The 56,252-nt window shown below is 58.2% G+C and carries 57 protein-coding genes (2 of these 57 running past the window's edge); 31 read left to right on the forward strand and 26 right to left on the reverse strand.

The window, feature by feature from the left end; all coding sequences use genetic code 11:
• The 6 genes from HU759_RS07965 to HU759_RS07990 all read left to right on the forward strand — a co-directional run.
• Positions 1-392, forward strand: the 3' portion of a protein-coding gene (locus HU759_RS07965; RefSeq protein WP_170040887.1) for a M20 aminoacylase family protein. It extends 784 nt beyond the left edge of the window; 392 of the gene's 1,176 nt are visible here — the last part of the coding sequence; its start codon lies beyond the left edge, outside the window; it ends in the stop codon at positions 390-392.
• Positions 393-451: 59 nt separating this feature from the next.
• Positions 452-1,762, forward strand: coding sequence for a citrate-proton symporter (locus HU759_RS07970; protein WP_186618398.1), 1,311 nt, complete (start codon positions 452-454; stop codon positions 1,760-1,762).
• Positions 1,759-3,201 (forward strand): amidase, encoded by a 1,443-nt coding sequence (locus HU759_RS07975; RefSeq protein ID WP_186618399.1) that lies wholly within the window; start codon positions 1,759-1,761, stop codon positions 3,199-3,201. Before HU759_RS07970 ends, HU759_RS07975 begins: the two co-directional genes overlap by 4 nt.
• Before the next feature lie 64 nt (positions 3,202-3,265).
• The gene (locus tag HU759_RS07980) at positions 3,266-4,024 is read left to right on the forward strand and encodes a helix-turn-helix domain-containing protein (protein ID WP_186618401.1); all 759 of its coding nucleotides are present in this window, start codon (positions 3,266-3,268) and stop codon (positions 4,022-4,024) included.
• 317 nt (positions 4,025-4,341) lie between these two features.
• On the forward strand, positions 4,342-4,923 hold the full coding sequence (locus HU759_RS07985) for a YceI family protein (protein ID WP_186618403.1): 582 nt from the start codon (positions 4,342-4,344) through the stop codon (positions 4,921-4,923).
• Position 4,924: 1 nt separating this feature from the next.
• Positions 4,925-6,082: a phosphatidylserine/phosphatidylglycerophosphate/cardiolipin synthase family protein gene (locus tag HU759_RS07990; protein ID WP_099548607.1), complete on the forward strand. Its 1,158-nt coding sequence runs from the start codon at positions 4,925-4,927 to the stop codon at positions 6,080-6,082.
• Positions 6,083-6,227: 145 nt separating this feature from the next.
• On the opposite strand, the gene bglX is transcribed toward HU759_RS07990, so the two are convergent.
• Positions 6,228-8,519, reverse strand: coding sequence for a beta-glucosidase BglX (bglX, locus tag HU759_RS07995; RefSeq protein ID WP_017137265.1), 2,292 nt, complete (start codon positions 8,517-8,519; stop codon positions 6,228-6,230).
• 241 nt (positions 8,520-8,760) lie between these two features.
• Here bglX and HU759_RS08000 point away from each other — a divergent pair, with 241 nt between their 5' ends.
• From HU759_RS08000 to HU759_RS08015, 4 genes are all read left to right on the forward strand, one after another.
• Positions 8,761-9,372: a LemA family protein gene (locus tag HU759_RS08000; protein WP_017137266.1), complete on the forward strand. Its 612-nt coding sequence runs from the start codon at positions 8,761-8,763 to the stop codon at positions 9,370-9,372.
• Positions 9,373-9,390: 18 nt separating this feature from the next.
• Complete coding sequence (locus tag HU759_RS29965; RefSeq protein ID WP_186618406.1) at positions 9,391-10,119, forward strand: TPM domain-containing protein; 729 nt, start codon at positions 9,391-9,393, stop codon at positions 10,117-10,119.
• 31 nt (positions 10,120-10,150) lie between these two features.
• Complete coding sequence (locus HU759_RS08010) at positions 10,151-10,768, forward strand: TPM domain-containing protein (RefSeq protein WP_186618408.1); 618 nt, start codon at positions 10,151-10,153, stop codon at positions 10,766-10,768.
• A gap of 220 nt (positions 10,769-10,988) precedes the next feature.
• A complete protein-coding gene (locus HU759_RS08015) occupies positions 10,989-12,206 on the forward strand; it encodes an SAM-dependent methyltransferase (protein WP_169985456.1) in 1,218 nt (405 codons plus the stop codon).
• A 39-nt stretch (positions 12,207-12,245) separates the two neighbouring features.
• Here HU759_RS08015 and HU759_RS08020 read toward each other — a convergent pair whose 3' ends face one another.
• From HU759_RS08020 to HU759_RS08045, 6 genes are all read right to left on the reverse strand, one after another.
• A complete protein-coding gene (locus HU759_RS08020; RefSeq protein ID WP_017137270.1) occupies positions 12,246-13,199 on the reverse strand; it encodes a DMT family transporter in 954 nt (317 codons plus the stop codon).
• Between the two features lie 285 nt (positions 13,200-13,484).
• Complete coding sequence (locus HU759_RS08025; RefSeq protein WP_186618410.1) at positions 13,485-16,043, reverse strand: TonB-dependent receptor; 2,559 nt, start codon at positions 16,041-16,043, stop codon at positions 13,485-13,487.
• 128 nt (positions 16,044-16,171) lie between these two features.
• Complete coding sequence (locus tag HU759_RS08030; RefSeq protein WP_169985460.1) at positions 16,172-17,140, reverse strand: FecR domain-containing protein; 969 nt, start codon at positions 17,138-17,140, stop codon at positions 16,172-16,174.
• Positions 17,137-17,676 carry a sigma-70 family RNA polymerase sigma factor gene (locus HU759_RS08035; protein ID WP_017137273.1) on the reverse strand — a complete coding sequence of 180 codons (540 nt, stop codon included), beginning with the start codon at positions 17,674-17,676 and terminating at the stop codon, positions 17,137-17,139. Before HU759_RS08035 ends, HU759_RS08030 begins: the two co-directional genes overlap by 4 nt.
• 158 nt (positions 17,677-17,834) lie before the next feature.
• On the reverse strand, positions 17,835-18,707 hold the full coding sequence (locus HU759_RS08040; RefSeq protein WP_017137274.1) for a dihydrodipicolinate synthase family protein: 873 nt from the start codon (positions 18,705-18,707) through the stop codon (positions 17,835-17,837).
• Between the two features lie 27 nt (positions 18,708-18,734).
• Positions 18,735-19,517 (reverse strand): aldolase, encoded by a 783-nt coding sequence (locus HU759_RS08045; RefSeq protein WP_017137275.1) that lies wholly within the window; start codon positions 19,515-19,517, stop codon positions 18,735-18,737.
• A gap of 106 nt (positions 19,518-19,623) precedes the next feature.
• Here HU759_RS08045 and HU759_RS08050 point away from each other — a divergent pair, with 106 nt between their 5' ends.
• Entirely contained in the window at positions 19,624-20,151 is a 528-nt protein-coding gene (locus tag HU759_RS08050) for an XRE family transcriptional regulator (protein WP_017137276.1), read from the forward strand.
• A 140-nt stretch (positions 20,152-20,291) separates the two neighbouring features.
• Here HU759_RS08050 and HU759_RS08055 read toward each other — a convergent pair whose 3' ends face one another.
• Positions 20,292-21,308, reverse strand: a complete 1,017-nt coding sequence (locus tag HU759_RS08055; protein ID WP_186618413.1) for a DUF4917 family protein — start codon at positions 21,306-21,308, stop codon at positions 20,292-20,294.
• A 123-nt stretch (positions 21,309-21,431) separates the two neighbouring features.
• On the opposite strand from HU759_RS08055, the gene yiaY reads away from it, so the two are divergent.
• From yiaY to HU759_RS08085, 6 genes are all read left to right on the forward strand, one after another.
• Positions 21,432-22,580: an L-threonine dehydrogenase gene (yiaY, locus tag HU759_RS08060; RefSeq protein ID WP_017137278.1), complete on the forward strand. Its 1,149-nt coding sequence runs from the start codon at positions 21,432-21,434 to the stop codon at positions 22,578-22,580.
• Between the two features lie 92 nt (positions 22,581-22,672).
• Complete coding sequence (locus tag HU759_RS08065; protein WP_138453635.1) at positions 22,673-23,347, forward strand: NAD(P)H-binding protein; 675 nt, start codon at positions 22,673-22,675, stop codon at positions 23,345-23,347.
• A complete protein-coding gene (locus tag HU759_RS08070; RefSeq protein ID WP_186618415.1) occupies positions 23,347-24,258 on the forward strand; it encodes a LysR family transcriptional regulator in 912 nt (303 codons plus the stop codon). Before HU759_RS08065 ends, HU759_RS08070 begins: the two co-directional genes overlap by 1 nt.
• A 453-nt stretch (positions 24,259-24,711) precedes the next feature.
• A complete protein-coding gene (locus HU759_RS08075) occupies positions 24,712-25,905 on the forward strand; it encodes a CaiB/BaiF CoA-transferase family protein (RefSeq protein ID WP_176991250.1) in 1,194 nt (397 codons plus the stop codon).
• Positions 25,902-26,843: a hydroxymethylglutaryl-CoA lyase gene (locus HU759_RS08080; protein WP_186617448.1), complete on the forward strand. Its 942-nt coding sequence runs from the start codon at positions 25,902-25,904 to the stop codon at positions 26,841-26,843. The genes HU759_RS08075 and HU759_RS08080 overlap by 4 nt, the downstream gene beginning before the upstream one ends.
• 59 nt (positions 26,844-26,902) lie before the next feature.
• A complete protein-coding gene (locus HU759_RS08085) occupies positions 26,903-28,234 on the forward strand; it encodes an MFS transporter (RefSeq protein ID WP_186617449.1) in 1,332 nt (443 codons plus the stop codon).
• Here the strand turns inward: HU759_RS08085 and HU759_RS08090 are convergent, their stop codons facing one another.
• Positions 28,235-28,723, reverse strand: a complete 489-nt coding sequence (locus HU759_RS08090; RefSeq protein WP_017137284.1) for a DMT family transporter — start codon at positions 28,721-28,723, stop codon at positions 28,235-28,237. It abuts the gene before it with no gap.
• A 68-nt stretch (positions 28,724-28,791) separates the two neighbouring features.
• Between HU759_RS08090 and HU759_RS08095 the strand changes: the two genes are divergently transcribed.
• The gene (locus tag HU759_RS08095) at positions 28,792-29,709 is read left to right on the forward strand and encodes a LysR family transcriptional regulator (RefSeq protein WP_186617451.1); all 918 of its coding nucleotides are present in this window, start codon (positions 28,792-28,794) and stop codon (positions 29,707-29,709) included.
• A gap of 7 nt (positions 29,710-29,716) precedes the next feature.
• Here HU759_RS08095 and HU759_RS08100 read toward each other — a convergent pair whose 3' ends face one another.
• Entirely contained in the window at positions 29,717-30,001 is a 285-nt protein-coding gene (locus HU759_RS08100; protein WP_017137286.1) for a type II toxin-antitoxin system RelE/ParE family toxin, read from the reverse strand.
• Positions 29,991-30,230 (reverse strand): ribbon-helix-helix protein, CopG family, encoded by a 240-nt coding sequence (locus tag HU759_RS08105; RefSeq protein ID WP_017137287.1) that lies wholly within the window; start codon positions 30,228-30,230, stop codon positions 29,991-29,993. Before HU759_RS08105 ends, HU759_RS08100 begins: the two co-directional genes overlap by 11 nt.
• A gap of 101 nt (positions 30,231-30,331) precedes the next feature.
• Here HU759_RS08105 and fos point away from each other — a divergent pair, with 101 nt between their 5' ends.
• From fos to HU759_RS08120, 3 genes are all read left to right on the forward strand, one after another.
• Positions 30,332-30,742 (forward strand): fosfomycin resistance glutathione transferase, encoded by a 411-nt coding sequence (fos, locus tag HU759_RS08110; protein ID WP_017137288.1) that lies wholly within the window; start codon positions 30,332-30,334, stop codon positions 30,740-30,742.
• A 54-nt stretch (positions 30,743-30,796) separates the two neighbouring features.
• Positions 30,797-31,438, forward strand: coding sequence for a LysE family translocator (locus tag HU759_RS08115; protein WP_169985477.1), 642 nt, complete (start codon positions 30,797-30,799; stop codon positions 31,436-31,438).
• Positions 31,439-31,557: 119 nt separating this feature from the next.
• Positions 31,558-32,085: a DUF4142 domain-containing protein gene (locus HU759_RS08120; protein WP_017137290.1), complete on the forward strand. Its 528-nt coding sequence runs from the start codon at positions 31,558-31,560 to the stop codon at positions 32,083-32,085.
• Positions 32,086-32,139: 54 nt separating this feature from the next.
• On the opposite strand, the gene HU759_RS08125 is transcribed toward HU759_RS08120, so the two are convergent.
• A complete protein-coding gene (locus HU759_RS08125) occupies positions 32,140-32,565 on the reverse strand; it encodes a low affinity iron permease family protein (protein WP_017137291.1) in 426 nt (141 codons plus the stop codon).
• Between the two features lie 181 nt (positions 32,566-32,746).
• Between HU759_RS08125 and HU759_RS08130 the strand changes: the two genes are divergently transcribed.
• Positions 32,747-33,529, forward strand: coding sequence for a GNAT family N-acetyltransferase (locus HU759_RS08130; RefSeq protein ID WP_017137292.1), 783 nt, complete (start codon positions 32,747-32,749; stop codon positions 33,527-33,529).
• Here the strand turns inward: HU759_RS08130 and HU759_RS08135 are convergent, their stop codons facing one another.
• From HU759_RS08135 to HU759_RS08155, 5 genes are all read right to left on the reverse strand, one after another.
• Positions 33,530-34,030, reverse strand: coding sequence for a methylated-DNA--[protein]-cysteine S-methyltransferase (locus HU759_RS08135; RefSeq protein WP_017137293.1), 501 nt, complete (start codon positions 34,028-34,030; stop codon positions 33,530-33,532).
• Between the two features lie 88 nt (positions 34,031-34,118).
• Complete coding sequence (locus HU759_RS08140) at positions 34,119-34,442, reverse strand: hypothetical protein (protein WP_017137294.1); 324 nt, start codon at positions 34,440-34,442, stop codon at positions 34,119-34,121.
• A 75-nt stretch (positions 34,443-34,517) separates the two neighbouring features.
• Positions 34,518-34,928 carry a type II toxin-antitoxin system HicB family antitoxin gene (locus HU759_RS08145; protein ID WP_186617453.1) on the reverse strand — a complete coding sequence of 137 codons (411 nt, stop codon included), beginning with the start codon at positions 34,926-34,928 and terminating at the stop codon, positions 34,518-34,520.
• 22 nt (positions 34,929-34,950) lie between these two features.
• Positions 34,951-35,133, reverse strand: coding sequence for a type II toxin-antitoxin system HicA family toxin (locus HU759_RS08150; protein WP_017736377.1), 183 nt, complete (start codon positions 35,131-35,133; stop codon positions 34,951-34,953).
• A 167-nt stretch (positions 35,134-35,300) separates the two neighbouring features.
• The gene (locus HU759_RS08155; RefSeq protein WP_099548620.1) at positions 35,301-36,194 is read right to left on the reverse strand and encodes a LysR family transcriptional regulator; all 894 of its coding nucleotides are present in this window, start codon (positions 36,192-36,194) and stop codon (positions 35,301-35,303) included.
• A 95-nt stretch (positions 36,195-36,289) separates the two neighbouring features.
• Here HU759_RS08155 and HU759_RS08160 point away from each other — a divergent pair, with 95 nt between their 5' ends.
• Both HU759_RS08160 and HU759_RS08165 read left to right on the forward strand, forming a co-directional pair.
• Positions 36,290-37,453 carry an MFS transporter gene (locus tag HU759_RS08160; RefSeq protein ID WP_017137298.1) on the forward strand — a complete coding sequence of 388 codons (1,164 nt, stop codon included), beginning with the start codon at positions 36,290-36,292 and terminating at the stop codon, positions 37,451-37,453.
• Positions 37,450-38,649 (forward strand): MFS transporter, encoded by a 1,200-nt coding sequence (locus tag HU759_RS08165; protein ID WP_186617455.1) that lies wholly within the window; start codon positions 37,450-37,452, stop codon positions 38,647-38,649. Before HU759_RS08160 ends, HU759_RS08165 begins: the two co-directional genes overlap by 4 nt.
• Here HU759_RS08165 and HU759_RS08170 read toward each other — a convergent pair.
• Both HU759_RS08170 and HU759_RS08175 read right to left on the reverse strand, forming a co-directional pair.
• The gene (locus HU759_RS08170; RefSeq protein ID WP_017137300.1) at positions 38,634-38,942 is read right to left on the reverse strand and encodes an addiction module antidote protein; all 309 of its coding nucleotides are present in this window, start codon (positions 38,940-38,942) and stop codon (positions 38,634-38,636) included. The two genes, HU759_RS08165 and HU759_RS08170, sit on opposite strands and share 16 nt — an antisense overlap.
• 2 nt (positions 38,943-38,944) lie before the next feature.
• Positions 38,945-39,238 carry a type II toxin-antitoxin system RelE/ParE family toxin gene (locus tag HU759_RS08175; RefSeq protein ID WP_026013719.1) on the reverse strand — a complete coding sequence of 98 codons (294 nt, stop codon included), beginning with the start codon at positions 39,236-39,238 and terminating at the stop codon, positions 38,945-38,947.
• A gap of 464 nt (positions 39,239-39,702) precedes the next feature.
• Between HU759_RS08175 and HU759_RS08180 the strand changes: the two genes are divergently transcribed.
• The 4 genes from HU759_RS08180 (at position 39,703) to HU759_RS08195 (ending at position 43,115) form a co-directional block, all read left to right on the forward strand.
• Complete coding sequence (locus HU759_RS08180; RefSeq protein ID WP_017137302.1) at positions 39,703-39,942, forward strand: DUF6124 family protein; 240 nt, start codon at positions 39,703-39,705, stop codon at positions 39,940-39,942.
• Positions 39,943-40,187: 245 nt separating this feature from the next.
• Entirely contained in the window at positions 40,188-40,490 is a 303-nt protein-coding gene (locus tag HU759_RS08185; protein ID WP_138451921.1) for a type II toxin-antitoxin system HigB family toxin, read from the forward strand.
• Positions 40,491-40,493: 3 nt separating this feature from the next.
• Entirely contained in the window at positions 40,494-40,865 is a 372-nt protein-coding gene (locus tag HU759_RS08190; protein ID WP_170040591.1) for a transcriptional regulator, read from the forward strand.
• Between the two features lie 765 nt (positions 40,866-41,630).
• Positions 41,631-43,115: an SIR2 family protein gene (locus HU759_RS08195; protein ID WP_169867457.1), complete on the forward strand. Its 1,485-nt coding sequence runs from the start codon at positions 41,631-41,633 to the stop codon at positions 43,113-43,115.
• Between the two features lie 580 nt (positions 43,116-43,695).
• On the opposite strand, the gene HU759_RS08200 is transcribed toward HU759_RS08195, so the two are convergent.
• Complete coding sequence (locus tag HU759_RS08200; protein ID WP_170040590.1) at positions 43,696-44,760, reverse strand: toll/interleukin-1 receptor domain-containing protein; 1,065 nt, start codon at positions 44,758-44,760, stop codon at positions 43,696-43,698.
• Positions 44,761-45,846: 1,086 nt separating this feature from the next.
• On the opposite strand from HU759_RS08200, the gene HU759_RS08205 reads away from it, so the two are divergent.
• Positions 45,847-46,764 carry an RES family NAD+ phosphorylase gene (locus HU759_RS08205; RefSeq protein ID WP_169867460.1) on the forward strand — a complete coding sequence of 306 codons (918 nt, stop codon included), beginning with the start codon at positions 45,847-45,849 and terminating at the stop codon, positions 46,762-46,764.
• 670 nt (positions 46,765-47,434) lie between these two features.
• On the opposite strand, the gene HU759_RS08210 is transcribed toward HU759_RS08205, so the two are convergent.
• The 4 genes from HU759_RS08210 to HU759_RS08225 all read right to left on the reverse strand — a co-directional run bounded on the left by HU759_RS08210 (position 47,435) and on the right by HU759_RS08225 (position 51,224).
• A complete protein-coding gene (locus HU759_RS08210; RefSeq protein ID WP_346274607.1) occupies positions 47,435-48,655 on the reverse strand; it encodes a UvrD-helicase domain-containing protein in 1,221 nt (406 codons plus the stop codon).
• Between the two features lie 154 nt (positions 48,656-48,809).
• Positions 48,810-49,460 carry a TOPRIM nucleotidyl transferase/hydrolase domain-containing protein gene (locus HU759_RS08215; RefSeq protein WP_346274590.1) on the reverse strand — a complete coding sequence of 217 codons (651 nt, stop codon included), beginning with the start codon at positions 49,458-49,460 and terminating at the stop codon, positions 48,810-48,812.
• Between the two features lie 51 nt (positions 49,461-49,511).
• Positions 49,512-50,674 (reverse strand): IS3 family transposase gene (locus HU759_RS08220; RefSeq protein ID WP_170040589.1). Its coding sequence is split into 2 segments (ribosomal slippage): positions 49,512-50,419 and positions 50,419-50,674, totalling 1,164 coding nucleotides; the frame shifts between segments, so codons are not numbered across the junction.
• Positions 50,643-51,224, reverse strand: a complete 582-nt coding sequence (locus tag HU759_RS08225; RefSeq protein WP_186617459.1) for a hypothetical protein — start codon at positions 51,222-51,224, stop codon at positions 50,643-50,645. Before HU759_RS08225 ends, HU759_RS08220 begins: the two co-directional genes overlap by 32 nt.
• 317 nt (positions 51,225-51,541) lie before the next feature.
• Between HU759_RS08225 and HU759_RS08230 the strand changes: the two genes are divergently transcribed.
• Both HU759_RS08230 and HU759_RS08235 read left to right on the forward strand, forming a co-directional pair.
• Positions 51,542-53,689, forward strand: a complete 2,148-nt coding sequence (locus HU759_RS08230; RefSeq protein WP_170040587.1) for an AAA family ATPase — start codon at positions 51,542-51,544, stop codon at positions 53,687-53,689.
• A 46-nt stretch (positions 53,690-53,735) separates the two neighbouring features.
• Entirely contained in the window at positions 53,736-55,109 is a 1,374-nt protein-coding gene (locus tag HU759_RS08235; RefSeq protein ID WP_225933038.1) for an FRG domain-containing protein, read from the forward strand.
• 81 nt (positions 55,110-55,190) lie between these two features.
• Here the strand turns inward: HU759_RS08235 and HU759_RS08240 are convergent, their stop codons facing one another.
• Complete coding sequence (locus HU759_RS08240; RefSeq protein WP_170040586.1) at positions 55,191-56,084, reverse strand: viroplasmin family protein; 894 nt, start codon at positions 56,082-56,084, stop codon at positions 55,191-55,193.
• Between the two features lie 144 nt (positions 56,085-56,228).
• Positions 56,229-56,252 carry the end of a hypothetical protein gene (locus HU759_RS08245; protein WP_169867462.1) on the reverse strand. The gene runs 723 nt beyond the window's last position, so 24 of the gene's 747 nt are visible here — the last part of the coding sequence; its start codon lies off the right edge, out of view — the gene reads right to left on this strand; the stop codon is at positions 56,229-56,231.

A 56,252-nucleotide genomic window follows, 5' to 3' on the forward strand; every position in this document is an offset into this window, starting at 1 on the left:
GCGCACTGAACCCCAAGGTGCGCGAGCAGATGCTCGAACGGGTCAACGCGATCATCCAGACCCAGGCCGCGAGCTTCGGCTGCACGGTGCAGGTCGAACACCGCCCGGCCTACCCGGTGCTGGTCAACCACGCCGAAGAAACCGAGTTCGCTCGCCAGGTCGGCATTGCCTTGCTCGGCGCCGACGCGGTGGACGGCAACACCCGCACGCTGATGGGCAGTGAAGACTTCGCCTGGATGCTGCAACGCTGCGCCGGCAGTTACCTGTTTATCGGCAACGGCGTGTCGCGGCCGATGGTGCATAACCCCGCCTATGACTTCAACGACGACATCCTGCTGACCGGCGCCGCCTACTGGGGCGCGCTGGCCGAGAGCTGGCTCAAGCCTGCCTGACGACCTCTTTTTTTCTGCCGCTGGACCCTTGCCCTTATCGGTTGAATGGAGTGTTCCTCATGCAGACTTCAAACACAGGCGTATCGCGCACCCGCCAGGTGGTGGCGGCTGTGATCGGCAATGCGCTGGAATGGTATGACTTTATCGTTTACGGCTTTCTGGCCAGCATCATCGCCCGGCAATTCTTTCCGTCGCAGGATGAATACGCCTCGCTGCTGATGGCCCTGGCCACCTTCGGCGTGGGCTTTTTCATGCGCCCGGTGGGCGGCATCCTGCTCGGCATTTATGCCGACCGCAAAGGCCGCAAAGCCGCGATGCAGTTGATTATCCGGCTGATGACCGTGTCTATCGCATTGATCGCCTTCGCGCCCAATTACGCCGCCATCGGCATGGGCGCGCCGCTGCTGATTGTGGTGGCGCGCATGCTCCAGGGCTTTGCCACCGGCGGTGAGTACGCGAGTGCCACGGCGTTTCTGGTGGAAAGTGCGCCGGCCCATCGCAAGGGCTTGTATGGCTCCTGGCAGTTGGTGGGGCAATGCCTGGCGGTATTTGGTGGGGCGGCGATGGCGGCGTTGGTCACGCACTTCTTTTCGCCGCAAACCCTCGACCTGTGGGGCTGGCGCGTGCCGTTTGTGCTGGGCTTGCTGATCGGTCCGGTGGGCTTGTGGATTCGCCGTCACCTGGAAGACCCCGAAGAGTTTATCCAGGCGCGCAAGCAAGCGACCGGCCCGGCGCCGAGCTTGATGGGCGTGCTGCGCGAGCATCGGCGCAGCATCCTTGTCTCCATGGGCTTGGCCTGTGGGGCGACGGTGTCGTTCTACGTGGTGCTGGTGAATATGCCGACCTTCGCGCACAAGAGCCTCGGTTTGCCGCTGGACCAGGTGCTGATGGTGCAGATGTTCGCAGTGGCGCTGATGACCGTGGTGATTCCGCTGTCCGGCATGCTCTCGGACCGGCTGGGGCGGCGGCCGGTGTTGATGGCTTTCACCCTGGCATTCTTTGTGATGGTTTACCCGTTGTATGTGTGGGTGGCCGCGGCACCGTCCATCGAGCGCTTGCTGGTGATGCAAGTGCTGCTGTGCACGGTCATCGGCGGCTTTTTCGGCCCGGCACCGACGGCCCTGGCCGAACAGTTTCCGATTGAGGTGAGGTCAACGGGTGTGTCGGTGGCTTATAACGTCGCGGTCATGGTGTTCGGCGGTTTCGCACCGTTGATCGTGACCTGGCTGACCAAAGTACTGGGTACGCCAGTGGCGCCGTCGTTTTATGTACTGTTCGCTTGCGTGCTGACGTTGATGGGCACTTACTGCATGCACGAAGCCCCACGGGCGAAAAAACCGCTGCCCTTTTCCAATGAGGTGAAGCCTTGAGCCGTGTTGATTGGGATGCCACGCAGCTGTCGCAAGCGATCCATGCGCGGCAGGTGTCGTGTGAAGACGTGATGGGCGATTACCTGGCGCAGATCCAGCGTTTTAACCCGAGTGTGAATGCGCTGGTGTCGTTACGTGATGCCGATGAAGTGCTGGCCGAAGCGCGTGCCTGTGATCGTGAGTTGGACCAGGGCCAATCGCGAGGCTGGATGCACGGCATGCCCCAGGCGATCAAGGATTTGGCGGCCACCAAGGGCTTGCGCACCACCTTGGGCTCGCCGCTGTTCGCCGAGCATGTGCCCGCCGAAGATGCGATCAGCGTGTCGCGCGTACGGGCCAGCGGCGCGATCATCATCGGCAAGACCAACGTGCCGGAATTCGGCCTCGGCTCGCAGACCTACAACACGCTGTTCGGCACCACCGGCAATGCCTATGACCCACGTTTGGTGGCCGGAGGCAGCAGCGGCGGGGCGGCGGTGGCGCTGGCGTTGCGCATGTTGCCGGTGGCCGATGGCAGCGACATGATGGGTTCGCTGCGCAACCCGGCGGCGTTCAATAATGTGTTTGGTTTGCGCCCTTCACAGGGGCGCGTGCCCCACGGGCCGGTGCCGGAATTGTTTGTGCAGCAACTGGGCACCGAAGGCCCAATGGGCCGCAGCGTCACGGATGTGGCGAAGTTATTGAGCATCCAGGCCGGTTACGACCCTCGGGTGCCGCTCTCATCCAAGGACGATCCGTCGGTGTTCGGCCAGCCGTTGCAGCGCGATTTCAAAGGCGCGCGCCTGGGCTGGTTGGGGGATTACAACGGCTACCTGCCGATGGACGACGGCGTGATGAACCTGTGCGAGTCGGCCCTCGGCGATTTCGCCGCATTGGGCTGCGAGGTGGAAAGCTGCCAGCCGGCGTTTTCCCTGGCGCGGCTATGGCGCTGTTGGTTGGTGCATCGCCACTGGCTGGTGCACGGCAACCTCGGTGCGGCCTACGCCAACCCGCAAAAACGCGCGTTGCTCAAGCCTGAGGCGCAATGGGAAGTGGAGGGCGGGCTGGGCTTGAGCGCGCAGCAGGTGTACCAGGCGTCGGTGGACCGCAGCGAGTGGTATCGCGCCTTGGCCAAGCTGTTTGAACGTTACGATTTCCTGCTGTTGCCCAGCGCCCAAGTGTTCCCTTTTGATGCACAACAGGCGTGGCCGCGCAGGGTGGGTGGGCGTGAAATGGACACCTATCACCGGTGGATGGAAGTGGTGATCGGCCCTACATTGGCGGGCTTGCCGAGCATGAGCATTCCGGTGGGCTTCAATCCTCAAGGCTTGCCCATGGGCTTGCAGATCATCGGCCCGGCCCAGGCGGACCGCGCTGTCTTGCAGCTGGCTTATGCTCATGAACAGCTGACGCAATGGGTACAACGCCGCCCGCCTGCGTGCCTTGAATCGATGAGTTGACCTGCGATCGGGCCTGTATCTTGCTGTGAAAAATGATCATCCACCGGCAACAGGGAGATCGAACATGGAGACAGGCACGGTACGGTCGGTTGAGCGCGCACTCGCCATCGTCGAACTGCTCGGTGAGCACCAGGCCTTGGGGTTGGAGGAGTTGCACTACCTCACACGCTTGCCCAAGGCGACGGTGTCGCGCATGTTGCTGACCTTGCAGGAACAGGGCTGGGTCTATCGCGGCCTCAGCGACCGCCGTTACCGCCTGCGCGCCCAACGGTTGTTCGGCGACACCCAGCAACGTTTCAAGCGCCAAGTGGTGGAAAGCGCCGCGCCCTGGCTGCTGGAACTCAGCGAGCGCACCGGGCTGGTGGTGGATCTGTCCTGCTTTGATGGCGAGCGCCTGGAAGTCATGGAAAGCGCGATCCCCAGTGTGTTACGCAAGCTGTACCCCAACAACTGCCAGATCGTCGGCCAGCACGCCAGCCTGTTTCACTCGGCGATGGGCAAGGCGTGCCTGACGCAATTGCCGGTTGAGGAGGTGCAGCGTCTGGCGGGCCGCGATCATGTGGCCGTGGACGAGCAGGTGCATACCTGCGAGCAAACCCAGCACCAGGGGTTTGGCCAGCGCACTGAAGGCTATTGGGAATACCCGGTGCGCCTGCCGTTTCTGATTCGCGCGGTGGCCTTGCCGGTGCAGGCCAATGGGCGGCTGGTGGGCAGTATGGCGTTGCACTGGCCGATGCATCAGGCGCCGGTGGAGCGCGTATTGAACCTGCACATGGCCAGCCTCGAAGCGACGGTGCGCGATGTGCAGCGGGCGCTGATCTGAAGGCAACCACCGAACTCTGTGGGAGCTGGCTTGCCTGCGATAGCGGCAGGTCAGTCACCTTCACTGTTGCCTGTGGCGAGCAGGCTTGCCCTGCGTTGGGCTGCGAAGCAGCCCCAAAATCAAGCGCTGAGTTTTTTCAGTAAAAATTCCAATGCTCTCATGGGGCTGCTGCGCAGCCCAACGCAGGGCAAGCCTGCTCGCCACAGGGGTTTGGCTGCCTTGAAAAATTGTGCAGATACCCGGCTCCCAGATTGGATTTGCGCCGCTTGTGAGATTGCGCTTAAGGTTCGTGCAGGTTTTTTGCCCCATGAGTTTCTATGTTCAATCTCAAACCCCTGGCCTTCACGCTGTTGACGTGCGCCGCCTTGCCTGCCCACGCCGACTGGTACCTGGATAACGAATCCTCGCGCCTGTCGTTCGTCACTACCAAGAACACCGAGATTGCCGAGGTGCATCGTTTCCTGGTGTTGCACGGCAAGGTCGACAGCAAAGGCGCGGCGCAGCTTGAGGTCGAGATGGAGTCGATCAACAGCGGCATCCCGCTGCGCGATGAGCGCATGCGCAATGACCTGTTCCAGATCAAGGCCTTCCCCGAAGCGCTGATCAGCGCGCAGATTAATCTGCAACCGATCAATGACCTGGCCCCAGGCGCGCAAATTGAGTTGCGCCTGCCACTGTCGGTGACTTTGCATGGCAAGACCCAGACCTACAGCGCCGAACTGCTCGCCACACGCCTGGATGATCGACGCTTCCAGGTGGTAACCCTGGAACCTGTGGTGCTGCATGCCGAGGATTTCGATTTGGTGACGGGTGTGGCGGCACTGCGCAAGGCGGCCGGCTTGGCGTCGATCAGTTTGTCGGTGCCGGTCGGTGCGGTGCTGATTTTCACGGCGCGCTGACGTGAGCGGCGCAGTGTTCCCGTGGCGCAGCGCCAACCGCTTCGAGTTGCTGATCGACGGCCCGAGTTTCTTCCCGCAGATGCTGGTGGGTATTGCCCGGGCCGAGCGCCAGGTCGATCTGGAGTTGTACCTGGTGGAGGCCGGTGCTTGCGCTGAAGCCATGGTGCAAGCGTTGGTGCAAGCCGCCGAGCGCGGCGTGCAGGTGCGCTGCCTGTTTGATGATTACGGCAGCCTGGCCTTCACGCTGGGCCTGCGTAAGCGCCTCACCGACGCGGGCGTGCAACTGCGCTTCTACAATCGCCTGAGCTGGCGCCGTTGGATGCGTAACCTGTACCGCGACCATCGCAAACTGTTACTGATCGATCAGGGCATCGCGGTGGTCGGCGGCACGGGCGTTACCGATGAGTTCTGGACGCCAGGGCAAGACACCGCCGACTGGCATGAAGTGATGGTGCAGATCAGCGGCCCGTTGGTGCTGGACTGGCAGGCGTTGTTCGACCGGCAATGGCATGCCAACGCGGCGCGCCGTGAGTGGAAACCCGCCACCCATTTCGGTTTGCCGCGCTTGCCCAAGGTGCCGGCCACCGGGCCTGGCCTGGGGCGCGTGGCGTATGCCGATGCTCGTCAGCACCGCGATATTTTGCAGTCGCTGATCCGCGCGCTGAACAGCAGCAAGACGCGCATCTGGCTGGCCACCCCGTATTTTCTACCGACCTGGAGCGTGCGCCGTGCGTTGCGCCGCGCAGCCGGGCGTGGCGTGGATGTGCGTTTATTGCTGACCGGCCCGCGCACCGATCACCCTTCAGTGCGCTACGCCGGGCACCGTTATTACCCACGGTTGTTGCGCGCAGGCGTGCAGATCTTTGAATACCAGCCGTGTTTTTTGCACCTGAAAATGGTGCTGGTGGACGACTGGGTGAGCGTTGGCTCGTGCAATTTCGACCACTGGAATTTGCGCTTCAACCTGGAGGCCAACCTGGAAGCGCTCGACCCAGAATTGACGGCAGCGGTGGTGGGCAGTTTCGAGGGTGATTTTGCCAAGAGCCAGGCGGTGAGCCTGGCGGCCTGGAAGGCGCGGCCACTGTGGCGGCGGGTGAAGCAGCGGGTGTGGGGCTGGATTGATCGGTTGGTGGTCAACCTGCTGGATCGGCGGGGGTAGCCGCATCACTTAGATCAAATGTGGGAGCTGGCTTGCCTGCGAAAGCATCACCTCAGTACACCTGACACACCGAGGTGCCTGCATCGCAGGCAAGCCAGCTCCCACAAAAGCCAGCTTCCACACTGACCGCATTTACAGTTTTAGATCAGAGCAGTTCAAACGTCTGCTGCTGCACATCCTGGGAATCCAACCCGATCTGCACATTGAACTCGCCCGGTTCCGCCGCGAACTTGAGTTGAGTGTTGTAGAACTTCAAGTCTTCCTCGCTGATGGTGAAGTGCAAAGTGCGCTCTTCACCGGCCTTGAGCATGACTTTCTGGAAGTTCTTCAGCTCTTTAACCGGGCGGATCATCGAGCCGGCCACGTCCTGGATGTACAACTGCACTACGGTTTCGCCATCGACTTTACCGGTGTTCTTCACGGTGACGCTGGCATCAAGCTTGCCGGTCTTGTTCAGGGTGGTGGACGACAGCGCCATGTCCGACAGGCTGAACGTGGTGTAGCTCAAGCCATAACCGAACGGGAACAGCGGCCCGGTAACGTCATCGAAGTACTGCGAGGTGTAGTTGCCCGGCTTGCCTGGGGTGAACGGCCGGCCGATGCTCAGGTGGTTGTAGTAGGTCGGAATCTGCCCCACCGACCGTGGGAAGGTGATCGGCAGCTTGCCCGATGGGTTGTAGTCACCGAACAGCACGTCGGCGATGGCGTTGCCGCCTTCAGTGCCGGCAAACCAGGTTTCCAGGATCGCGTCAGCCTCTTTGTTTTCATCCACAATCGACAGCGGGCGGCCGTTCATCAGCACCAAGACCAGCGGTTTGCCGGTGGCTTTGAGCGCCTTGATCAGGTCGCGCTGGCTTTGCGGGATGTTCAGGTCGGTGCGGCTGGAAGACTCGTGGGACATGCCACGGGACTCGCCCACGGCGGCGACCACTACGTCGGCTGCCTTGGCGGCCTTGACCGCTTCGTCGATCATCACCTGGGCTGGGCGGGTGTCATCGACCACTTCCGGCGCATCGAAGTTGAGGAAGTTGAGGTAGTCGACCACGGCCTTGTCATTGGTGATGTTGGCGCCACGGGCGTAGATGATTTTGCCTTTGTCGCCGATTACAGCGTTCATGCCGTCCAGCAGCGTGACGGATTGTTCAGGCTTACCGGCGGCGGCCCAACTGCCCATCATGTCGATCGGTGCCTTGGCCAGCGGGCCTACCAGCGCGATGGTCGCGGATTTTTTCAGCGGCAGGGTGTTGTTGTGGTTTTTCAGCAAGACCTGGCTGCGGCGTGCAATATCGCGCGCATCGCTGCGGTGCAGGCGGCTGTCGGCATAGGTGTCGGCCGGGTCATCTTCGGCCTTGCCGATGCGCAGGTACGGGTCTTTGAACAGGCCCATGTCGTACTTGGCGCCGAGCACTTCGCGCACCGCATTGTCGATGTCGCTTTGCTCGATTTCGCCGGATTTGAGCAGGCCGGGCAATTCCTTGCCGTACAGCGAGTCGTTCATGCTCATGTCGATGCCGGCCTTGATCGCCAGCTTGGCAGCCTCACGCCCGTCCTTGGCCACGCCGTGCTTGATCAGCTCGAAGATCGCGCCATGGTCGCTCACGGCCAAACCTTTGAAGCCCCAGTCCTTGCGCAACAGGTCGTTCATCAGCCAGGTGTTGGCGGTGGCCGGTACGCCGTTGATCGAGTTGAGCGCCACCATCACGCCGCCGGAACCGGCCTTGATCGCCGCGTGGTACGGCGGCAGGTAGTCCTGGTACATCTTGACCGGGCTCATGTCGACCACGTTGTAGTCGCGACCGCCTTCCACCGCGCCATACAGGGCGAAGTGCTTGACGCTGGCCATGATGCTGTCGGCATTAGCCGGGCTTACGCCCTGGAAGGCCTTGACCATCACTTCGGCAATGCGTGAGACCAGGTAGGTGTCTTCACCAAAACCTTCGGAGGTGCGGCCCCAGCGCGGGTCGCGGGAAATGTCGACCATCGGCGCAAAGGTGATGTCGAGGCTGTCGGCAGCGGCTTCCTGGGCGGCGATGCGCCCGGAGCGGCCGATGGCGTCCATGTCCCAGCTGGAGGCCAGGGCCAGGCTGATCGGGAAGATGGTGCGGTGGCCGTGGATCACGTCATAGGCGAAGAACATCGGGATCTTCAACCGGCTGCGCATGGCCGCGTCCTGCATCGGACGGTTTTCCGGGCGGGTGATCGAGTTGAACGTGCCGCCGATGCGGCCGGCGGCGATTTCCTTGCGGATCAGCTCGCGGGGCATTTCCGGGCCGATGCTGATCAGGCGCAATTGGCCGATCTTTTCATCCAGGGTCATCTGCTTGAGCAGGTCGCTGACGAAGGCGTCCTTGTCTTTAAGCGCAGCAGGCTTTGTTTCTGCCCAGACGGGGTGGGTGGCCAGAGTGGCAACAAGGCCGAGCAAACACAGCTTTTTCATGAATATCCTTTTTCGGCTACTGCACAGCGAAAATGCGCTGGTCTGCCAAAATGTGGGGGAACCTATGTTGTTGTTCGAGTGTTATTGCAGTAAATGCACCACACTTGTGAACTCTTATTCGCGCTGGGCATCTTTTTAGCTGATTGGCTCGACGCAATCCAGTGGTGGCGGATTATGCCCCAAGCGCGCGGTTTATAGGGTTAGTCGTCACATTCCATCCAGATTGGGCAGGAGAAACACTATGCAAGCAGCACAACATTACCGCTGGGGCTTCAAGGCCGCGGCTTTGCTACTGATCAGCACGGTGCTGAGCGGTTGCGGCATCAACACCATTCCGACCCTGGACGAACAGGCCAAGGCGGCCTGGGGCCAGGTGCAAAACCAATACCAACGCCGCGCCGACCTGATTCCCAACCTGGTGGAAGTGGTCAAGGGCTATGCGGCCCATGAGCAAGACACCCTCACCGCTGTGATTGAGGCGCGGGCCAAGGCCACCTCGATCCAAGTGGATGCCAGCACCCTCGACAACCCCGAGAAGCTCAAGCAGTTCCAACAGGCTCAAGACGGTTTGAGCGGCGCACTCAGCCGTCTGATGGTGGTGTCCGAGCGTTACCCGGACCTCAAAGCCAACCAGAACTTCCTGGCGTTGCAGTCTCAGCTTGAAGGCACCGAAAACCGTATTGCCGTGGCCCGTCGCGACTTTATCCAGGCGGTGCAGGCTTACAACACCGAGATCCGCACCTTCCCCGGCCGCCTGTGGCATAGCGTGATGTACAGCGACTTGCCGATCCGCGCCACGTTTGAAGCCACCAGTGCCGACGCCGATAAAGCGCCGCAAGTGAAGTTCAAATAAGGCTTCTCTGAGGTGTCGATGCGTTTATTACGGATAGGCTTGGCGCTGTGGCTGCTGGCCTGCGTGGGCGTGGCCCAGGCGGCGCTGACCTTCCCGGCCTTGACCGGGCGGGTGGTGGACACCGCGCAGATGATCGACCCGGCGGTACGTGCGCAACTGACCCAGCAATTGCAGGCGCTGGAGCAAACCTCGGGTGACCAGATCGTGGTGGTCACTGTGCCTGACCTGCAGGGCGTGCCCATTGAGGACTACGGTTATCAATTGGGCCGCCAGTGGGGTATCGGCCAAAAGGGCAAGGACAACGGCGCGCTGTTGATCGTCGCCCGTGATGAGCGCAAATTGCGCATCGAAGTCGGCTATGGCCTCGAAGGCGTGCTGACCGATGCGCAGTCGTGGGTGATCATCAACCAGGTGATCGCGCCCAAGTTCAAGGCCGGTAATTACAGCCAGGGCATCAGCGACGGCGTTGCGGCCATGATTCAGGTGGTGGGCGGCGAGCCGCTGGCCGTGCCGGCGCATGTGGCGGATGCGAATTTTGCCAAGGATAATCCGGGGTTTTCCATCGGTTTGTTCGTCCTGCTGATCGGCGTGTTGTGGCTGTGTAATCGGCTGGGGCTGCCCGTTGGCGCTATCCTGCTGGCGATTCTCAGCAGCAGTGGCCGCGGTGGCGGGGGCGGGGGCGGCGGTGGTGGCTTCAGAGGCGGCGGCGGTGGTTTTGGCGGCGGTGGTGCCTCAGGTGGCTGGTAATGACAATAACTAGAACAGAGCATCTACAACCATGGCATTACTGACTGAACACGAGCAGCGCCAAGTCGCCGAAGCGATCGCACGCGTCGAAAAAACCACCGACGCCGAGCTGGTCACCGTGCTGGCCGCGCGCGCGGATGATTACGCCTATATCCCGCTGCTGTGGGCCAGCCTGATCGCCTTGGTGGTGCCTGGCATCGTGCACTACCTGTCGGGCTACCTGACCATGTACACCTTGCTGTTGGCGCAATGGGCGACCTTCATTGTGCTGTGCCTGGTGTTTCGCCTGCCCAAGGTCACCACCCGCCTGATTCCGCGTTCGGTACGCCACTGGCGTGCATCGAACCTGGCCCGTCGACAGTTCCTGGAGCAAAACCTGCACCACACGCTGGGCAGCACCGGCGTGCTGATTTTTGTCAGCGAGGCGGAGCGGTATGTGGAGATCCTGGTGGACGATGGTATTTCCAGGCACCTGGATGACAGCAGTTGGGATGAGATCGTCAAGGCATTCACCCAGCAGGTGAAGCAGGGGCAGACGCTGGCGGGGTTTATTGCCTGCATCGAGGCGTGTGGTGAATTGCTGAAGGTGCATGTGCCGGTGACGCAGACGCGTAATGAGCTGCCTAACCGGTTGATCGTGCTGGAGTAACGCCAAGCACCGCAAATCTAAATGTGGGAGCGGGCTTGCTCGCGAACGCGGTGGGTCAGCCCTAAATAGGTTGGCTGACACTCCGCATTCGCGAGCAAGCCCGCTCCCACAGGGGGGCTGTGCTGGCCATGGGATTTGACCGTTGATCAAATAACCCCGTGCCCTAAACCTTCATCCCCCCTAAAATGCCCGGCATTCTTTGCCCGAGGCGTTTTTGTTCATGTCTGTCACCGCTCAACCTGCCAGCCCTGCGCCGGATCATCACGCCCAGTTCATCGAACTGCTGAGCGCAAGCCTCGCGCAGAACGCGTTTATCAAGCTGGTGCTGGCCAAGTACGTCGGCGAAGAAGCCGAGTTGCAGCGGCTGATCATCAAGCAGGTCGTGGTCAAGGAGCAGGCGTGCCTGTCCTTTGTTTATCGCTACAAGACCCGCGACATTACCAAGAACTTCCCGCTGGCCGAAGGCGTGGCGGCAATTGCCGCGCTGCTGCCGGCGTCGTTCAAGAATGCGCACCTGTTGTCGATGACCGACGAAGCCCAGCTGGAATACAGCAAAAAGAACAAAAGCTCGCTGTTCAAAAGCAAGCCGCAGCAACTGCGCGAGGCGCCTTCTGCTGAGCATAACCGCGAGAAAAACCGCTTCCTCGACTTGAGCCGACCCTTCCTCGCGGACCTGGGCGTCACCGACGCCAAGCAGGCGCTGATCCCATCGATGTCGCGCAAATGGAAGCAGATCAACAAGTTCATCGAAGTGTTCAGCCATGCGCTGACCTCATCGCCGTTGAAGCTTGACCAGCCGGTGCGCGTGGCGGATTTCGGTTCGGGCAAGGGCTACCTGACGTTCGCCATTCACGATTACCTGCGCAACACCCTCAAGGCCGAGGGCGAAGTGACGGGTGTGGAATTGCGTGAAGACATGGTAACCCTGTGCAACACCGCCGCCGCACGCCTGGAGCATCCGGGGCTGGTGTTCAAGTGTGGTGATGTGCGCAGTGTGGCGCCCAGCGAACTGGATGTGATGATCGCCCTGCATGCCTGCGATATCGCCACCGACTACGCGATCCACACCGGCATCCGTTCCGGTGCGTCGATCATCATGTGCTCGCCGTGCTGCCACAAACAGATCCGCCTGCAGATCCAGAGCCCGGTGCTGCTCAAGCCGATGCTGCAGTACGGCCTGCACCTGGGCCAGCAAGCGGAAATGGTCACCGACAGCTTGCGTGCGTTGTTCCTGGAAGCCTGTGGCTACGAGACCAAGGTGTTCGAGTTCATCTCGCTGGAACACACCAACAAGAACAAGATGATTCTGGCGGTCAAGCGCACCGAGCCTGTGGACAATGCGCAACTGTTGGAAAAAATCCAGGAGCTGAAGGCGTTCTACCACATCAGCGAACACTGCCTGGAAACCCTGCTGCGCGCGGATGGCTTCTTGAACTGAATGCGGTCTCCTGTGGGAGCTGGCTTGCCTGCGATGGCATCACCTGGGTTTGCTGATAGACCGAGGTGTCTGCATCGCAGCGGTGCGACGATTCGACAAGCCAGCTCCCACACAAGCCGGTGCAGGCTGCACCGCCGTCTTGCGCCCGAGCATCACCGTAATGATCACGCCACACGCAAACACCCAGGTAATCGGCTCGATATGTTCACCAAAGAACAACGCCGAAAACGCGATGGTAAAGAAGATCTGCAACAGCTGAATCTGGCTGACCCGCGCAATGCCGCCCATGGCCAGCCCGGCGTACCAGGCGAAGAACCCCAAAAACTGCGAGAACAGCGATACATACCCAAACGCCCACCAGGTGCGCATGGAAATCGCGCCTTGATGCTGCGCCGCCAAGTACCACACCGGGCCGATCAATACTGGTGTCGACAGCACCAGCGCCCAGCAGATCACCTGCCAGCCGCCCATTTCCTTGGCCAACCGGCCGCCTTCGGCATACCCCAGGCCGCCCACGGCAATCGCGCCGAGCATCAGCAAATCGCCGGCCTGGATACTGCCCGCGCCAGTGATCAACGCATAACTCAGCACCAACGCACTGCCCAGCGCTGCGCAGGCCCAGAAGGCTTTTGACGGCCGCTCATGTGACAGCCACGCCGCATACAGTGCCACGCACAGCGGTTGCAAACCGTTGACCAGCGCGCCATGGGACGCCGGCAAGGTTTGCATGGCCCAGGCCGACAACACCGGGAAACCCAGGATCACCCCGGCAATCACCAGGCACAGACCGCGCACCTGGCGCCAGGTTGGCCAGCGCTCGCGTCGCCACAACAACAGCGCTGCTGCCGGGATCGCCGCGAACAAGGCGCGCCCGAGGCCATTGAGCAAGGGGTGGATTTCCTGCACCACGATACGGGTGAAGGGCAAAGTCAGGCTGAAGATGACGACGCCCAGCAGGCCGAGGGCCATGCCGGTGTTTTCGCGCGAGCTCATGAGTGGGGACCAGAATCTGGAGGGCTTCAAGGGAAGCCCATCTAGCCACAACCCTCGCTGATTAAGGGCCTACAGCTGGTCGCAGATTTATCCGTACAGTTTCAATCTTTAAGCTGGCAGGCACGGCGCCATCGCGGGCAAGCCCGGCTCCCACATTGGATCTCTATTGTCTGGCGGACCGAGATCTCCTGTGGGAGCTGGCTTGCCTGGGGTTGATCTCTATTGCCTGGTTGACCGAGATCTTCTGTGGGAGCTGGCTTGCCTGCGATGGCGTCACCCTGGTCTTTAGAAGAACCGCGTAATGCTGACCTTCGCATCGCGGCCCTTGGTGTAGGCACGATCACCGCTCAAGGCCGGGCGGAAGTTGTTGTTGAACAGGTTGTCCACGGTGAAGTTCACCTCGGTGCCTTTGAGGTAGGCCTGTTGCGGTTTCCATTTGGCGAACAGGCCTTGGGTGTTGTAGGCCTTGTTGCCGTACTGGTCGTAGAACAGGTCGCCCAAACTGCTGCCCGGGCCGCCGGAATATTTGTCACTCGGCAAGCGATCGGTCGCGCCAATGAACTGGCCCATCCAGCCCACCTGGGCATCCCAGGCCGGGATGTTGGTGCCCACTACCAGCACCCATTTGGTCGGTGGAATGTCACGTGCCGGTACATCCGGCCCCCACGGGTTGGTGTACGCGCCTTCGTGTTCACCCTTGGCGTAGGCGAACGACACCGAGCCGAACAGGTAGGTGGAGTTGTAGAAAGACTCCAGCTCAAAACCCTTGATGGTCAGGCCGCCGATGTTGCGGTAGTTGGACATCGCCCCAGGCGGGCAAGCGTTGGCAATGGTGCCGCCGTTGATGGCCTGGTTTTGGCAACCAACACCAGTGGCCTTGAAGATTTCGTCTTCGACTTTGTTGTGGAACAGTGTGGCGCGCACTTGCAGGTTGTCGTTCTGGGCGATCAGGTGGTCGAAGCTGGTGACGCCGCCCAACGTGATCGAGGTGATGCGTTCCGGGTCGAGGTCGACACTGGTGGCGGTGCGGCTGCCCAGGCCTTGCACTTCATATTGCTCGTCGATCACCGGCGCACGCCAAGTCTTGCTCCAGTTGGCGAACAGCCCCAGGTTCGGCGTGACGTTCCAGAACAGCGCCAGGCGCGGCGACCAGCCGGTGTAAGTGCGGTCGCTGTAATCGTGGCCGAAGGACGGATTCGGGTTGTTGTAGTACGGCGCGTCATTGCCTTCGCCACGGTTGCGCACATGGTCGTAGCGCAGCGACGGGGTGATGGTCAAATCGCCCACGGTGACTGCGTCCTGGACAAAGAAACTGTTGGTGTCGACCTTGCCGTGGGGCATGAAACCCGGCTGGAAGTGCCCGTAGTTGTAGCGCGCGGTGTTGTAGGTGGTGCCGGGCATCCACATTTCGGTTTCGCGGATGTGCTTGCGGATTTGCCCGCCGACGGTCACCGCATGCTGCAAGGGGCCGGTGTCAAACAGGCTGACGTTGCGGATGTCGAGGTTCTTGTCGGTGTAGGCGGTGTCCATCTTGCGCCCGCCGGTGGCCAGTTGGAAAAACGCGGTGGCGTCGCGTTCGTCGGTCTGGTCGGTATTGGACTGGGAATATTTGACGGTCAGGTCGATCAGCGGGTTATTCACCGGCGTGTATTCGTACTTGCCTGACCAGGTGGTGTCAGTGGTGTCACGCTGGGCTAAAAAACGCTTCAGCGCGTTTTCGTAACCGTAGCGGTCGATGTTGGCCTGGGTCGGCGGCGTCGGGTAGCTGGCGGCGGAGAATGGTGTCCAGCGGTTGCTGTGGGAGCGCGAGTAAGACAGACCAACGCTGTGCTCCTCGGTGAAGTGGGCGTTGACCTTGAACAGTTTGCCGTCCACATCCTGGGCACTGTTGGGCAGGCGCTGCGGGTTGACCGGGTATTCGTTGTTGTCGTTGGGCAGTTTGGCGGCCACCTTCATGTCGCCGCCGTCGCGCTGGGTCAGGTAGGCCAGCGCGTCGAAACGCCCGTCGTCGGTGCGGCCGTACACGGCACTGCTGTAGATCTGTTCGTGGTCATTGCTGGAGTAACCGTATTTGAGCATCGCGCCGCTGTTGCGACCGTCTTGCAGCAGGTCCGGGGCGTCCTTGGTGGTCATGTTGACCGTACCGCCAAAACCGCCGTTGCCGGTGAACGGTGAGTTGGGGCCTTTCTCGACCTCGATGCTCTTGATCAGCTCCGGCTCGATAAACACGGTGCCTTGCTGGTAGCGCTCAAAGCCGGTTTTGGTGGCGCCGTCGACGGTCATCGGCACGTCTTCGGCATCGCCGAAACCTCGAATATTGATGGTCTGGCCACCAGGTTTCAGTGAGCCGCCCTGGCTCACGCCGGGCAAGGTCTGCAACAGGCTGGGGATGTTGTTGGACTGGTAGCGGTCAATGTCGGCCTGGGTCATGGTCGAGCGGTTGACGGTGCTGGAGTCGACTTCGTTACCGGTGCCGATCACGCTGAGGGCATCCAGCTGGATGGCGCCGCTGTGGGTGGTCTTGCCCTCGTCGGGGCGCACCACGTAGGTGCTGCCGACTTTGATCAGGGTGAACTCGCCGTTTTTCAGCAGGCTGCGAATCGCCACTTCCGGGCTGAATTCACCGTTGAGCGCCGGCGCCTGCACATGTTTGAGCAGTGTCTCATCGAACAACAGCTGGATTTTCGCCTGCTGCGCGACAAAGCTCAGGGACGTGGCCAGCGATTGGGCGGGCAGTTGCAGCCTGAGCGACTCGGCCTGGGCGTTGAGGCTCAAGGCCATGCAGCTGGCAATAAGGGTCGGTCGAAGAAACAGGTGCGGAGCGTGGCAAGGCGCGCGAAACATGAAATCCCCCGGGGTGGCTAAATAGCCAAAAGGTGTGCGTATCCAACACAGTCGGGAGGAAGACGGGGCAGCTGCAAAAAACCACACATGCGAATGCAAAATATTCTCAAGTGTGATGCTTGCAGGCCTTACTTGAGTGGTTCGATGCGGACAATGCCATCGGCCGAGGCCACGGTTTTAACCGGCAGCAGCGCGGGCAGGGCGCTGAGCAGGGCATCCGGGTCATTCACATCCAGATTGCCCGAGACCTTCAGTTGCGCCACGGCTTTGTTGACCTGCAAGGGCGCTTGAGGCCGGTAGAGGCTCAGTTCATCGATCAGGCTGGCCAACTCCCGATTGCGAAACGACAGGTGCCCACTGCGCCAGTCGGCCACTTCTTCGGTGGTGAGTGTCTGTTGCTGCACGGTGCCCTTGGCGTAGCTGTACGTGGCACGTTGCTGGGCGCTAAGCAACGCCACCGGGCTTTTGGCGTCCGGCTCGAAGGCGACCTGGCCGTGGGCGACGCTGACCACCAGTTGTTGCTGGCTGCGTCGCACGTCAAACCCGGTGCCGACCACCCGCACATTGGCCTCGCCGGCTTGCACGTAGAGCGGGCGCTCTTTGTCGGCGGCAACTTCGATAAAGACCTGGCCCTTGTCCAGGTGCAGGATGCGTTGATGCGCATTGAAGTCCACGCGCAGGTGGGTGTTGGCATTCACATACAGCGTGCTGCCGTCGGGCAAGGCGAGGGTGCGCATGCCTTTGGCGTGCCCGGCAATCTGGCTGTGGAACAGCGCGCGGGGTGCACCGATATTTGTCGTCAGCACGGCGCAGACCAGTGCGGCGGCCACGGCCAGAGCCGGGCGCATTATCGAGGGTTTACGCTTGGGCAGCGGTACGGGTTTATTCAGTTGCTGCAACTGGGCGAGGTCGTCCCACAGTTGTTCGAATTCGGCATAGGCACGGGCGTGGGCGGGCGTTGCCTGCCAGGCGGCAAAGGCTTTGCGCTCGGCCCGTGCTGCGCCATTACGGTTGCGGGCAAACCAGCTGGCGGCTTGGGCATCGATGGAGTCGCTCGCTTCGATGTCCAGGGCGTCGATGTCGCTCAGGCGGTTCATTCTGGCTGCTCCGTGCCGGGTTCTGGTTGAAGGCGTCGCTTGCAATGCAGCAGGGCAAAAGCGATGTGCTTTTCGACCATGCTGGTCGAAATGCCCATGCGTTCGGCGATCTGCGCCTGGCTCAAGCCTTCGAAGCGGTGCAGCATAAGGGCTTCTCGCCTGCGGGGCGAGAGTTCGGCAAGGACTTCTTTCAACTGTTCCAGGCGTTGCAGGCGCTGCGCGGCGGCCATGGGGTCGTTTTGTGCGTCGGTGACCGGCTCCGTGTCAGCGTCGGCCGGGTCGGAGTGAGCGCTTTGGCGTACCTTCTGTTTACGCCAGTGATCGCGCAACAGGTTGCGCGCCATCTGGAACAGAAACGCCCGTGGCTGCTCGACCTTGGCGCGGTCGCGGTAGTCCAGCCACTGGGTGAAGACATCCTGGGTCATGTCCGCCGCGTCGTTGGCGTTGTCCGTGCGCTTGCGCAGGAAATGCAGGATATCTGCATAAAACCCGCGAAAGGCATCGGCCGACAACGGGTCGGGCTTGGGACGAGACATGGATATCCTTCTTGAGGAAGCACGACGTAGATAAGTCGCGAATGATATCGAGAACTATTGTCATTTGTCTCTATGTAACGGGTTCATGGGTTCAAAAATGTGGGAGCTGGCTTGCCTGCGATAGCGATGCAAGCCAGCTCCCACAGAGGACCGCGGTTTTAGCGCAGTAATGCTTTGAGCTGTTCGATCCCAGCCTCACCCAACGGGAACACCGGCAAGCGTGGATCGCCCGCCTCCAGGCCGGTCAGCCGCAACCCGGCCTTGATCGTCGCCGGCAAACCGCCTTTGAGGATGAACTCCAGCAACGGCAACTGGCGATAGAACAGCTCCCGCGCCAGTGTCAGGTCATTGGCCAGCACCGCGTCATACAACTCCAGGTTCAGCTGCGGGATCAGGTTCGGCGCGGCCGTGCACCACCCCTTGGCACCCGCCGCGAAGGCTTCCAGCGCCAGCGGGTTGCAGCCGTTGTAAAACGGCACGTCGCTGTGGCGGCGCAACTGGTGCATGCGCTGAATATCGCCGGTGCTTTCCTTGACCATGGTCACGTTCGCCACCTGCTTGACGATGCGCAGGATCAAGTCCACCGACATGTCCGTGCCACTGGTAGCCGGGTTGTTGTAAAGCATGATCGGCACGCCGACGCTGTCGCCAATCGCGGCGTAGTGGGCGAGGATTTCCGCTTCGCTGAGTTTCCAGTATGAGGCCGGCAGCACCATCACCACATCGGCGCCATTGGCTTCGGCATAACGGGCGCGACGCACGGCCTTGGCGGTGGTCAAGTCAGACACGCTGACAACAGTGGGTACGCGCCTGGCGATTTTCGCAAGGCTGTAGGCGCTGACCTCATCCCACTCCGCATCGCTCAAATACGCGCCTTCACCGGTACTGCCCAAAGGCGCGATGGCGTGTACGCCGCTGTCGATCAGACGGTCGATGGAGCGGCCGAGGGCGTCGAGGTCAATGCGCTGGCCGTCGGCGCTGAACGGGGTGATGGTGTAGCCGATGATGCCGTGAATAGTGGGGTTGGACATGGGAGGTCTCCGCTTGAAAAAGGGCAATCAGTTCAGGCAATCGGCGTGTTTGCGCAGGTTCTGCCGGGCGTAGTAGTTGAATGCGGCGCCATGGCGCTTGGGCTTGGAGATCCAGTCATGGGCCTCGCGACCCAGTTCCGGCAGGATCGGCTTGATAGTGCCCGCCGACATTGCCAGCAACTGCAACTTGGCCGCCCGTTCGATCAACTGCGCGATCACGCAGGCTTCCTCGATGCTTGCGCCGGTGGACAGCTGACCGTGGTGCGAGAGCAGAATTGCGCGCTTGTCGCCCAAAGCTGCTGTGATGATTTCGCCTTCTTCATTGCCCACCGGCACGCCCGGCCAGGCTTCCAGGAAGGCGCAATCTTCGTACAGCGGGCACAGGTCCATATGCGACACCTGCAGCGGCACTTCGAGCATCGACAGCGCGGCAATATGCGTGGGGTGCGTATGGATGATGCAGTTCACATCCGGCCGCCCACGGTAGACCCAGGTGTGAAAACGGTTGGCCGGGTTGGGAATGCCATGCCCCTCGAGTACTTCAAGGTCTTCGTTGACCAGCAACAGATTGCTGGCCGTGATTTCATCGAAACCCAGGCCCAGTTGCTGAGTGTAATAGGTGCCAGGCGTGGGCCCACGTGCGGTGATCTGCCCGGCCAGGCCGGAGTCGTGTCCGTGTTCGAACAGGATGCGGCAAGTGAGCGCCAGCTTTTGCCGGTCGGTCCACGTATTATCCGCCAGGCTGTTTTGCATCTGGATCAGTGCTTGCTTGACCAGTTGGTCTTTGGGAAGTGCTAATGTCTTGGCCATATCGGTGTCCTTTGGGTTAGAGCAAATGACACTAAAGATGCTATATGACACTTTGTGTCATTGGCAAGCGTGATTCTGCCTTTTCTGCAGGGATTAACCGCAGCACATGTCTATCCGTTTGAAATTATTGAGAAAAAAACTTGGCGTAACCCTGGAGTCCCTGGCCGAAAAGTCCGGGATGACCAAGAGTTATCTGTCCAAGGTCGAGCGTGGGCTCAACACACCGTCGATTGCTGCCGCGCTGAAACTGGCCAAGGCGTTGAACGTGAAGGTCGAAGAACTGTTCAGCGAAGACAACGTCAGCCTCGACAGCTACAGCCTGGTGCGCAGCCACGAACGTCCCGACACCGCGCCGGGTTATGCCGTGTTGGCCCATCAGGTCAGCGAGCGCAGCCTGCTGCCGTTCATCATCTACCCGCCGGCAGAATTCACCGACAAGACCTTCAAGGAGCATCTGGGCGAGGAGTTTTTGTTCGTGCACGAAGGCCAGGTGGAAGTGGATTTCATGAACGAACGGGTGATTCTGGAGCGGGGCGACGCGCTGCACTTCAATGCACAGAAACCTCACCGAATTCGCTCGGTGGGAGAGGTGCAGGCGCAGTTGCTGGTGGTGGTGCACAGCAGCGACGAGTGACCGTGTTCCCAGGTTGGAACACCGTCACTGTGGGAGCTGGCTTGCCTGCGATAGCGGTGGGCCAGTCAGTACTGTCTTAACTGACACACCGCTATCGCAGGCAAGCCAGCTCCCACAGTTGATCTTCGTTGTTCAGTGGATCAGCGTTCGACCGGCACGGACAACGCGGCATTACCCAACGGATGCGTACGCGCCGCAAAGAACTTCACCTCCACGCCACTGCCGTCAAACAACTGCGAATACCGGCGCTTCTGCTGGCGGATAAACCCGTCACTGCGCCCCGACACTGAGATTGCCAGTGTCGTGAGTCTGGCCTGGCGAATCGCGTCCACCAAGTGGCTGTCCTGAGCCCCCAAGTCATGGCCGAAGATGCACAACGCGCCTTCATGACTCAGCAACTGCTCGTAGCAGAACGACAGATAATCCGAGCTGCGAATGGTCTTGAGCTTCTCCTCCACCTTGCCCTCGCTGACAAACAACGGCACATCGTCCAACGTCTTGATCGTGTTGTTTATTGCAAAGCTGCTGAGCAAGGTGCTCTCGGTGGTCGGCAATTTGCGCGCGGTGCCGTCGAGGTTGCGCACCAGGTGCAGGCCGCCGTGCAGGTAGAGGATGCGCGTGGCGTCGGTGCGGGTGTTGCGCAGGTCGAAGCTGGCGTCGGCGCTGCGGAACAGGTCATCGATGCCCGGCGTGTGCAAAATCGCCCAGTAGTTGAGCAAATCGTAATTGCTGGTGAACACCGTCGCGTAGCGCTTCAGTTCAGTGTTGATCGTCGCCAGTGTCGACGGCTGCACCAGGCGCCACGGAATGTGCACGGCGTGGATGGTGTTGATCAGCGCTTCCTTGATTGCGTAGTAGCGGTTGCGCGGCGCCGCCGAGCTGACCGCCAGTGCCTTGTTGACCCGGCTGGTGGTCTTCAAGGCGCCCAGCGCTTGCTCGAAACTGCGGGTTTGCAGGGCGTCGAACACGCTGAGTTCGGATGGGCTCAGGGGCTTTTCTTCGACGGTGCGGGCGTTTTCGAACAGCGAGTCGTAGGCAAAGTCTTCCCAAATCGCACGGCTGGCGCCATTGCCGATCAGAATCCCATTGAAGTCGATGGCGCTGCGCAGTGCGCTCCAGTCTTCAAGGTGGGCGTCAATATCCTGGAAATCCTTCATTGCGGCGGGTCTACTCGAAATCGGCTGGGTGGTGACTTTATCATGAGCGGGCGTTGATCCTGATCAAGATGCGCCACGCGTTAGCGGTTGATTCTGTCGGCATACCGCCTCCGAGGATTGACCATGAGCAGCACCTTTTTTATTCCCGCCGTCAACATCATGGGCACCGACTGCCTCGACGAAGCCATGACGGCCATCCGCAACTACGGTTTTCGCAAGGCGCTGATCGTCACCGACGCCGGGCTGGCCAAGGCCGGCGTGGCCAGCATGATCGCCGAAAAGCTGGCGATGCAGGACATTGACTCGGTGATCTACGACGGTGCCAAGCCCAACCCCAATGTGGAGAACGTCGAGAAAGGCCTGGCGATGCTGGAGGCCACCGCCTGTGATTTTGTGGTGTCCCTGGGCGGCGGTTCGCCCCATGACTGCGCCAAGGGCATCGCGTTGTGCGCCACCAACGGCGGGCACATCGGCGACTATGAAGGTGTCGATCAGTCGAGCAAGCCGCAGTTACCGCTGGTGGCGATCAACACCACCGCCGGCACGGCCAGCGAGATGACCCGTTTTTGCATCATCACCGATGAAACCCGCCATGTGAAAATGGCCATCGTCGACCGCAATGTCACGCCGCTGCTGTCGGTCAACGACCCGACGCTGATGGTCGGCATGCCCAAGGGGCTGACGGCGGCCACTGGCATGGATGCGCTGACCCATGCGATCGAAGCCTATGTGTCGACGGCCGCCACGCCAATCACCGATGCCTGTGCGATCAAGGCCATGGAGCTGATCAGCGCCAACCTGCGTCTGGCGGTACGTGATGGCAGCGACAAAGCCGCGCGGGAAAACATGGCGTATGCGCAGTTCCTCGCCGGGATGGCCTTCAACAATGCCTCGCTGGGGTTTGTGCACGCCATGGCCCACCAACTCGGCGGCCTCTACGACCTGCCCCACGGCGTGTGCAACGCGGTGTTGCTGCCCCATGTGCAAAGCTTCAACGCCAGCGTGTGCGCCAAACGCTTGAGCGACGTGGCGCGCGCCTTGGGCGCCGATATCAAGGGTATTACTCCGGAAGAGGGCGCCCAGGCGGCCATCGTCGCTATTCGCGCCTTGGCCCATGACGTTGAGATCCCGGCCGGTTTGCGCGAATTGGGCGCCAAGTTGCAGGACATTCCGCTGCTGGCCACCAATGCGTTGAAGGATGCCTGCGGTCTGACCAACCCGCGCCGAGCGGATCAGCGACAAATTGAGGAGATATTTCGCAGCGCGTTCTAAAGGCGGCAGCTGCACGCCGCAAGCGTTAAGCTACAAGTTGAACGGTATTTAACTTGAGCATGAAGCTTGCGGCTTGCCGCTGAGGTCACCTGATGAGAGTTCTATTATTCGGCGCCACCGGCATGGTCGGCCAAGGCGTGCTGCGCGAGTGCCTGCTGGCCGCTGACGTGCAGGAAGTGGTCGCCGTGGGCCGCACGCCGCTGACCCAGGAACACGGCAAGCTGCACCAGGTGTTGCACAGCGACATGCTGGACTTCCAGCCGCTGGAAAACCTGCTGCAAGGCTTTGATGCATGCTTCTTCTGCCTCGGCGTGTCGTCGGCGGGCATGAATGAAGCCAAGTACACCCACCTCACCTATGACCTCACCCTGGTCGCCGCCAGCACCTTGGCGCGGCTCAATCCGCAGATGACCTTTATCTATGTGTCCGGCGCCGGCACCAACAGCTCCGAGGCGGGCAAGTCGATGTGGGCGCGGGTCAAGGGCAAGACCGAAAACGCCTTGCTGCGCTTGCCGTTCAAGGCGGTGTACCTGTTTCGGCCTGGGGTGATTCAGCCGTTGCATGGCGTGCGTTCAAAGACGCCGCTGTATCAATCTTTCTATACCGTGCTCGGGCCGCTGTTGTCGTTTTTTCGTCGGGTCAAACCGAGCTGGGTGGTGAGCACCGAGACCGTCGGCCTGGCGATGTTGGCGGCGGCGCGTCATGGCGCGCCGCAAGCCGTGGTGGAGCAGGCCGAGATCAATCGCCTGGCCAGCGAGCCGCGCTGATGCTGCACAAAAGCCTGGTGCGTCGCCTTGACCTGATCACTCTGCAACTGTTCGTTGCAGTGTTTGAAGAAGGCACGCTGACCCGTGCTGCGGCCCGTGAGGCCATCGCCGTGTCGGCAGCCAGCAAGCGCCTGATGGAGCTGGAGCAGGTATTGGGCGTGAGCCTGTTCGTGCGCCGTGCCAAGGGCATGGACCTGACTGCGGCGGGCGAAACATTGCTGCACCATGCGCGGCAGATGCTGTTCAACGTCGAGAAAATGGGCCTTGAACTGGGTGAACACAGCCACGGTGTGCGCGGTTATGTGCGCATGCTGGCGAATCTGTCGGCGATCATTCAGTTCCTTCCGGAAGACCTGCGCGACTTTTCCCAACGGCACCCCGAGGTCAAGACTGATCTGGAAGAGCGCCCCAGCAACGGCGTGGTCCAGGGCGTGCTGGACGGGGTGGCAGACCTGGGCATCTGCTCCAGCGACACTGACACCAAAGGCTTGCCCAGTGTGCTGTATCGCCATGACAAGCTGGTGGTGTTGATGCCGGCGGAGCATCCCTTGGCCGCACGCCAAACCCTGGCTTTCGAGGAAACCCTGGGCAGCGATTACGTGGGCCTGCACGCCGCCAGTTCGATCAACATGCGTACCCATGCCGCTGCGCGTGAGGCCGGCAAGATGCTGCGCCTGCGTATCCATGTGCCGGGGTTTGATGCGATGTGCCGGATGGTCCAGGCGAATATGGGCATCGGCATCCTGCCGCAAAAGGCCTATGAGCTGTTTGGCCGCGCGTTGGGGTTGCATGCGGTGCCGCTGACCGACACGTGGTCGGATCGCAGCTTGATTGTGGTGGTGCGTGATCAAGCGCAGTTGTCGCCGGTGAGCCGGTTGTTGTTTGACTACCTGCGCACGCCACTGAAGTGAGGAAACCCTGTGGGCCTCATCGCGGCATAGGTATCTACACAACCGGTTAACACGAAGTCTGTGGCAGGTGGGCTGTTGTGGCGAGCAGGCTTGTCCTGCGTTGGGCTGCGAAGCGGCCCCAGTACAGGCACGGCAATTTTGCTGAAAGTACTCAGCGTCTGTTTTTGGGGCTGCTTCGCAGCCCAACGCAGGACAAGCCTGCTCGCCACAGGAGAAATAGGCTGCTTTTAAAAGTTGTGTAGATACCTATGCTCATCGCGGGCAAGCCCGGCTCCCACAAGAGGCCGCATTCCTCCTGTGGGAGCCGGGCTTGCCCGCGTAGCGATCTGACTGACGCCGGCACCCAATAGCCGTTCGCATTTCGCGAACGCTCCTTGCCAACTGACGGTTGGATTTATCTTCCCTCTGTCCTCTAGCCTTGGCTGCATATTCCAAGAACAAGAGGACCATCCCATGACAGCGCCATTGAGCGGTATCAAGGTGATTGAAATCGGCACGCTGATTGCCGCACCGTTCGCCGCGCGGATGCTGGCCGAGTTTGGCGCCGAGGTGATCAAGATCGAAGCCATGGGCCAAGGCGACCCGCTTCGTAAATGGCGAAAGCTGCACGAAGGCACATCGCTGTGGTGGTACCTGCAATCGCGTAACAAAAAGTCGCTCGCCCTGGACCTCAAGTCCCCGGAAGGCCTGGGGCTGATCAAGCAACTGCTGGGCGACGCCGACGTGTTGATCGAAAACCTGCGCCCCGGCGGCCTGGAGAAACTCGGCCTGGGTTGGGACGTGTTGCATGCGCTGAACCCCAAGCTGACTCTGGTGCGTATCTCCGGCTACGGCCAGACCGGGCCTTACCGCGATCGCCCAGGGTTTGGTGCGATCGGTGAGGCCATGGGCGGCATTCGCTACACCACCGGCAACCCCGACTCTCCGCCGGCGCGGGTTGGCGTCAGCCTGGGTGACTCTCTCGCCTCGTTGCACGCGGTGATCGGCGCGCTGATGTCGCTGCTGCGGGTCAAGACCGGGCAGGGCGAGGGGCAGGTTGTCGATGTGTCACTGGCCGAAAGTGTGTTCAACCTGATGGAAAGCCTGGTGCCCGAATACGACATGCTCGGCCATGTGCGTGAGCGCAGCGGCGGCGCCTTGCCGGGTATTGCGCCGTCCAACACCTACCTGACTGCCGACGGCGCCTATGTGGTGATCGCCGGCAACAGTGACCCGATCTACAAGCGCCTGATGCACACCATCGGCCGTGCCGACCTGGCTGAAGCGCCGGAGTTTGCCCACAACGACGGCCGCGCCACCAAAAGTGGCCTGCTCGATGCGGCCATTACCCACTGGACCAGCAGCCTGCCTATCGACCAGGTGCTCAGCGCGCTCGAAGCCGCCGAGGTGCCGGCCGGGCGCATTTACTCGGTGGCCGATATCGTCAGCGACCCGCACTACCAGGCGCGTGACATGCTGCTCAATGCCCAATTGCCCGGCGGCGTGTCGGTGAAGATGCCTGGCATTGTGCCCAAACTTTCCGAAACCCCTGGCGGTGTGAACTGGCAAGGCCCGACCCTGGGCCAGCATACCGATGACATCCTCGGCAGCCTGGGCCTCACCGGCGCCGATATCCAACGCCTGAAGACCGCGGGAGTGGTGCAATGATCACTGATTATTCTGACGCGCTGATCGTGCAGGAAGTGTCCCCGCGCGATGGCTTGCAGATCGAACCGACGTGGGTTGAAACCGCCGACAAGATCACGCTGATCAACGCGTTGGCGCAGGCCGGTTTTTCGCGGATCGAGGCGGGCTCGTTCGTGTCGCCCAAAGCCATTCCCGCGTTGCGTGATGGCGAGCAGGTGTTCCAGGGCATTGAGCGCCGGGCCGGTGTGATTTATGTGGCGCTGATCCCCAACCTCAAGGGCGCCCAGCGCGCCATCGAGTCGCGCGCCGATGAGCTGAACCTGGTGATGTCCGCCAGCGAGACCCACAACCTGGCGAACATGCGCATGCGTTGCGAGGCATCGTTGGCGGCGTTTGGCGATATCGTCAGCTTTGCCGCCGACCACCCGGTGCGGCTCAACGGCAGCATTGCCACCACCTTTGGCTGCCCGTTCGAAGGCAAGATCGATGAAGACCGCGTGCTGCAAATAGTCGACGCCTATCGCGAGTTGGGCATTCAGGGCATCACGTTGGCCGACACCACCGGCATGGCCAATCCGCGACAGGTCGAACGTTTGGTCAAGCGCGTGCTGCAACAGGTGCCGGCCAGCGATCTGACCCTGCATTTTCACAATACCCGTGGCCTGGGTTTGTGCAATGTGCTGGCCGCTTACGAGGCTGGAGCCCGCCGGTTTGACGCGGCATTGGGTGGCCTCGGCGGTTGCCCGTTTGCACCGGGCGCGTCAGGCAATATCTGCACCGAAGATTTGGTCAACCTCTGCGAAGAGGTCGGCATTCACACCGGCATCGACCTGCCGCACCTGTTGCAAATGTCCCGTCGGCTGCCGGCCTTGCTTGGGCATGAACTGCCCGGCCAAGTCGCCAAGGCCGGGCGCAATGGCGACCTGCACCCGCCACCGGCTTACATCGCCACGCTGTAACGCGCTACCAGACAACAAAAACAATCGGGCGCCTGTGAGCAGCCCGCTGGAGAGAAACCATGAGCACTAATACGTTAGAGGCCGGCGTGCGCCCGGCCGCTGAAATCGATGCCGAAAAAGCCCTGGTCAGCAAGGTCGCCTGGCGCCTGATGCCGCTGATCATGGTGTGCTACCTGTTCGCGTTTTTTGACCGTATCAACATCAGCTTCGCCAAGTTCCAGCTGCAAACCGACCTGAGCCTGAGCGACACCGCCTATGGCCTGGGCGCCGGCTTGTTTGTGGTGGGTTATGTGCTGTTCGAAGTGCCGAGCAACATGATGCTCTACAAGGTCGGTGCCCGCCGCTGGATCGCGCGCATCATGATGTCGTGGGGCCTGGCCACGGCGGCCATGGTGTTTGTCACCGCCGAATGGCAGTTCTATGGCCTGCGCTTCATCATTGGCGCCATGGAGGCGGGGTTTGCGCCTGGCGTGCTTTATTACCTGACGCTGTGGTTCCCGCAGCACTTTCGTGGGCGCATCACCTCGATGCTGTTCCTGGCCTCGGCGTTCGCCGGTTTGGTCGGCGCGCCATTTTCCGGGCTGGTGCTGGAGCACCTCGACGGCGTGCTGCAAATGCGCGGCTGGCACTGGCTGTTCCTGCTCGGCGGCTTGCCCTGCATCGGCCTGGGTTTTCTGGTGCTGACCTTGCTCAAGGACCGCATTGAAGACGCGCATTGGCTGACGCCTGCCGAGAAAACCCTGCTGTCGAGTCGCATCGCCAAGCATGAGCCGAACCAGCATGGTGGCTCGCTGCTTTCGGCGATCCGTATTCCTGGGTTTTTGATGCTTGGGTTTATCTACTTTCTGATCCAGGTGGCGTCTTACGGTCTCAACTTCTGGGCGCCACAGTTGATCCGCAGTGCCGGTACCCAGAGCCCGGTGATGATCGGCCTGCTCACCGCCATTCCCTATGTGTGCGGGGCGATCAGCATGGTGGTGATCGGGCGACTGTCGGACGCCACCGGTGAGCGCCGCAAGTTTGTCTGCGGCCTGGTGGTACTGGGCGCCATTGGCTTCTTCTGCGCCGGGATCTTTGCCGACCACACCACCTTCCTGATCATCGCCCTGGGCCTGTTGGGCGCGGGCATCATTGCCTCGATCCCCACCTTCTGGACGCTGCCGCCCAAATTGCTGGCTGGCGCCGGTGCGGGTGCGGCCGGTGGCATTGCGGTGATCAACACCCTCGGGCAGTTCGGCGGTATTGTCAGCCCGGTGATGGTGGGGCGCATCAAGGACCTCACCGGCAGCACCACGCCGGCGCTGTATGTGATCGGCGTGTGTGCGCTGTTGGCGGCGGGGCTGCTGTTGTGGGGCTTGCCGCAAAAGCTGCGCACGCTGGACAAGGGCTGATCAGCCTGCCGTGGCAAGGGCGCGGGCCGGTGTGGCGCTGAACTGAATCAACACCACCCCGCCAATCAACAACAACGCCCCCAGCACGCGGGGCGTTGTCAGTTGGCGTTCCATCAGGCCGAACAGGCCAAAGTGATCGAGCAGCAGCGAAGCGAGAATCTGCCCGGCCATGGCCAGCACAATAAACCCTGACGCGCCGAGCTTGGGCAGCAACATCAGCGCCAGCGAAATAAAGCACACGCCAAACGCGCCTCCGGCCCATATCCACAGCGGCGCCTTGGTGATAAAGGCCAGGCTCGGCAAGGGCAGGCGCAGCGCGATGATGACCGGCAGCAACACAATAATGCTCACCAGCAGTGACGCCAGCGTGGCCCACAACGGGTGCCCCAGCCCGCGCCCGAGGCTTGCGTTGATCGCACTCTGAAACGGCACCACCGCGCCGGCGATCACCGCCAGTGCCAACAGACCTACCCAATGCAACGTCGTCATCTCAGTTCTCCCAGAGGTTTTGCTGGACTCTAGGCTATTCGTCGCGCAAATTTAAATTCCAAGTTCTTATGCTGAGCATGCAGCTGATGAATGACCTGCGTCGCATCGACCTCAACCTGCTGGTGATCCTCGACGCCTTGCTCAGCGAGCAACACGTCACCCGCGCCGCCGAGCGCCTGCACCTGAGCCAGCCGGCGGTCAGCCATGCGCTGGCGCGCTTGCGTGATCTGCTTGGTGACCCATTGCTGGTGCGCCAGGGCGGTGCCTTGGTGCCGACCGCCCGCGCCCTGGAGCTGGCCGCGCCACTGGCCGAAGCCCTGGCCCAGGTGCAGGCGTTGCTGGCGCCCAACCGGTTTGATCCGGCATCGGCCAAGCGCCGGTTTCGTGTGGCGATGTCGGACTACAGCGCGGCGATTTTCCTGCCGGGGCTGGTCCGCACCTTGCGCCGTGAAGCGCCTGGCATCGACCTGCAAATCGTCCAGGCCAGCCGCGAAGGCATGGTCGACGGCGTGCTCAATGGTGACCTCGACCTGGCCGCCGGGGTGTTCCCCGACATGCCCGCCGAACTGCGCACCACGCCGTTATTCGAAGAGCATTACACCTGCCTGATTGACCGCGAAAGCCTGCCGAAAAACGGCGTGCTCGACCTGCCCGCTTACCTGTCGCGTCCGCATGTGTTGCTGGAAATGCGCGGCAGTGGCACCCCGGAGATCGAACGGGCGTTGACGGCAATTCGTGAGCGCCGGCATGTGGCGATCAGCCTGCCGCACTGGGGCGTGGCACCGCAGTTGATCCAGGGCACAGACCTGATTTTGACGGTGTCATCCAGAGGCTTGCTCAACATCGATCAGCAGCACCTGCTGGCTGTGCCGCCGCCGTTTCATATCCCTTCGTTTGCGTTTGAGTTGGCGTGGCATGCGCGGCGGGGCGGGGATTCGGGGTTGCAGTGGTTGATGGGGCAGGTGCAGGGTGTATTGTCCGTCTGAACCGTGGCTACCAGGAAGCGGGTGGCTGGCGGCGTGTATGAAAAATTCGCATCACCTGTAACCGGCCATCTCGAATACGGTAGGGAACGATATAGGGCCATCGGGGCACTACCCATTCGCGCGTGCCGGGCACTCTGCCTTCTTTGCCCATTGCCGGAAATTCAGCGACATGTTCAAGCCCGGTCAAGATCGCCTGCACGAACTCATGGGCAGCTTTCGGGTTTTCTTCGGCAATGTAGGCCGCTTCATCGTCAAGATTCCTGAGGGCAGCCCTCAGCCAATCAACCTGCATTGTTACGCCATTTATCGGCGACTGCTTTTACTTCGGCCGCTGTCGCAAAGTCGCCCGCATCAGCTTCTTTCAATGCTTTTTGAATTTCCTCTATTTGCCAGGCCTCACGCGTCAGGTATTCGCGTAATGCATCTACGGCTAGAAAGGATTTGCTGCGCCCTGTCGCCTTGGCGAGACTGGCAAGCGTGTCGGCGACGTCTTCCGGTATGCGTAGAGACATAACAGACATAAGAGCCTCGATGTAGTGATGTGTAGTGCAACATACTACATCGTCATCGCAAAAACGGTTTGCCCCGTTCGTCACTGGGTGAATAGATAAAAGGACATTCCATGCTCTGCGGCCTTAACCACCTGACCCTTGCCGTCACCGACCTGAACCGCAGCATCGGCTTCTACCATCAATTGTTGCAACTTCGGCTCGATGCGACCTGGGACGGCGGCGCCTATTTGTCCCTACCCGGTTTATGGCTGTGCTTGTCCCTCGACCCATTGCGCTCGCCAGAGCCTGCGGCTGAATACACGCACTACGCGTTTACCGCCGATACCGGTGATTTTGCGGCGCTGGTGGCGCGCCTGCGCGCTGCGCAGGTGCGGGAATGGCGCGACAACCGCAGTGAAGGCGCGTCGTTCTACTTTCTCGACCCCGATGGCCACAAGCTCGAAGCCCACGTCGGCGATCTGGCCTCACGTTTGCAGGCCTGTCGCGCCAAGCCTTATGCAGGAATGAAGTTTTACCCGTAGCGGCGGAACGTGCAGAATCGATCCACCTCATCACCGTCTATCAGAGTCGCGCCCATGACCCTATCCCTGCTGTTCGCCGTGCTTGCTTCGGGTTTTATCTATGGCATTACGCCCGGTCCGGGCGTGCTCGCCGTATTCGGTATCGGCGCTGCCCGTGGTCGCCGTGCCGGGGCGGGTTTTTTGTGCGGGCATTTGCTGGGTGACGTGGTGTGGTGCAGCACGGCGCTGATTGCCATCGTGGGCGCGCGGGAAGTGGGCAGCACAGCCTTTGATGCACTGGGCGTGCTCAGCGGTTTATACCTGTTCTGGCTCGGCTGGCGTGCGATCCGTACCCAGCGGCGCAGCAGCGATGCACCTCAGGACGCGGCGCGGCACCCGTTCTGGCACGGCATTGTGTTCGGTCTCACCAACCCCAAGGCTTACCCGGTGGCCGTGGCGACCTTCACCGCGTTGTTGTCCAGCCGTGCCGAGTTGCTGACGTGGGCGATGCTGCCGTCGTTGATCTTCCTGAGCTTTATCGGTGGCCTGCTGGCCTATGCCATTCTGATCGGCGTGGTCGGCGCCCAACGTGTGCGCACCGTGTATCAGCGCCATGAAATCCTTATCACCAAACTCTGTGGCGTGATGTTTATCGGCTTCGCCATCAATGCCCTGGCGCATGCGTTGCCGGGCCTGTTTGGCAGCAAACCGGCCTGATACAGCGACGACCGTTCGTCGCACTGGCGAGTTTTTTCTAAACCTTTGCCGCCCTGAAAATTCGAATTCAGGGCGGGGCGTCTGTTCCCGCACCTATTTTTGACCTGGAGGAACCCATCATGAGCCGCATGGCTATCCGGTTACGCACCGCCAGTTTCGCGATGCTGCTGGGCCTCGGCGCCAGCAATGCTTTCGCCCAGTCGCCTGCTGAATTCATCGAGCAGGCTTCGGCCAAAGGGATGGCCGATATTGAAACCAGTCGCATGGCCCACGCCAGAACCTCGTCCCAGGAAATCAAGGACTACACCATCGAGGTGATCAACGAACGCACCCAGGCCAACCAGCACCTGGCAGCCATCGCCAAGAAACTCGACTTGCCGGTGGCCCCGCGCGAGAAGATCGTCGATAAAGCCGAAACCTTGATGCCCGAACTCAAGGACGGCGACTCCTTCGACGCGGCCTACACCGCGCAACAGGTCAAGGAAAACGAAGACGCCATTGCCCTGTTCAAACAGGAAGGTGCGGCGTCGGATGTGCCGGAAATCAAAGCGCTGGTGGATGAAACGCTGCCCAAGTTGGAGGAGCGCCTGCAAAAGGCCCGTGCCTTGGCGTCGACCTATGGCAAAGGTCATCAAGGCGACGGTTGAGTCCGTCACTTGAGATAGAAAACGGCGGTTGGATTTTCTCCAGCCGCCGTTTTTTTATGCCTGGTTCAGATCGGTTTTGTTGGTCACCGCATCGTCGACTACTTCGCCGCAACTGCTGTTGAGGCTGACATTGCCTGCGGCGCCGATGCTGCGGTATTCGCTGCGCAGTTTTTCCAGTTCCTTACGGTCCAGGCCATCGAGGCTCAGCACGGCGTTTTGCGCATCCTTGGAGACGCGCAGCAACTCGTCGATCTTGATATGCAGGATGTCGTTGTCGCGGTTTTGCGTGTTCTGGATCAGGAACACCATCAGGAAGGTGATGATGGTGGTCGAGGTATTGATGATCAGCTGCCAGGTGTCGTTGTAGTGGAAATATGGCCCGCTGAGGCTCCACAGGAAAATCAGTGCGACAGCCACGTAGAACGTGCGGGCACTGCCTGCCCAGCGGGACAGAGATTGGGAGACTGCAGAGAATTTCATGACCGTTTTTCCTTGACCGGAGGGTGATGAAATTATGGACCGCAGGCCCGCTTCGAAATTTCTTTTTACATTTTAGGGTTAGAACAATGTCGTGCTTTTTCCTCCGGCTATCTTAGGAATTGGCCTACTGCGCCTTTGAATGGCGGGAGCAAGACTGGTTTTTTTATCCGGATGTTCTCCCATGCACGCTAACACCGCCTGCGATTTGCCCACGCTCTACGGTAAAACCGAAGAGCATTTTTTTGCCGCGGTGTGCCCAACGCATCGTCGATACAGCGGCGGCATCAATGCTTATTTCACGGATGAGTATTTCAGCCCGTTCAATTTGTTGTTTATCCGGGTTGGCAGCACTTTGCTGGATAACGCTTTGGCCGCACCGCTGGAGCTTATCCGGCGTACCACGCAGGCAATACGCGTGGTGATCCATGAGGAACAGGTCGAAGCGCTGGGTGAGGTGTTTTTGGCACACGGCTTTAAGCCGGTCGAAAAGACCACCGCGATGGTGGGTGACCTGGCGTGCCTGGCGCCATGGGTGGGCGAGAGCGGTGTGCAGGTCCAGCTCACGCGGAACATGAACGATTGGGCTGAGCCCTTTGGCAGTGCGTTCATGAGGCTGCCCGAGGAGGTTGCGCGTTATCAGGTCCGCCACCAGCGGGCCCTGGACGCGGGTGAGGCGCTTTACCACTTCATCTTGTCCGATGAGGGGCAGGTAAGGTCTTCGCTGGTGCTGTCCTTGTGTGATGGCGAGGCCCGGCTTAGCGATATCGGCACACTCATGGGCTTGCGTGGCAGAGGGTACGCCACTCGATTGATCCATGCCGCTCTGCTGCACGCGTCGAGCCTCGGGGCCCTGCGATGCTTTCTAGAAGCCTCGCAGGGTGCCTTCGCGCTGTACCGGCAACTAGGTTTCGAACCTTTGTACGAGTGCCAGGCCTTTACCCGTGACGCCCTTGCAGACGCGTAATCAGAGGGCCAGCTTTGCCTGGCCGCGATCCTCAAGCGCCAGCAAATACTGCTTGGCCTCAAGCCCACCGGCAAACCCGGTCAGCCCGCCCGAAGCACCGATCACCCGGTGGCAGGGCGCGACGATCGAGATGGGGTTGCGGCCATTGGCTGCGCCTACCGCGCGCACGGCCTTGGGGTTGCCGATCTGCTGGGCAATCTGGCTGTAGCTGCGGGTTTCGCCGAAGGGGATGGTCAGCAGTGCCTGCCAGACTTGTTTTTGGAAATCGGTGCCGTCGAAGTCCAACGCCAGATCGAACTGATTGCGGGTGCCGGTAAAGTATTCCCGTAGCTGGCGCTCGGCTTCCAATAACACCGGGCTGTCGTCGGCTAGATGCAACTCGCCCAGACGCACGCGATTGGCGCGTTCTTTTTCCCACAGGATGGCGCTGAGTTTGCCGTTGCGCGCCACCAGGGTGAGCTGGCCGACGGGGGAAGGCATGAGCTTGTATTGGTAGGGCATGAGCGGGCTCCTTGACGATGTAGGGGGCCACTATCCACCTTGTGGGCGGTTGGGAAACCCAGTTTCTTGCGGTCAAATTCTACTGGGACTAAATGCTCCAGTGAATCCAGTTACCGGAACCATAGGCCCAAGCGACGAAATAGATGAACCAGACGATCGAGGGCGTCGACAGTGCTACCCATGAACCGAGGTTAAGTAGCGCAAGTGCGGTTGCGCAGAGTGTGATGCCTCGGCTGGCGTTCTGCCTTGAATACCAGACGCCATAGATGGATCCCGCCAGAGCCGCTATCGACGCCAGGCTCCTCAGGCCGAAAGGGATTGGCGTCAGCGGTAACAGCAGTGGAATGATCAATACCAGCCCCACCACCTTTCTAACGACTTGGCTCTCAGTTTTTTGTACAGGCACGCGCATTGGCTCTGCTCATGGGTAAGATATGTGCGCATTTTTAACGAAGGTCGTCTTCGTCGCTTTAGGAATTTGCTTAAGTCAATGTTCCTGCTGCAGAACCTTTAGTGCTGCCGATGCCAGAAAGCCGGAACGGCTTTTTTCTTCAGGATGATGCAACACGTATTCATCAATTCGATTCAGCAGATAACCCGGCAGGGTGATATTGAGCTTCTGCGCTTTGCCCAGATATTTAGTGACATCAATATCAACCACGGCCCAAATGCAGTCGGCATATTCCGGGTTGGCCGCGTGCAGGGTGACTTTCTGAGCGGTGGGAATCGGCGCGCCATCCTCTGCAAGGATTTCGAAGTGCCCTTCGATCGCTTCGCGGGCCATGGCCATGGCGTCGTCCAGGTCGTCGCCGGCGGAGTAGCAGCCAGGAATATCCGGCACTTCCACACCCCAGGCGTGGTCCTCGTCACCGGTTGAAATTGCGATGGGGTAAAGCATGTCTATTGCTCTCCAGGGGCGCTCAGCTCAGCAGCGCCTGTTTCAAAATACTCTTGGCGGTCTTGTCCAACAGGTCTTTCTTTGGATGAGGAATCGTCACCAGCCCCGGTTTGGTCGGGTGTTTGAAGTGGTGGTGACTGCCTCGGGTGCGTACCAGGTACCAGCCATCCGCAACAATGTGACCTATCAAATATCGGCTATCCACAGCACCTCCTTGTGGTGTGTGTTGGTGGTGACTATAACCACTGAAAATAAATTATCAACACTCTACCTACCGACGGCTGACGACCGGCGTTTCGGTAAGTGCTGAATGAAGTGTATGAGCCTTTGAAAACGGCGTCTTAGAGAGGTATTGCGGGGATTTTCGAAGTGTTACTCGTTGTTTAAGACATGGGCGAGAACGGCGAGAAATGCGTCAGCCAACAGGCTTTTTCTGGCCGCAGGCGTCAGCACCAACAGCTGCGCACAGGCATCCACCTCGACCATGGGCTTATAGGTGACACCCTTGTTCATCAAGCTCTGCGTGCATTCGGGCACCAATGCCACGCCTTGCCCGGCGGCCACCAACGCAATGATCGAAGTGATCTGCCGCCCGGTCGGCCCCGCACGCAGGGGCACGCCGTGGTGTCGGTACAACTGCTCGATCGACTGGTTCAACCCCGACCCGTAATCGGGCGGAAACAGAATCAGCGGGTAAGCACTGAGCTGCGCCAGGCTCACCTGCGTTTGGCCGGCTAACGGACTTTCACTGGAAACCGCCGCCCACAAGCGCTCCTCACCCAGCGACAGCGCTCGCACGGCCTGGCTTTGCGGCAGCAGACGACTCAGGCCGACATCCAGGCGCCCATCTGCCACCTGTGCGCCCAGGCTGCCGGAAGCGCACTCCACCAAGGTCAACTGCACATCGGGAAAACCCTGGGCGAAGGCCTGGATCGCCTGGCTGAACAGGTCCGACAGCGCGATCGAACTGACGTAACCCAAGGTCAGTTGCCCGGCGGTCCCGGCGGCCAATTTACCGGCGATTACCTGTGCCAGCTCCACCTGTTCCAACACGCTACGCGCATAGGGCAAGAACGAACGGCCCTGGGCGGTGAGGGAAACCGTGCGGCTGGTGCGATCAAACAACTTGAAGCCCAACTCCGTTTCCAGCGCCGAGATCTGCCGGGTCAACGGCGGCTGGGCCAGGTGCAGGCGAAGGGCTGCGCGACCGAAGTGCAGTTCTTCGGCGACCGTCAGAAAGTAACGCAGCTTGCGTAGGTCGAGCATCCTGATCCCTGGGTATTGATCGGTTCGAATTCGGTATTGGTTTAAGACCCGCTGGCCATTCTATAAAGACCTCACAAAATAAAACGAGAGGTTTCATGAAACCGCGCCTGCATTGTGCCCGTCTTGCCCTGTTCCTGTGTGGCTGCGCGGCGTTTCTAAACCTGTATGCCACCCAGAGCATCCTGACCACGTTCGCCGAGCAGTTTCATATCAGCGCCAGGGCGGCGGGCTGGAGTATCACGGTCACCACCCTGGCGGTGGCAGTGACCGCGCCATTTGTCGGCCGGCTGACCGGGCGTTTCCAGCAGCGTACGGTCATCGCTGTGACCGCGCTGTTACTGGCCGTGCCCGCGCTGATGACCGCCTACGCCGGCAGCTTTGTCGAAGTGTTGGTGTGGCGCTTTGTGGAAGGCATGTTGATCCCGGTGGTGTTTGCCACCAGCGTGGCTTACATCGGCGACCGCTGGCACGGCGCCACGGTGACCGAAGTCACCAGCCTCTATGTGGCGGGCACCGTACTGGGCGGGTTCGCCGGGCGCTTCGTCACCGGCGTGATGACCGAATATGTCGGCTGGCGCGAGGCCTTTGAATTGTTGGCCGTATTGAGTCTGATGGTCGGTGGGTTCATTCAGTTTTTGCTGCCCGATAACCCGCCGCGAGTCGCACCGGTCAAGGCTGCTTCGTCAGGCGTTTTTCGCAAGCCATTGGTAGCTGCCTACGCCGTAGGGTTTTGTGTGTTGTTCTCCCAGGTTGCGGCATTTACCTACGCGGGACTCTACCTTGGCCTACCGCCTTTCAACCTCGGGCCTGCGGCCTTGGGCACGCTGTACATGGTGTTTCTGCTGGCCTTGATCGTGATCCCTATCGCCGGCCGCCTCAGCAAAGCGCGGCCCCACGCCGAGCTGCTAGCTGTGGCTGCCGTGCTGGGTATCAGTGGCTCGGCACTGACCCTGGCGCCGTCGCTGGGGTGCATCGTGGCGGGCCTGGCGCTCAGTTCGACCGGTGTCTTTCTCGCCCAGGCCGCCGCCAACGCGTTCATCAGTGCCACCGCGCAGGCCAACAAGGCAGGCGCCGTGGGCGTTTACCTCACCTGTTATTACCTGGGCGGCAGTTGTGGTGCCATCGTCCCCGCCTTGATGTGGGAGCGCTGGGGCTGGGCTGGGTGTGTAGCGCTGATTATCGGCTTTCAACTGCTGACGTTGCTGATCGCCCTGACGGGCTGGAAGCCCCTTAAACCTGAGTTGATCCAAGCATCATGACCGACACCAGCGCTGTGCCTGCCCGCGAAACCTCAAACCGCCGCCGCTCGCTGATCGCCGGGTGCGGCGCCCATGCCGTACACGATGGCCTCACGGATGTGATCTACGTGCTGCTGCCGATCTGGCAGGCACAGTTCGCTCTTTCCTACGCGCAGATCGGGCTGTTGCGCGGTGCCTATTCCGGGATGATGGCCGTGTTTCAGCTGATGGCCAGCCGCGCCGCCCGACGATGGGGGCGCATGCCGATGCTGGTGGGCGGCACGGCGCTTGCTGGCGTCGCTTATTTGTTGGTGGGGCAGGCCACTGGGCTGATCATGCTGCTATTGGCGTTGCTGTTAGGCGGTTTGGGCGCCAGCACCCAACACCCATTAGCCTCTTCGATGATTGCTGATGCTTATGAGGACGGCGGCGGGGTCAAGCAAGCCCTGTCCCAATACAACTTTTCCGGCGATATCGGCAAAACCCTGATCCCGGGGTTGGTCGGCTTGCTGCTCACCGTCATCAGTTGGCGCGCCAGTGCCACACTGTTGGGCTTGCTCGGCGTGGCGGCGGCGGGGTTGTTGTGGTGGCTAGTGCCTGCGCAAATGTCCGAAACCGCTTCTGTAAAAAAAGCCAAACCCCTCAGCGGAACCGGTTCCATTACCGGCCTGCGCGCCCTGATGCTTACCGGCACGCTCGACAGCGCCGTGCGCATGGGCTTTCTCACCTTCCTGCCGTTTCTGCTGCAAGCCAAAGGCGCGGGAACTGCCGGCATCGGCCTGGCGTTGACGCTGCTGTTTATCGGTGGCGCGTTCGGCAAATTGCTCTGCGGCTACCTCGGTGCCCGCATCGGCATGATGAAAACCGTATGGCTGACGGAAACCAGCACGGCGCTGCTGATCATTGCCGCCGTGTACCTGCCGCTGAATGGGCTGATGGTGATGCTGCCGCTGCTAGGGTTGGTGCTCAATGGCACCTCCTCAGTGCTGTACGGCGCCGTGCCGGACCTGGCAGCGGCGGGAAAACGCGAGCAGGCGTTTGCTGTGTTCTACACCGGTACGATCGGCGGCGGCGCGCTGGCGCCGGTTCTGTTTGGTGGTGTGGGCGATGCACTGGGCGTGCCGGTGGCGGTGATGGTATTGGCGGGCATGTTGTTGGTGACGTTGCCGCTGGCGTGGGTGGTGCAGCGGGGGTGTGCGCCTCAAACAATCGAATAATTGCTGGTATGCCCAGGCCGAGCCAACAGATCAATGCCCAGTGAGTGAAGCACCTTCAGAACCGTTTCAAAACGAGGTTTTGCGCCCGGGGCAAATGCCTTGTACAAGCTCTCGCGCCCTACGCCCGCATCCGTGGCGATCTTTGTCATGCCACGGGCTTTGGCTACGTAGCCTACGGCGCGAAGGAACTCTTCGTTGTCACCGTCAGCCAGCACCTGAGAAAGGTATTCGCTGATGGCCTCATCACTGTCGAGCAGCTCGGCCATATCAAATGTCGTCAGTGTTTGAGTCATGATCAAACCTCCTTTGCTAATTTTTTTGCTCGCCGGATATCGGCCTCTTGTGAGGACTTGTCGCCACCTGCCAGCAAGATGACAACCTCCCTGCCGCGCAGGGTGAAATAAACGCGATAACCTGCACCTACGTCTATCCGCATCTCTGAAACACCGCCGCCCAGCACCTTGAAATCCCCCAGATTGCCCACACTGGCTCGCTCGATACGTCGAGCAATGGTGATTTTTGCTCGCAGATCGCGAATTGCCGAGCACCATTGAGTGAAGGCTTGGGTTTGCTGGATCGAATAACGCACGGGGCCTCACAGAATCTCACTGTATCTACTTGGATACGGGTTGGCAAGAGACACGTCAGTGTCGAAGGCTGGGGAGAGTGATGCGAGGGCGTGCCGGTTTCAAACGTTCTTCAGGGTTTTCCTATTGCCAGAATTTACAGTCTGAAAGAGAACGGTACAGCGGTCCCGAATGTTGCGTTATTGCCTACACAACACACAGAATCGTCTGAGTTGTACGCCTTGGACGAGCGCTTTAAGGTTCGTCTGCCGCTGCCCATCAGCGGTCGGGTTTAGTAGCCCGATTTGATCAACGGCGTATGGCTGTCCTATCAGTCAGGCATCTCGATGTCTGTCCTCAATGGTGGCTGTACGCAGGGCACTTTCGGGTGCGCCGGTTTCGTTGATCCGCCGGTCTACTAACCTGCATACAGCCGCCACCCATTGTTTAGTAGCTCTGGAAGGTGGTCCTTACCGAGGATCAACAGATGTGTACTGACTCCTGTAACCCCACCGCGACCCTGTTCAGCGTCCGCCCCGAAGCCAACACTGAAGCCTTGCTCGCCAACGCCTACGAAACCATTGCCGGCGCGGGTGCCATGACCAACGAGTTCGCCGAAAGCCTGCCTTCTCAACATCGCTACCTGGCCTTGGCCATTCAGCAAATGATCGAACTGGGGCTGATGCTGGTAGAAGCGGCGCAAGACCGCGTGGACCGCGCCGCGTAGGTTTTTCACGCCCTGCAACAGGCTTGCCTTCCCAGGCCGCACATACCAAGGGGAAGGGGAGCCATCAGAACTGCAGCTGGCCGAGGTCGGTGACCGCGACTGCTTCTTCAACCAGATCATGGGTGTCCGACTGTAAATTTTTTCATGATTTCAGTTTGGCGTTTCTGGGCGTAGGGGAGTATCAGGGCACGGCAAACAGATGAAACGCACTTGTATGAGTCCCATTGTGGGACTAGGATCATTCTATGAGAATCATCGCGATTAGCCAGCTCAAGACTTTTTGGCGGAAACACCCGGATTCAGAGCAACCCCTCCTTGCCTGGATTGACGAGGTCAAGAAAGCGAACTGGCAAACGCCCGCAGACATCAAGGGCCAATTTCGCCATGCGAGCGTTCTCAAGAGCCGTCGGGTCGTGTTCAACATCAAAGGCAATGACTACCGGCTAGTGGTCTCTGTGGCCTACCGCTACGGCGCGCTCTACATCAAATTTGTCGGCACACATAAGCAGTACGACGCCGTTGACGCAGATACTGTTGAAATGGAGTAACCCATGAACATTCGACCCATTCATACCGAACAGGATTACCAGGAAGCGTTGAAGGCTGTCTCGCCGCTGTTCGACAACGAACCAGAGCCAGGGACTTCTGAAGGGGATTACCTTGAGGTAATGATTACGCTGATAGAGGCTTATGAAACGAAACACTTTCCGGTTGACCTGCCCAATCCGGTAGATGCCATACGTTTCAGGATGGAGCAGTCTGGTTTGTCAGCAACAGACCTTGTGCCTGCCATCGGGCGCAAAAATCGGGTTTATGAGGTGCTGAACGGGAAACGAGCTCTCACGCTGCCGATGATTTGGAAACTGCATGAAATGTTTGGGATTCCGGCGGAGAGTTTGATTAAGCCGGTAAAAACTCTGTAGTACTCAGATGGTTTGGCTCGCTGAGAAATCCGGGCTACTTATTAGGGCACCGGATTTTTTTGCCTGCCGTTCCCGGCTGTCAGTCATCCTCGCCCAGCACCCCTTTGCCGGCAACGATGGAGTGCCTGCGCCGCTGGTAACGGCTTCAACGACGGCCAGTGCGGCGTTCATGGCGGGTTTATGGCTGATGGGGTCAATGCCGTCTGCACTCAGCTTCAGTGCTGCGCCTGATCCTTTACCTCTGGTCCCAATGCGGTCAACACCGTTTCGGCGAAGGGCTGGCGCTGGATAGGTGGGGAATGATGCGTAAAACGAGGGAAAAGCAGAAGTGGAGCGGGTAGAGGGAATCGAACCCTTATTGGATATTTCCGGCTTAAAGCGTGTATCCGTGTAGTGATCTCTCGTCCCCAAGCCCCCTCTTCATGGGGGGATAGCCGTTTTCTCCACCGTGCACCACGGTGCACCGTCATACCACAGTATCCCCGGAGCCGATTGCAACGCAACACTCGCCTAGGGTCGTCCGAACCGGAGCTCATGTCGCGTTTTTGGTCGGCGGCTCCAACTGTGAATTCGGCGTAAATTGTCCTTCCAATCAGAGGTGCCAGAGGCACCAAAAGCAGCGCGACGAGGAGATGGCTAATGGCTATAAATGGCGTCTGAATCTGTGGTAGCGTGAGCCCCTCCCGGCGGCTTTGGTATGGCGGCTAGTCTGTGTCCTTGCCTTCAACGTAGTCGAATCGATGTCATGAACTAGGATTTGGGTCAATGGATTTCAACACTCTGGAAGAGCGCCTGGCGGACTATGGATCGGGCGGATATCTTTTCTTAGAAGCATTCATTATCAAACTCCTTCAGGTCGAAGGACAGCAGTTAGGGCAGAAGGTTGAGGGTCAAGACAGCCATGTTTCAGCTTTTGACGCCATTGCTCCAAGTGGTATCGGTGAAATTTCTTCACCGCTGGTTGTGGAAATCGTATTTTCTGTTTCCCGGTCAAAGCTCGATGCTACCGTTGAAAAATTTAGAGGGCATTCTAGTCGCGGTTACAGTTTGCTGATCATTGCTCCAAAAATATCAGATCTGAAGAAAAGTATTTATATCAATGAAGAAAACCCACAAGTGGACAATCTTGTCTACCTATGGGGTGGGAAGGAAGTCAACGAGCTGATGCAGAAGCATAAGGAGGCTGTAGAAACGCTCACCTCTAATTTGTTTTCTCTGCGTTTAAAAATGGCTGCGGAGCGTACTGTCAGGTCGTGGAAGGAAGATCGTGATCAGTTAGTAAAAGCAGTTGCTGAAAAATACCGAGCAGGCAGGTTTTCTTTAATTCTTGGCGCTGGAGTATCCAGTAGCGCTGGATTACCTGATTGGAATACTCTGCTGAATTCCTTATTAGTTTCTATGCTATCGCAGGAAAATTTCGGCGGCCCCCACGGCGATCCGGTTAAGGTATCTGAAATCGTCGCCAGGCTAATGGAAGTAGATGGGCCGTCCACATTGATGTTAGCAAGGTATATCCGAAAAGGGCTTGCTGTGGGATCACCTGTAGAACAGCAAGGGTTTGTTGATGCCATCACCCATCAGCTTTATTCTTTGCGTGACAAAAAATTCGCAGTCGAATCAGAGCTGATTTCTTCCATCGCTAAGCTATGTACCCCGACTCGAACCGGTGCCAACGTAAAATCTATTTTGACCTATAACTTTGATGATTTCATTGAGAGGGCGCTGCTCTCGCGCTCGTTGGTACATAAAAGCGTGTTCGAAGAGTTTGAGACACCAAGCGCTGAAGAACTGCCTGTATACCATGTGCATGGTTTTTTACCGGAGGATAGGCAGCGCTACTCCAATCTGGATCGATGCACCTTAGTTTTCTCTGAGGAAGGCTATCATCAGATTTACCGTGACGCCTATCACTGGTCAAACTTGGTTCAGTTGAACAGCTTCAAGGAAAGCTCGTGCCTTATGATCGGTCTTTCACTGACCGATCCGAATCTGCGCCGGCTATTGGAGATCGCGTCCAAATCGATCGAGGAGCCCAAACACTTCGCTTTCATGCGGCGTTTGACTTCCAAGAAATTCATGGCAGGGGCGAGCGGCAAGCCTCTCAAAATCTCAAATGCTGTTGTTGAGCGCTTCCTTGAAAGACACCATGCCACCAACGAAGAGCTTATGCGTGAGCTAGGGGTGAGCGTCATCTGGTACGAGGAGTATGGCGACATCCCGGAAATTTTGAGCAAGATACACGCCGGGTGAGTGGCCCAAGCTTGTTTAAGACGAGTCGTTCAAAAGCTAGCAGGTGGATTGATCAGTTGCAGGCCTTGCACAGACCGTCCTTACCTCCGCCAGAGACAACCATTCGAGGGATCACTCAACCAACGGCGCAATCCGCTGCAAAGTCCCAGCGCCCGTAACCCTCGGAAACCCCTCAATCTCGTACATGCAGTGTTCAATTCACGCGAACCCCATGCGAATGCAGGTTCCTGACTAAAGCCACCGCGTTCATTTCCCCACCAGAACCATCTTCATCAGATGTGAGCACTAGCATTGGAGGGATGGCCAACCCGCATGCCTCATGAGGGCTAAGAGCGAACCCCGCAGCCCATAAGTAACCCGCGAACTCGTCGGCTTTGATCGTCCGATACATCTGCGAATGCAGCACAAAAAGCTCACCTGGCGTTACGTTCACAACCCGAATCAGGGCGTCATCCTGGCGCCGCACGCCACAAGGTGAGCGCCGGATCGGATCACCCATTTTTGGCACTTTCGTATCTGTTGGAACCGAGCTGTAACGCCGATGCCGTAGCGATACGATCATCGGCGCTGGCGTTATGATTTAGAAAGACATTCTGTGGAGTCGGTTGTCGAGGCGGATTGCCCAGTAGTCGCTGTTGCCCAGTGACAACGTTGTCTCGTGCTCTGTTTCGAAATCCTCATGGGTCTCGCTCGACGCGGTGTCGATAAACTTTTTCAGCACACGAAGAGGCTTAAACATCTTTTTGACTAATGGATGCGAGGAATTCAGCGTGCAGAATCCGCTGTCATCAATCTCGATTAATTGCTGGCCTGCTGCTCTCTCAAGGCCCTCAGCTAAATCCGCGTCTTTGAAGTTATCAATTTTCACGCGCTGTTGGAGACCGATTTCCTTGCAGGCCACGTAAGACACGTGCTTGGGCAGATTCTCCAGTTGGAGGCCAAGGTCAGTTTCGAGTTGATCAAGCTGATCCGCCTCAACCGCGTACGCACGCTTGATCGCGGCCACTTCGTTTTTGTCTTTGGCTTTCTCAAGTTTTGTAATCAGATCCTTCTTCTCCTCCAGATCCGCTTCCTGGTCGGCTATGTACTGCCTGGCGTCATCCAGGTCACTCACAACTTTCGCATGAGCGGCGGCGGACACCTGTTGATGGCTGGGCAGCTTTTTGAGGATTTTCGGGAGGCCTTTGAGGAATACATCGCGTTTGGACTCCCAGCGGGCAGTGTTCTTTCCAGTGAGCCCAAGCGTCGAGTTGAGCTGATCTCGAAGTTCGGAAAGTCGTGTAGCGCTATTGATCTCAGTGAGTTGCGCGCCGGTGAGCACACCTTTGACATCTTCGAAGGTCAGAGGCTTCACGAGCAAAGGGAATAGGCTGTGGGACATCGCCCAAGTCGCGCCCAGCTCACAGAGACAAAACTGGGAAGCAAGATAGTTGGGTGTGATAAGGGCCACAACAGCTTTTGGGGATTGGATCGCCGCTTTGATGTGGTCTACGAAATCGGCACCACTGGGGATGCCCATACCTTCCAGCGAGGAGCAAAAGATATCGTCCGCGCTGATGCCCATAGCCGTAACCATCAAATCCACGAAAGCATCCGCGAGGGCTTTATCCTTTACGGCGTGACTGATGAAAATTTCCTTCGACAATTGCTTCTCCTTGAACACCCATGGTGATGGTTTCGGCTCGATATGAGCGTCGGTATGGCGAATCTAGCAAAATCAAATCTACCGATGTAGCCGTCTTCGCAGGAAGTCGGCTATCTGAGCTCTCAACCACCTTTTTGATCGCGTTGATATAGGATTGATGTACCGATTTCGCTGGCTTCCTTAGCAGCCTTGTTCTATTGAACGATATTGTCGGCACTGGCACTGGCACTGGTACCTGAACGGGGGCCGGGCAGGTGTAATTGGGTATTTGGGTTGCCGGACACTCATCATTCACAGGGCCGGTGTGGTCGCTCGTGAGATCGAGTTTGAAGTGTTTTATTGGTGAGCCGGCTTTTTTGTACACGGAGAGCGCGTTCAAGGGGAGGGTGTCGACGAAGCGATCCATAGAAGTACACGGTACGGAGGTGTCGTTGCTTTGGTTCAAAACCGAGGATATTTCAGCTGCTATGCGCGCGCGTACTTTGGCCTCAGGGGGAGGCGTTTTAGGATGGCAGGTGAGGGATGTACTTCTGACTTGGTAGTAACTGAGATACCCCAACCCTTTGGACAGAATTTCGTTGACCAATGCTTGCTGGATTGGGAGATGGCCTGGCCATTTTTTTTGAGGACTTCGGCGAGCCTCTTGAAGGATCCACGGGGCTGCAAATCATTTGGATAGATCGGAACGCGCATGGCAATTCTCCAATACCTCAGGGCGTCGGCTTCCCGCTGACTATCGTCGAAGTGCATGCGAAAAGGGGGGGAAGCATCTGTGCGCAAGGGCTTTGCTGGCCGACCGCTCGATCCAGATAAATCGATGCGGTGAACCTATCGCGGGGCTTGCCCCTGGGCAACTGGTGGCTCCCGAGCTCGGAACAATGGGGAGGGCTCTAACGGGCTTGGCTGTAAAAATCTGAAAAGGTTGAGTAGGATGAGGGAGATCGGCGGATCATTCGTTGCAGGCTGACTGTCCACAGGCCGTGTAACTGTAGCGCGGCACTATGGTGCGAGAGCTGATCTCCTTGGAGATGGCGCGTGGTTTAGGGCTAAAGCCATTTGGGATGTTAAGAAAACGAACAGGTAAATATGGATATGATCCAGACGACCGCGCAGAGTATGTTTGACGTTTTTGATGATGAAATTGGTGTTGACGGATATTATGAAATGTTCCGCGCCAAACTTTTTCCGAATTCTTCGCCTAACAGTATTGATGTCGCCGCCTTTCGATTGGAAGGCAAGATTTTCAGAAAGGGAAGTTCTTTCTCCAGGGTGAGACGTGTTTCAGTCGAACAAGCTGAGAAGTTTGTCGCAGGGCAAATAACCCTCGATGATTTTTATCCTCCTAAACCACATAAGATGTCAATTCCGCAAGGGCGATTCAACGAAGGGAATCGTCGTGTGCTCTACGTAGCGCAGCACCCTCTGCTTGCTATGAAAGAATGTGAGTTACAGACGGGCGAGTATTTCCTTCTAAGCTACATTGAGTTGTCCATCGACATGTGTTTTTTCTACGCAGTTCCCGGTGTAGATGCTTTTACCGACATGGTGTATCAGCTTCTGATGTCTAAGGATAAGAAGTTTTATCCTGTTATTAATCGGGTCAGCAACGACATGCTCAGGTTTGAAGGTTTTCACGGGATTGCTTATGACTCGGTGAAAATGCCCAAAGGGTATATTGACGAGAAATGGGGAGCGATTGCCGAGCCGATGAATATAGCCGTGTCGGGAGAGTTTATTCGTAAAACAAAACTTGACGTCGCATGGCTTTCTTACTGTGGCGAGGGGTTTGTACCATTTCAACACGCAATGTTTAAGTCGCTAAGTAATAAAAAGAAAAACAAAATTACCCATATAAGCTATTGGGATGACAAGGCGCGCTTTATTGCCGAAGTCACGAAGGAACAAAGAAGGCAAAACTTAAACATTGGCAAAATTTCGCGATTGCTCGATCGAGGCTCTTACCAAGATTTTGGCCATCCGCCAGTCAAGATGCTGTTTAAGTGATTGAAATTGGCGGCTCTGGACAGTGCTAGCTTAGGAGCACAAGGCTCGCTCTTCCTCGGCGTCGTACAGGGTTTTCGTAACACTGTACTGGGGAGGGGCTTCTGCTATGACCGTAACCCTTGTGGTTGCATAGGGCACTGATATTGCTTAGTCGCTGCGACCTAGGCCTTGTTGATAGACGCCCGCGCTATCCTAGCTCCGGCATTGCACCCATGGTTTTCAGATGGCGGTAAGGTTCTGTCGAATGAGGTCAGGCGCGGATCTGTCGTCTTAAAACTGTCTTACAATAGCTTCTGCAAGACGGTCAGTTCTGCTTTAGAGTCAGAGGTAATGTCGGCCTTGCGAGTACCGCCGGAAACCTTGCGTTTGACCCCTCTGATTGGAGCTAACTGGCGTAGCATGCAGAGCGCAGGGGCATTTGCCACCGATTGATCCCGCGCGCAGCCCCCCGTCGGTTGTAAAGTACCCCGTTAACAAACCAACCGGTGTGCTGGTCGTTCCAGCCGTAAAAATTTTCTTCAACAACGTATGCCACGGCATGGCCCGACCAAAGATAAATAGACATCTCATTGCGTCGGAGATGTACGCTATTGGTCGACCCTTACCGTCGTATAGTGTTTCTTCCATATCACTCCCTACATATCATGTGTAGCGCTAATGGTTGTATTCGCTAAAGGTTCGGTAGAGGGAATTCCAGAATAGGCGTTTTACTAGAGATCGTGAGGGAGTGCCTTGCTCTGGAAATGGCAACGTAGAAGGACTTGGCAGCTGCAGATTTTTGCCTTGCGTAGTGGCTCGCGTCGGGAATCAACACGTGGTCGAACTCCAGCCCTTTGAGAAGCAGGGGCGTTGAAATTGTCCTGGCGACCGGTGCCCTTCCTGTCCTGCTTAGGCGCAGCCTTACTGCTTCCGACGCAGCGACAAGGCTCTGATGCCTGCCATCCATGATTTCACTTAATGCCCGCCTGGTGTCACCGATGAGCTCCCCTCGGAATGTCCTCGACAGGGGATGACTCCTTTCCAGTTTCAATACCTCCAGAGCACCTTCAGCTGAACCACTAATCGACAGTAGCGCCCAGGCGGCGGATATTTCTCTATCGAGAATGGCATCGGATGGATGCCCTGGCGCAGCCGGAGCACGAGTGATCGCATCATCAATAAGTGATCTCAACCCATCGGCGCGTGCTTGTGGCGCTGATACTGCGATATCCCAGATTTCTGCAAAATCCATCAAACGCTTCGCCGCTATTTCTTCAATCGATTGAAAAGCACCCCTAGTGCTCTTGGCTAAGTCATTGCAGGTGGTTCTCCAGCAGTTTATCGCTGCCGTCGAACCGGTTCTGGAGTTAAACTCATCAAAGAACAACGACATATCAAATGCGTTATTGCTCTGTATGTAGTTAATGGGCCCCTCTCGCAGATCGATTGGTTCCCCTGCCATCAACTTTTGCCGAGTTTCCGCAATCCATTTACCCAGCGCGGTATTTGCTGTGGCCCAGCGGTGGGGTATTTGAAGTTCATAAGCGTGGGTGAAGTAACTGGCGACGGAGTCGCTCCAGCCAATTTTGGTTTCGACGAATTCAAAGATGCCCTGCATGGGATCCCCGAAAATAACGGTCGGAACGATGCAGGAGAGCCAGCCAGCAATCAAATGCTGGTACTGCTCGCAGTCTTGATATTCGTCTATCAGCACGCGGTCGTAGGAGGCCTTGATTACCTCTTGGACGACAGGGCTTTGCAGGATCGAAGCCGCGCCAAGGTATACGTCATCCCAATTGGGCTTGTTGGGATGCAGTTCAGATCTTCCTGAACGACCTGGGAACGCCTGGACGTATTGGCGAGCCCACGACGCGATGGTGTCTACAACGACCTTGTCGCTGGGCACGTGCATTCGCTGTAGGCGAGCCCGGATTGCATGAACGCCTGCATGCGTGTGAGTCAGTACCAATGTTCGGCGTCCTAGGGCGGCCACCTTGGCGATCAATTCCGTTTTCCCATGGCCCGCTGGGGCCACAACGGCCCGACGGCTGAGCGTGAGAATGGACTCAGGCGTTACCATAAAGCCAGCTCTCTACGGTGCGGAGGCATATGCCTATGGACGACACCTGTGGGTTGTCGATTATTTGCATTACGAGAGCGGATATAGCGCGACCGCGCTCAGCATTTTTGAACCAGCTTTTTTCGGCGGCAAGATCGCTTAGGCGTAGCCGGAGGTCTGGGCTGGAACCAACCAGATCCCAATCACAAAAACAGGCATCGACATCAAGGCCTTCGAAGGTCTTTTCTAAGTGATCCAGTAGCGTGGGCTCACTGATGAAGCCAGCCACCAGATCGAGCAGGCCGTCAATTTGGGCATCAGTGGCTGATTGGAACACCGCCCGCTCCGTGTTCAGACCACCCTCATACTCGATGACGCGCACGTCTTGAACTTGTAGTTTGGTAGCAAAGTGAGCGTCCAGTTTTCGATCTGAATCTCTGAACAGACCCACTTCGTATCCGAGTGCCCGGAGCGCGAGTGCCAAGGGTGGGCCTGCTGATCCTCCTCCATCAACAATGGCCGCGCCGAGTTGCTCGATCGGAACGCCATCGTGTCTGTCGGGGTAGCGCTCCCTCAATCCAAGCATCATTCCCAGTTCTGTTGCACCTTCACAGAGCAAAATTTTCCGGGCGAATAGAGCCCGTGGAGCCCCCTTCAAAACTCGGGAAATATCTCCGCTTGCCTGGGCATGTTTGATGTCTTGTAGTGGTCAACTAATCCCGGACACGACGTTAAGTTTTTCCTCGGCCCGCGCTGGAGCCAACCCATCGTTGAATTGATGAGGCCTAATCCAGTTGTAGCGATGCATCAAAAAATGGCTGATGTCGCGCTGTGCTTCCTGTGCAGTTCGATAGCCCACGGTCGGTATCCATTCTGTTTTCAAGCTGCGAAATACGCGCTCCATCGGTGCGTTATCCCAGCAGTTTCCTCGTCGACTCATGCTCTGGCGCATGCGGTATCGCCACAACCGCTGGCGAAAGAGTCGGCTTGCATATTGCGATCCCTGGTCCGAGTGGAATAGCAGATCCGAAGGCCTGCCACGCTGCTCGTAAGCCATATCCAGCGCTTTGATCACCAGCTCAGCGTCTGGCTTTTCCGACAGCGCCCAGCCCACGATCCGACGCGTACAAAGATCCAGGACGACAGCCAGGTAATGCCACTTTCCTTGCGCCCAAATGTAGGTGATATCGCCGCACCAGACTTGATTGGGCGCTGGCACGTCGAACTCGCGGTTCAATGTGTTCGGGATATCCAGTCTTTCTACTGTTGCTCGTTTGTAGGCATGGGAGCCGGGTTGTTTGCTGACTAAATCTAGCTCGCGCATCAAGCTGCGCACTTTGAATCGACCGATCTGCTCACCGTCTTCACGCATCAGCGACAAAATGCTGCGACTGCCCGCAGCACTGCGACTTTGTGAGAACAGCTCACTGACACGACTACGCAATCGAAGCCGTTCAACATCGGGTGAGCGGCGCCGCAGGCGCTGGGCGTAGTAACACGAGCGAGTGACGTCAAACACCTTGCACAGCCAATCAACCGGCTCATGGGCACTCAGTTGGTCAATCAGCGCGAACGCTCGTGATCTTCCGACATCAAGAGCGCGGTAGCCTTTTTTAGTATTGATTTCTCTCGCTCAAGCCGAGCAATTCGGGCTTCCAGCTCCTGAATTTTTTGCTGTTCCGGAGTCAGTGCCTTGCTCTGCGGGGTAACGCCTTTATGTTCTTTCTGAATCTGGTCAACCCAGCGGCGCAATGCCGATTCACCAATGCCGAGTGAACGGCTGGCTTCGATGTAGCTGTAGTTTTGTTTGAGCACAAGGTCGGCAGCCTCGCGCTTGAATTCAGGAGTAAAGGAGCGGCGTTGTTTGGTCATCTGACACCTCGATCTGGCGAGCATTCTCGCCTAAATGGGTGTCCGGTTTCATTAGACCACTACATATTTCCATTCTTATCATTGGAGCTGTGTACATCGGAGTTGTCTTTGCAGGGCAGGTGAGATTCACTGGGCAGACTTGACCTAGTGTCGGGTCGAGCTTTAACGGCTTGGTGATTAGCGATGATGTGGCGCTTGAACCCGCCATTTTGAAGGCGGTCAAGGCTGTCAACGGAAGCGTTTCTACGAAAGCTTCCAGGCCGCTAAGAGTGACGGATTTCTCATTGGCGGATTGGAGAGCGGACGCAAGTGCAGCCACAATCCCAGCGCGCGCGTCGCTTTCAGAAGGTGTCGGCGTTTCAGGAGGGCAGTTTAGGGACGAACTTCTGAGCTCGTAATAGTCCAGATACCCCAAGCCTTTAGAAAGGATTTCGTTGGCTAGCGTTTGCTGGATCGAGGACTGAACTGGCCACCTGTTTTTGAGGCTTTTGGCTAGCTTCTTGAAGGCTGCATTGGGCAGCAAATCTTGGGCATAGATCGGAACGCGCATGGCAATTCTCCAATACGTCAGGGTGTCGGCTTTCCGCTGACTATCGTCGAAGTGCGTGCGAAAAGAAGGGAGAAACACCTGATGCGCAAAGGCTTTGCTGACCGACCGCTCGATTCAGATAGATCGAAGCTCGACGGTATCACGCTGCTAAAGCTTCATCAACCTCCCGAACTGACACTGCGCTGATGCTGTGGCAACGGGGAGGCATTTACTTGCAATAGTAGCTTTGGCGTGAGGCCAGGAAAGCGGTCTTTCCTCTGGGGCGTGTCAGTAATAGGATACGGACGTGTTAGTTTCTGGCAGCTAAGGACAGCGACGTGATCAAGAATCTCATACTGCGTGGCGTATCGAGCTACTCGCCCGAGCTCAACTCCCAGGTCGGCCCACTCACGAAAGTGAACATGTTCTATGGGCACAATGGCACGGGCAAAACCACCATTGGGAACTACCTCCAAGACCCTGCTGATTTGCTGTATCACCAATGCCAGACTCAGCCTGCTTCAGCGGAGCGTGAGGTGTTGGTGTACAACCATACCTTCATGGAGGCCAACTTCCAGGCCAGTTCGCAGGCCGGCATCTTCACGCTCAATGAAGGCAATATCGAGGCAGAGAAAGAGCTGGAGGCTGCCGAGCTGGCCCTCAAGCAGGTGTTGACTGAACATCAGGCCGAGGTGGCGGCAGGGAACGCGTTTGGCGACTCTCAGAAAGCCAACAAAGCGGACATGCTGGATCAGCTATGGGCCCTCAAAAAACCTTTCGAAACCGGCCCTCTCCGGTATTGCCTCGTTGGGCCCAATACCAAAGAGCGCCTCGGCGACAAACTACGTGATATTGCGCTTGTGACATCGAGTGAGGATTTCACCGCGTTGGCAACTGAGGCGGAGCAGTTGCAGTCTGCGGGAGATACCGAGCTCCCTGCGATACCTACTCTCAGATTTGCAGAAAGCGAGGTTGAAACCAGCCCCCTGCTTTCCGAAGTTATTTCCGGATCCGGCGACTCGTACCTTTCCGCATTGATTACTGATCTGGGTAACTCGGACTGGGTCAAGCATGCCCTTGAGTTTCACGAACGGGAGCAGTGTCCGTTTTGCCAGCAAACCCTGCCAGCTGGTTTCTACGATGAAATCCGGAAGGTGTTCGACAAAACGTACGAGCAGCGGGTCTCTCAGTTGAAAGCTCTGAAAAACCGATATGACGGCGGTGTCGCTCGATTGAAAAGCCAGTTCCAACGTGCGGAGTATCGAGCCCCTGAGTACCAGGCACTCCTGGCAAGGCTGGACGCATTATTCACCCAAAACATTCAAGGTTTGGCTGCCAAATTGGCGAGTCCATCCATGATCGTCGCGCTGGAGGCTACTGGAGCCGTTCTCGGCGAAATCAATGCGTTGATCGCGGAAGATCAGCTGAAAATTGATGCCTTCAATCTGAAGGTAAAAGACAAGAAAACCCATCTGGAGAACATCAAAACACGTTTCTGGAACTGCTTTCGGGCGAGCTGCGACCAGGTCATCACGTCCGCGAGAAAGGTACATAGCGAGCTTGGTGTCAAAAAGGAAGCGAAGCGGAAGCTGGCTGACGAGATCCGCATAAAGGCTCAGGTTCACCGGGATGCCATTGCTCTGAGCAAAGCCAAGATCACGAATATCGACCAGTCCATCGACAGCATCAACATGTCGTTGGCTGTGCTCGGGCTCAAGGGCTTTCTGGTTGTCAGGGAGGAGGGTGAGCTTCCTCGTTACAAGCTGCAAAGACCCGACCAGCAGGCTGACGTGTTCAAGACGCTCAGTGAGGGAGAGAAGACGCTGATCTCCTTCCTCTATTTCCTGGAAGTCTGTAACGGCGAGCTCGATGAAAAGGGTGGCAAGCTGAAAAGTGAGCGGATCATTGTCATCGACGATCCCATCTCAAGCCTTTCTCATAACTACATCTATGATATCGCCTCCATGATCCACCGGCGAGTCCTCAGCCCGAAAGAGCGTTTTAAGCAGGTCTTTATCCTCACCCACAACCTGTTCTTCTTTCACGAGATGCTTAATCACCTCAAAAAGTCTGACGAGTTCTCGTTATTCCGGATCACCAAGGCAGCACACAGCGTCATCACGCCCATGAAGGCCACTGACGTACAGAATGACTATCAATCATTTTGGCAGGCCATCAAAGATGCCCAAGCGGGGCGTACCTCCGCTACCGTCATTCCGAATATGATGCGAAACATCCTGGAATATTACTTCACGTTCGTACACCGCCTGGACAAACTTCAAGCGGCGCTGGCCACACTAGCGGATGAGGATGCTGATTTCAAAGCCCTGTATCGATACGTCAATCGTGAGTCACACGCCGATGCGGTCAACATTACTGATTTTGGTGAGATTGAGCCGGCGCATTACCTGGAGCGATTCAGGCAGGTATTCGTAAAAACAGGGTTTGAAGAGCACTATGAGAAGATGATGGGGGAGCAAACCTGAGTCGACTGTCGTGGTAAGATTTGCCGCAACAGTTAAGGCGTCAGCCATGGCAACTGCAAGCCTGTTTATTCTACAGCCTGTTACATTGAAATTAACCACGCAAGGAGGGGGTAGGGTTATGTACAATTTTCTAGTGACTTCTCGCGAGGGAGCTTGGGAAAGTCTCGGCTACGAGTATGATAAGAGTCGTTTTTTGGAGTATACGAACGATGATATTGCTGCAAGTTTCAAGGAGCTGAAAGAGCCTCAGCTAAAAGCATTGATGGAGCTCCCTTGTCTCTTTGCGTACGAGGGCACTCGCCACACTATGAGGGTGGGGATGCTTGAGGTGAAACTTCGCAACAACGGCAAAATTTTATTCGTTCGCCCCATCATGGATGATCGGATTGCACCCATTGATTTTGAACAAATCAAACCCCTGCAAGCCGCTCTTGATATCCGCGATTGGGAAATCAACCGCACGCACTGGGCAGTTAAAGACGAGGATCTGCTCGATGTTCTCTGCCAAGTAGGTCTCATACCAGACGGGGTGGTGGGCTCGAAAGTAACTAAGGAGGATCTCCCGGCCACCTTGCCTCCGGAAACTAACGCTGACAGCGTTGGAGCTTTCATTGAGCATGTTTTTCGACTAGACCATGGCCGTCGCGAGGTTTTTTATCGGGGGCACTCCAATAGCAAAAAGTATCGGTTGGAACCCTCAATTTTTCGCAGGGATCAGGATGGTAACTTCGTCTACCGAGATGCTGAGGATAGGATGTATCGGGAGCTTCTGGTTTCCAATTCCCTGGATTTCAGTGGCGACATTTATACCCTGGATCGCTTGGTGCGGATGCAACATTATTCGTTACCGACACGATTGCTTGATATCACATCGAACCCACTGATCGGTTTGTATTTCTGCTGCAAGAGCCACTTAGATGATCCTGGAGAGGTCATCGTGCTCTCCATGGATTCTGAGTATATAAAGTACTTCGATTCAGATACGGCAAGTTGTATTGCTAACCTGTCTCGTTTGTCAAAAGGCGTCAGGGACTCAATCACATTCGATTCTGAAGACGTCGGTGGTTTTAACGATCAGCGAGCACTGAAGCAGTTGCTTCATTTCATTAAGGAAGAAAAACCATTCTTTGAGCCCCGCCTGGAGCCTGGGCATCTTCGCTCCGTGTTGTGCGTCAAAGGTAAACACACCAATAGCAGGATCTCATTTCAGTCAGGAGCTTTCCTTTTGTTCGGTGATGAGGCGGTCTTAGATGAGGAAGGAACTCCAGATATTACTCTTCATCGTATAGCGGTGACGAATAAACGAAATATTTTGAGAGAGCTTGATCGGTTGAATATAAACGAGAGCACCGTGTTTCCTTATATAGAAAGCTCAGCGAAGTACATTGCCCAAAAGTTTGCCTTCCAAGCCAGTGAATGAAGAGACAAGTGCACTTCTTCTATGCGCTTGATGCCGTTGCTGGCGGGGGAGAGCTGGTGCTCGCCACCTGGTTGCAATCGGTTAGGGGAGGCGATCGATCGCTGCACCGTAATCAAATTTTACGGTTGATCCGGACACGAGGACTGCTTCGAGTTGAAGCTTGGATGCGTCCTTGACGATGCGAAATTCGCTCACTTCCCCTGCTTGGCGGGTGAGTTTCCAGATCAACCTGAGCTTCTCGGTGGCCATGCGCACCTCTATCGCGCCTTGGGAGGACTTGGACAAGAAAGCATTGAGCTTGCTCTTCAGCTCAAACCTAGAGTCGTATGGGTAAGGGCCAAGGGTGAAGGGGCCGTCCCCGATAATTCGATCAAACTCGATTTTTGGCTTCATATGTAATGCTTGGATTTCGCGATGCTCCCGCCAGCGGTTCCAAACCTTGATACCCCTGGCAGTGCAGTGTTCGATCCAGCGTGTCTCTGCCTCCAATGAGGCTTGTTCAGACTCGCAGTTTTCCACGACTTTGAATGCTGGGGTCATCCCGTCATCGAGTATCTGGGCGATTTTGGCTGCCGCACGCTTGCAGTCGTGTTTGGCTTTCCCAAGATGGCCACGCTGTCGGCCTTCGAAGTCGCCTGTCTGCCCCACGTAGAAGGGCTCCTCCGTCACGGGATCAATGATCAGGTAGACGACATAATGCTTGGCAACCACGCCTTCCAAGATCGACTGTTGAGGGACGACGGTCGGCTGTTGCTCCGACGCTTGCGTGCTGAAGTGAAGAACCGGTGAGTGGTTCGAACCTGGCGTGGGGGTGTTCTGGCGGTACCACTCCTCAGCGAGCGCGAGCGTTGCGAATGACTGGTGTCTCGCGTCCGGAAAGCGGTCAATCGACAAGCGAGCTCCACCTTCCCAGCTATTGAAAATCCCGATTTTCCGTCCGTGGACGACAGCGTAGAACTTCGGTTTCTTGGCCATCCTGTGCAACCTCCCTGAATGACTTACTCGACCTGAGGATCAGATCTGTAAACCTTGTAAGCCATTCAGGCACTAACCCCATGTTCGATAGCGCAAGAAGCGTCAAGGCGTCGTCGATAGGGACATCCCTGGGCGTTTGGGGCTCTAGGCCTGTCTTTCCATCCAGAA

The organism is Pseudomonas sp. OE 28.3 (assembly GCF_014268205.2).
GTDB lineage: Bacteria > Pseudomonadota > Gammaproteobacteria > Pseudomonadales > Pseudomonadaceae > Aquipseudomonas > Aquipseudomonas edaphica.

Excerpts from the sequence above, each read along its gene's own strand:
- HU759_RS07970 (WP_186618398.1), top strand. The coding sequence starts at position 452 with ATGCAGACTTCAAACACAGGCGTATCGCGCACCCGCCAGGTGGTGGCG.
- HU759_RS07980 (WP_186618401.1), top strand. The coding sequence starts at position 3,266 with ATGGAGACAGGCACGGTACGGTCGGTTGAGCGCGCACTCGCCATCGTC.
- HU759_RS07985 (WP_186618403.1), top strand. The coding sequence starts at position 4,342 with ATGTTCAATCTCAAACCCCTGGCCTTCACGCTGTTGACGTGCGCCGCC.
- bglX (WP_017137265.1), bottom strand. The coding sequence starts at position 8,519 with ATGAAAAAGCTGTGTTTGCTCGGCCTTGTTGCCACTCTGGCCACCCAC.
- HU759_RS08000 (WP_017137266.1), top strand. The coding sequence starts at position 8,761 with ATGCAAGCAGCACAACATTACCGCTGGGGCTTCAAGGCCGCGGCTTTG.
- HU759_RS29965 (WP_186618406.1), top strand. The coding sequence starts at position 9,391 with ATGCGTTTATTACGGATAGGCTTGGCGCTGTGGCTGCTGGCCTGCGTG.
- HU759_RS08010 (WP_186618408.1), top strand. The coding sequence starts at position 10,151 with ATGGCATTACTGACTGAACACGAGCAGCGCCAAGTCGCCGAAGCGATC.
- HU759_RS08015 (WP_169985456.1), top strand. The coding sequence starts at position 10,989 with ATGTCTGTCACCGCTCAACCTGCCAGCCCTGCGCCGGATCATCACGCC.
- HU759_RS08020 (WP_017137270.1), bottom strand. The coding sequence starts at position 13,199 with ATGAGCTCGCGCGAAAACACCGGCATGGCCCTCGGCCTGCTGGGCGTC.
- HU759_RS08025 (WP_186618410.1), bottom strand. The coding sequence starts at position 16,043 with ATGTTTCGCGCGCCTTGCCACGCTCCGCACCTGTTTCTTCGACCGACC.
- HU759_RS08030 (WP_169985460.1), bottom strand. The coding sequence starts at position 17,140 with ATGAACCGCCTGAGCGACATCGACGCCCTGGACATCGAAGCGAGCGAC.
- HU759_RS08035 (WP_017137273.1), bottom strand. The coding sequence starts at position 17,676 with ATGTCTCGTCCCAAGCCCGACCCGTTGTCGGCCGATGCCTTTCGCGGG.
- HU759_RS08040 (WP_017137274.1), bottom strand. The coding sequence starts at position 18,707 with ATGTCCAACCCCACTATTCACGGCATCATCGGCTACACCATCACCCCG.
- HU759_RS08045 (WP_017137275.1), bottom strand. The coding sequence starts at position 19,517 with ATGGCCAAGACATTAGCACTTCCCAAAGACCAACTGGTCAAGCAAGCA.
- HU759_RS08050 (WP_017137276.1), top strand. The coding sequence starts at position 19,624 with ATGTCTATCCGTTTGAAATTATTGAGAAAAAAACTTGGCGTAACCCTG.
- HU759_RS08055 (WP_186618413.1), bottom strand. The coding sequence starts at position 21,308 with ATGAAGGATTTCCAGGATATTGACGCCCACCTTGAAGACTGGAGCGCA.
- yiaY (WP_017137278.1), top strand. The coding sequence starts at position 21,432 with ATGAGCAGCACCTTTTTTATTCCCGCCGTCAACATCATGGGCACCGAC.
- HU759_RS08065 (WP_138453635.1), top strand. The coding sequence starts at position 22,673 with ATGAGAGTTCTATTATTCGGCGCCACCGGCATGGTCGGCCAAGGCGTG.
- HU759_RS08070 (WP_186618415.1), top strand. The coding sequence starts at position 23,347 with ATGCTGCACAAAAGCCTGGTGCGTCGCCTTGACCTGATCACTCTGCAA.
- HU759_RS08075 (WP_176991250.1), top strand. The coding sequence starts at position 24,712 with ATGACAGCGCCATTGAGCGGTATCAAGGTGATTGAAATCGGCACGCTG.
- HU759_RS08080 (WP_186617448.1), top strand. The coding sequence starts at position 25,902 with ATGATCACTGATTATTCTGACGCGCTGATCGTGCAGGAAGTGTCCCCG.
- HU759_RS08085 (WP_186617449.1), top strand. The coding sequence starts at position 26,903 with ATGAGCACTAATACGTTAGAGGCCGGCGTGCGCCCGGCCGCTGAAATC.
- HU759_RS08090 (WP_017137284.1), bottom strand. The coding sequence starts at position 28,723 with ATGACGACGTTGCATTGGGTAGGTCTGTTGGCACTGGCGGTGATCGCC.
- HU759_RS08095 (WP_186617451.1), top strand. The coding sequence starts at position 28,792 with ATGCTGAGCATGCAGCTGATGAATGACCTGCGTCGCATCGACCTCAAC.
- HU759_RS08100 (WP_017137286.1), bottom strand. The coding sequence starts at position 30,001 with ATGCAGGTTGATTGGCTGAGGGCTGCCCTCAGGAATCTTGACGATGAA.
- HU759_RS08105 (WP_017137287.1), bottom strand. The coding sequence starts at position 30,230 with ATGTCTGTTATGTCTCTACGCATACCGGAAGACGTCGCCGACACGCTT.
- fos (WP_017137288.1), top strand. The coding sequence starts at position 30,332 with ATGCTCTGCGGCCTTAACCACCTGACCCTTGCCGTCACCGACCTGAAC.
- HU759_RS08115 (WP_169985477.1), top strand. The coding sequence starts at position 30,797 with ATGACCCTATCCCTGCTGTTCGCCGTGCTTGCTTCGGGTTTTATCTAT.
- HU759_RS08120 (WP_017137290.1), top strand. The coding sequence starts at position 31,558 with ATGAGCCGCATGGCTATCCGGTTACGCACCGCCAGTTTCGCGATGCTG.
- HU759_RS08125 (WP_017137291.1), bottom strand. The coding sequence starts at position 32,565 with ATGAAATTCTCTGCAGTCTCCCAATCTCTGTCCCGCTGGGCAGGCAGT.
- HU759_RS08130 (WP_017137292.1), top strand. The coding sequence starts at position 32,747 with ATGCACGCTAACACCGCCTGCGATTTGCCCACGCTCTACGGTAAAACC.
- HU759_RS08135 (WP_017137293.1), bottom strand. The coding sequence starts at position 34,030 with ATGCCCTACCAATACAAGCTCATGCCTTCCCCCGTCGGCCAGCTCACC.
- HU759_RS08140 (WP_017137294.1), bottom strand. The coding sequence starts at position 34,442 with ATGCGCGTGCCTGTACAAAAAACTGAGAGCCAAGTCGTTAGAAAGGTG.
- HU759_RS08145 (WP_186617453.1), bottom strand. The coding sequence starts at position 34,928 with ATGCTTTACCCCATCGCAATTTCAACCGGTGACGAGGACCACGCCTGG.
- HU759_RS08155 (WP_099548620.1), bottom strand. The coding sequence starts at position 36,194 with ATGCTCGACCTACGCAAGCTGCGTTACTTTCTGACGGTCGCCGAAGAA.
- HU759_RS08160 (WP_017137298.1), top strand. The coding sequence starts at position 36,290 with ATGAAACCGCGCCTGCATTGTGCCCGTCTTGCCCTGTTCCTGTGTGGC.
- HU759_RS08165 (WP_186617455.1), top strand. The coding sequence starts at position 37,450 with ATGACCGACACCAGCGCTGTGCCTGCCCGCGAAACCTCAAACCGCCGC.
- HU759_RS08170 (WP_017137300.1), bottom strand. The coding sequence starts at position 38,942 with ATGACTCAAACACTGACGACATTTGATATGGCCGAGCTGCTCGACAGT.
- HU759_RS08180 (WP_017137302.1), top strand. The coding sequence starts at position 39,703 with ATGTGTACTGACTCCTGTAACCCCACCGCGACCCTGTTCAGCGTCCGC.
- HU759_RS08185 (WP_138451921.1), top strand. The coding sequence starts at position 40,188 with ATGAGAATCATCGCGATTAGCCAGCTCAAGACTTTTTGGCGGAAACAC.
- HU759_RS08190 (WP_170040591.1), top strand. The coding sequence starts at position 40,494 with ATGAACATTCGACCCATTCATACCGAACAGGATTACCAGGAAGCGTTG.
- HU759_RS08195 (WP_169867457.1), top strand. The coding sequence starts at position 41,631 with ATGGATTTCAACACTCTGGAAGAGCGCCTGGCGGACTATGGATCGGGC.
- HU759_RS08205 (WP_169867460.1), top strand. The coding sequence starts at position 45,847 with ATGGATATGATCCAGACGACCGCGCAGAGTATGTTTGACGTTTTTGAT.
- HU759_RS08210 (WP_346274607.1), bottom strand. The coding sequence starts at position 48,655 with ATGCACGTGCCCAGCGACAAGGTCGTTGTAGACACCATCGCGTCGTGG.
- HU759_RS08225 (WP_186617459.1), bottom strand. The coding sequence starts at position 51,224 with ATGCGCGTTCCGATCTATGCCCAAGATTTGCTGCCCAATGCAGCCTTC.
- HU759_RS08235 (WP_225933038.1), top strand. The coding sequence starts at position 53,736 with ATGGCAACTGCAAGCCTGTTTATTCTACAGCCTGTTACATTGAAATTA.
- HU759_RS08240 (WP_170040586.1), bottom strand. The coding sequence starts at position 56,084 with ATGGCCAAGAAACCGAAGTTCTACGCTGTCGTCCACGGACGGAAAATC.